Origin of the sequence: Streptomyces sp. NPDC006458 (assembly GCF_040612135.1) — a bacterium.
Taxonomy (GTDB): Bacteria; Actinomycetota; Actinomycetes; order Streptomycetales; family Streptomycetaceae; genus Streptomyces.
Genome location: NZ_JBEXPR010000003.1, coordinates 288,358 through 344,642 on the forward strand (window position 1 = coordinate 288,358; position 56,285 = coordinate 344,642).

A 56,285-nucleotide genomic window follows, 5' to 3' on the forward strand; every position below is an offset into this window, starting at 1 on the left:
ACCGAAACCGGCTCCGACACCGGTTCCGAAACCGGCTCCGAAACCGACACCGTCTCCGGCTCCGGCTCGGGCTCGGGCTCCGACTTCGACACTCAGGTGGACCTGACCTTCCTCGTCAAGCACTTCGTCGACCACGTGCGCGCACGGGGGCACCTGCCCACGCTCCGCGTCGGCCGGCAGCCGTACGGCATCCTGCCGGCCACCTCGCTCGACCTGTGGCGTGGGACCGAGGTCGATCTGCGCATCCTCGAACAGATCCAGGGCTTCCGTACCTTCGCCGAGTCCCAGGCCTGGCGTTCACCGACCGTGGGCACGGGCGACGCCGACGAGGTCTTCAACAAGCTGCTGCACCGCCTGCCGGCCTCCCGGCGGGTGCGATTCGTCCAGCAGGAGCCCGTCAGCGCGCCGTTCCAGCCCGCGCCCGACACGCCCGTCGGCAACATCCCGTACAAGAGCGGCTTCGCCTGGCAGATGCCGCCCGACCTGGCCGCCCTGCCGCTGCCGCTGGAGTTCACCCTCACCACTGAGCCCGCGCCGGAGGTCGGGGAACTGGTCCGGGCCCACCCGGTGCGCGCGCTCTTCAGCACCCTCCAGGAGCTCGCCCGGGCGATTTCCCAGGGGCAACCGGCCCCCGACGCCGCCGAGCGGCTGCAGGCTCTGAGACCTGCCTTCGACGGAACCCGCGATGGCAGGCTCGGGCTCTGGTACCACCTGGCGATCACGTCCCTGAACCTGTACTTCTTCCGGCTCAGCCCGCGCATGCAGCCCGGGGCCGCGGTGGACACCGTGGTCGGCCTGACGGACGGCCAGGTCACGGTCCCGCCTGGTACGGTCCCCACGTTCTTCGACTGGGCGGCCCTGGCCATCGAGCAGTTCGCCGTGGCCGAGGAGATGGCCGACGGGGACCTGCCCCGGCTGGAGCAGCTGCTCTACGAGGTGCTGGACACACAGTCGCACCGCCTGGACGCCTGGATGACGTCCGTCGCCTCCGCCCGGATGAACCGGCTGCGCCACGACCGCCCCGACGGCACCCACCTCGGCGCGTACGGCTGGGTCACCGATCTGCAGCCCCGCGGCTGGACACCGGAGTCCGTCCCGACCGACCCGGAGGACGACCAGGCCCTGCCGAGCGAGGACAGCGCGGAGCCGGTGGACGACCAGGCCCTGCCGAGCGAGGACAGCGCGGAGCCGGTGGACGGAACTGAGGTTCCGCCCGCCGACGAGGGACCGCAGGAGAACCACGACGGCTATCTCGTGGCCCCTTCCCTGCACCAGGCCACCACCGCGGCCGTGCTGCGCTCCGGCTGGCTCGCCCACGCCGACGCGGAGGCGTTCCGGGTTGACCTCAAGGCGAGCCGGGTGCGCAGGGCCCTCGAAGTGGTGGACGGCATCCGCTCCGGCCAGAGCCTGGGCGCGCTGCTGGGCTACCGCCTGGAACGCGCCTTCCACGACGCCCAGTTGGACGGGCTGATCGCCCCGTTCCGCGCGGCGTACCCCACCGCGCACGTCGCCGAGCCCGACGCGCCGGACAGCGAGCAGGCGCGCAAGGCGACGGCCGAGCGCGATGTCGTGGACGGCCGGGCGCTGGTCGAGGACTTCATCGCACACGGCCGTACGCTCCAGGATCTCGACTCCCTCACCGAACAGCTCACCGGGGACCTTCTGCCGCTGCGGGACCAGGCCGAACCGCTCGTGGCCGACCTGGAGGCCACCGTGGACGCGGTCGGCGACCTGCTGCTCGCCGAGAGCGTCCACCACATGGTCGCGGGCAACCCGTTGCGGGCCGGCGCGGCCGCCGACGGTATCGCGCGCGGCGAGAACCTCCCCCAGGACTTCGACGTCCTGCGCACCCCGCGCGCGGCCGTCGCGCTCACGCACCGCCTCGGTCTGCTGGCCCCGGCATCCGGCACCAACGGCTGGACGGCGGGCAGGCCGCTCGCCGCGCTCGAACCGGCCCTGGAGCGCTGGTGCCAGAACCGTCTCGGCGACGCCTCCTCCTGGAGCTTCGCCTTCGGCGACCCGGCCGCGCCCACCCAGGTCACCCTCGCCGATCTCGGGGTCTGCGCGCTGGACGTGGCCCTGGGAGCGGGGATGTTCGAGGACGGCACGAGCCGGCAGCCCGGTTCCCTGGCCGGGCCCGACAGCGTACTGGCGCACCGCCTCCTCGATCACGTCGGAGCCGCCGGCCAGGTCACCGAGGCCGGGGCGGCCCGGTTCGCCGAACTCCAGCTCCTGTGCCGGTCGCTGGCCCAGGTGTTCGCCGCGGCCCGGCCGCTGCTGGTCACCGACCTCGACACCGCCGCGGGCGACGACTGGTCGTCCGCCGACCTGCCGGAGCTGGCGGCCCGGATCTCCGTCTGGCACGGGGCGACCGGCTTCGCGATCGCCGAACTGCGCGAGTCGGTCAAGGTGTTGCCAGGCGGCGCGGACCACGTGATCAGGGTCATGCGAACCCTGGCCGATCTCGGGGTGCCCGGCGCATGGCCGTCACCGGCCCCCGCGGCGGTCGATCCGACGGAGGCCCTGCGCGGACAGGCCGTCGCGGTGGTGAACCGTTTTGACACCGAGCCGCTTGCTCCGCTTCCGGGACCTCCGCCGCAGAGTCCGTCGGCGGTGCTGGAGTGGGTGACGCGGCTGCGCGCGACGGTGTCCTCGGTGCTGGGCCGGACCCTGCCCGTCGTACCCGTGCTGCGTCTGGACGGCAGTGCCGCGGCCACCGCGCTGACCGGTCCGGCCGCGCAAGGAGCCACCGAGGACACGGTCGCCGAGTGGCTGCTGCACATGGAACGCGTCAGGCCCCAGACGCGAGCCTTCGGCGACGCCCTGATGGCCGCCGAGACACTGGCCGGCACGGCACCCTGCTCCACCGTCGTGGCCCAACTCCCCGTCGGACAGCCCTGGATCGCCCAGGGCCCGGCCCCCGTGCCGTCGCGCAGACATCCCGCCCCGCACCACTGCGCGGTGCTGCGCGTCGACGGCCCGCCCGCCCCCGGGAACACCGCGGGGCTGATCGTGGACGCCTGGACCGAGACCGTGCCCGAGCCCGCCACGGGTGACCGCGCGCCCGAGGAACTGGGCGGGCTCGCCTTCCACTACAACCAGCCCGACGCCCGCGCCCCGCAGGCCCTGCTGCTCGCGCTGCCGCCCGACCATACGCGCGGCTGGTGCATGGAGGACGTCCACGCCGTCATCGAGGAGACCTTCGCTCTCGCCCGGCTGCGCGGCATGGACCTCAGCGACCTCACCGAGCTGCGCGGCCTGCTGCCGGTGCAGTGGACGAAGCCCGCACAGGGATGGGGTGGGCCGCTATGACCATGATCCGCTACGAGCCCGTACAGGACACCGGCATCGAGGAGGCGCTCGCCGCCCGGACGGCCGACGCCGCGTGGTTCCTCGCCCGGCAGTACGGGTTCGGGGAGTTCCGCGGCGACGACGCCGCCTCCCCGGTCAACGTCTCGCTCGCCCAGGAGACCCACCGGCTGGACGGCTGGCGCACCGGCCCCGACGCGGAGTGGCAGCCGTACGATCCGGACACCATGGTGCTGGAGGCCCTCGTCGAGCAGGAGCCCGAGAACGGCCTCGATGCCCGGCTGGCGATGACCGGCGCCGTGCGATGGCGGCGGTCACTGGTCTCGGCCGGGCTGGTCGCGCTGCTGCCGGCCTTCGCCCGGGTCTGCCCCTTCCCGACCGACGGCCCGCTGGCACCCACGGGCCTGTCCGCGGCCGTGCGGGGGCGGCTGCCCGACCCGGTCGCCCTGGCGCCGTGGCTCACCCGGCTCGCGGAGCACGACCAGACAGCCGCCAAGGAGTTCGACGCGCCCGACACCGCCGCCGCCCGCGACGCCCTGGCCACCGCCGCCGTCGCCTGGCTGGCCTGGTGGCACGCGCACGTCCCGGCCGCTGCGCAGCCCCAGCCGCCGAAGCCGCCCGAGGCATGGAACGGCCAACGCCTGGAGTACGCCTTCGAGATACGCGCCTCCGGTGTGGCCGGTCTGGAACTGCGCGCCGGGGAGTACCACGGCGGCCACCTCGACTGGTGGGCCGTGGACGCCCCGGACGCCCAACTGCCGGTCACCGAGGCCGCGGTCACTCGTGAACAGCGCAGGATCATCCCCGCTCCGGCGGTGTACGGCGGCATGCCCGTGTCCCGCTTCTGGGAGATGGAGGACGCCCGCATCGACTTCGGTTCCGTCGACGCCTCCCCCGCCGACCTGGGGCGACTGATGCTGGTCTCCTTCGCCACGGTCTACGGCAACGACTGGTTCTGCGTCCCGCTCCCGCTCGCCGCCGGCTCCCTGAGCCGGGTCGTGGACTGCACCGTCGACGACGTCTTCGGCGGTGCGACCACTCTCGGCCATGCCACCGCCGGCGACTTCATGGTCTGGAACCTGTTCGGACTGGGCGACATCTCCACGGGCGGCATTCCTCCCGCCGCCGACATGTCGATGCCGCCCTCACCCTGGATCTACCGGCCCGCCTCACTTCCGGGCGGCCTCGAAAGCCCCCCGCTGGAGTCGGTACTGCTGCTGCGCGACGAGCAGGCCAACCTCGCCTGGGCCGTCGAGGAGTCGGTGGCCGACCGGGCCGATGAGCCGGTCGACCGCTACACGCGCTGGATCACCCATGCCCCGGCCCCCGTGGAACTGCCGCCCGGCGCCGCTCCGCGCTATCTGCTGGCCACCGAAGTCCCCGACCACTGGTACCCGTTGGTGCCCAAGGGCCTCGCCGACGAGGAGTCCATCGGCTTCCGCCTGGCCACCCTGGTCCGCGACGACGCCTCACCCTCCGCTCCCCTGGGCCGGCTGCTCGCCGAGACGGACATGCTCTTCGAGGAGGAGGTGCCGCGCTCCGGAATCCGGGTGGAGCGCAACAGGCAGTTCACCCGGTGGCAGAACGGCACGGTGCACGCGTGGACCACCCGCCGCAAGCTGAGCGGCACCGGCGGCGGTTCGAGCGGGCTGCGCTTCGATGTGCTGGGCGAGGCGTAACGCGCCTGCCGAGTCCGCGACGCGGGACCGCCGGGCGGCCGCGCACGGTGGCCCCGCGGCATGGGCGTGGCCCAGGCCGTGTTCGAACAGCCTGGGCCACGCCGGGGGAACCGGCAGGTCACCACCGATACCAGCGTCCCCTGCGGCCTCCGCTCTCCGCGGGCCGTACGACGAAGCCGAGCAGCCAGACCGCCAGCACGATCACGGCGATCCACCACAGCGCCTTCAGCGCGAAACCGGCACCGAACAGGAGCAGGGCGAGCAGCAGTACGAGCAGAACGGGAACCATCTTCTTCCACCTCCGCTGCACCGTATGCCCCGAGTCCGCGAGCTCACGCACCTCTTCGCACGAGTGCCGGTCGGCGGCCCGTGTCCGGTCCGTCGAAGGTCCGCGTCGGGTGGATCCCCGGCCACCTGCTCTCCGCGGCCTCGGCCTGCGTGTCCGCGTCGAGGTCGACGGAATGCGCGAGTTGGGTCGTGTGCTTCCGTCCGCCGCCCGACGCCACCCGCCTCGCCGCCCGACGCACGGCTGTGCGAGCGGACCGAGGCCGAGCAGCCGTCGCACCTGGCAGACCGCCCGTCACCAGGCCCCGACTCCGGGCGGGCGGCTACAGCGCCGTCTTCGACGCCCTGCGCGCACAGCCGGGAGGCTGGGGCGGTCTGATCCAGACGCGGTCCGACGGCACCGTCCTGCGTGCGCTGTCCCCCCTCTACGGCGTGGAGACAGGGGCCTCCCGGCGTCCGTGATGGACGACTACATCAACAGGGTGTGGCAGAAGTACTCCACCACGTCCCTGACGGTGACACCGTTCGCCGGCCAGCCGAACACCAGGTACGACGGCCGTGTGTCGGGCGGCGTCATGCACTTCACCAACAGCGCGGGAGCGGTCGTCACCAGCTTCCAGAAGCCGGACGCCGGCAGCGTCTTCGGCTGCCACAGGCTGCTGGACGCCCCGAACGACCTCGTCCGCGGACCGATCTCCCGCACGCTGTGCGCCGGATTCAACCGGTCCACGCTGCTGGTCAACCCCAACCAGCCGGACACGTCGTCGGCGAACTTCTACCAGGACGCGGTGACCAACCACTACGCTCGGGTCATCCACGCGCAGATGGCCGACGGGAAGGCGTACGCGTTCGCGTTCGACGACGTGGGCAGCCACGAGTCCCTGGTCCACGACGGCAATCCGCAGCAGGGGTACCTCACGCTGGATCCGTTCTGAGCGCACTCGCCGTCGGCGGGTCCGTACCGGTGACCGGCCCCCTCGGGACACACGGGGCCGGCCGTACGGGCAGCCGACGGCGAACGCGATGTCGCCCAGGCGCGGGAACTGCGGTGTCAGGCCTTGTGCCGCAGGGAACTCCGTGCGGGGTTGCCCTGCTCGGCGGCCTTGGGGTCCTTCTCCTCGGACTTGGCGCGTACGCCCTGCTCGACGCGCTTGCCGATGCCCTCGTCGATGCTGGACCAGTAGGCGAAGGCCCGTTCGAGGACGGGCTCGCTGACGCCGTTGAGGAGGTGCCCGACGACGTTGTCGACGAGTCGGTCGCGCGCCGCGTCGTCCAGGACCTCGCGCACCATGGTGCCGGCCTGGCCCCAGTCGTCGTCCTCGGGGTGGTCCACGTAGGCCGCACGGGTGATCTCGCCGTCGGCCTCCCAACTGGGCGGGCTGCCGTAGTGGGCGGTGTCGGCCGCGGGGCCGCCCTTGGAGTTCGGCGCGTACACCGGATCGCTGGTCCTGCGGTAGGCCATCGCGCCGTCCTTGGAGTACGTGTGGACGTCGACGACCGGCGCGTTCACCGGAAGCTGCTGGTAGTTGCCGCCGATGCGGTGACGGTGTGCGTCCGCGTAGGAGAACAGGCGGGCCAGGAGCATGCGGTCCGGGCTCGGTCCGATGCCGGGGACCAGGTTGTTGGGCTGGAACGCCGCCTGCTCGATCTCCGCGTGGTTGTCCCTGGGGTTGCGGTCGAGCGTCATGCGACCGACGGGGATCAGCGGGTAGTCGCCGTGCGGCCACACCTTGGTGAGGTCGAAGGGGTTGAACCGGTAGCCCGCCGCGTCCTCGTACGGCATGACCTGGACATGGAGGGTCCAACTGGGGAACTGACCGTCCCGGATGTGCTCGAAGAGATCACGCATGTGATAGTCGGTGTCCACCGCCGCCATCTGGTCGCCCTCGTGCTGGGTGAAGAACTCGATGCCCTGATCGGTCTTGAAGTGGTACTTCACCCAGAACCGCTCACCCCTCGCGTTGATCCACATGTAGGTGTGGGAGGAGTAGCCGTTCATGTGACGCCAGGTGCGCGGGATGCCGCGGTCCCCCATCAGCCAGGTCACCTGGTGCGCGGACTCCGGGGAGAGGGTCCAGAAGTCCCACTGCATGTCGTGGTCGCGCAGGTTGTTGTCCGCGCGGCGCTTCTGCGACCGGATGAAGTGCTGGAACTTCATCGGGTCCTTCACGAAGAACACGGGCGTGTTGTTGCCGACCATGTCGTAGTTGCCTTCGCTGGTGTAGAACTTCACCGCGAAGCCGCGCGGGTCGCGCCAGGTGTCCGGGCTGCCCCGCTCACCGGCCACGGTCGAGAAGCGAATGACCAGGTCGGTGCGGGTGCCCGGCTGGAACACGGCAGCCTTGGTGTAGGCGCTCACGTCCTCCGTCACCTCGAAGTGACCGAAGGCCCCGCTTCCCTTGGCGTGCGGCTGGCGCTCGGGGATGCGCTCCCGGTTGAACTGTGCCATCTGCTCGATCAGATAGGCGTCCTGCAACAGGATCGGTCCCCCGGGGCCGAGGGTCAGCGAGTGTTCGTCGCTCTCCGCCGGGGCGCCCGAGTCGGTCGTGGTGGCGGGTCGGAACTCCGTCATGGGCTCTGCCTTTCCTTGTCGCAGCCGAGACCGGGGTGGTCAGGCGCCGGGTACGAGGCATACGGCCTGCGCGCACGGGGCCGCGGTCCACGGCGGCACCGCGCCGCCCGGACGCACCGGCGCTGTCCTCGGCAGCCCCTGGCCGGCTCCGTGCGCCCCAGAAGGGCCGCGTGACCCGGAACAGCCGGCGGTAAACACCTCACCTGCCGAAAACGTCCGGATCCGGCCCGCGTGAGGGACAAGGCTGACGCAGCGTCCCTGCTCGCACGAGCACACGTGAGCGGTGGTGCCCTACGACCGAATGTACGGTGTGATCGCCGAACCCGCAGACCGTCCCCTGCTCGGGATGACGCGCTGCCGGACGACGGCACCGTCGCACGCCAGGACGGCCCTCCTGACCTCGTTCAGCGAGGTCAGGCGTGATCGTGGGGGCTGAAGGCGCGACGGTAGGCGGCGGGTGAGACCCCGAACGTGGTTCTCATGTGCGAACGCAGCGAGTTCGCGGAGCCGAAGCCGGCCCGGTGCGCGACGAGGTCGACCGACAGGTCGGTGGTCTCCAGCAACTGCTTGGCCAGTTCGAGGCGTTGCGCGGTGAGCCACTGCACCGGGGTCAGACCGACCTCGTCGCGGAAGCGCCGGGTGAAGGAGCGCAGGCTCATCCGGGCGTGCTCGGCGAGCTGGGAGAGGGAGAGCGGCTCACCGAGGTGCTCCAGCGCCCAGGCGCGGGTGGCGGTGGTGCTGGCGACGGTCGGATCGGGGACCGGGCGGTCGATGTACTGGGCCTGTCCCCCGTCCCGCCAGGGCGGTACGACGCACATGCGGGCGGCCTGGTTGGCGGCGGCCGCCCCGTGGTCGCGGCGGATCATGTGCAGGCACAGATCGACGCCCGCGGCCACGCCCGCGGAGGTCAGCACGTCGCCGTCGTCGACGAAGAGGACGTCCTCGTCGACCTTGACCTTGGGGTAGGCGCGGCGGAACTCGGGAGCCAGGTTCCAGTGCGTGGTGGCGGGCCGGCCGTCGAGCAGTCCCGCCGCGGCGAGGACATAGGACCCGGAGCAGATGGAGACCAGCCGGGCGCCGGGCCGGATGCCGGTGATGGCCGCGGTGACCTCGGCGGGAAGGGGGCCGCCCCGGCCCAGCTCGGGCATGGCGTGGGTGGGCGGGATGATCACGGTGTCCGCGGCGGCCAGTGCCTCGGGGCCGGCCGCGGGCTGCACGTGGAAGCCCGCGTCGCTGAGCACGGGGGCGCCGTCCGCGGTGCAGACGGTGACCTCGTACAGCGGACGGCCTTCGGCGTCCAGGGCGCTGCCGAAGACACGGGAGGGGATGCCGAGCTCGAAGGGGGGCACCCCGGGCAGGGCGAGCACGGCGATCCGGTGCCGCGGGGGCGCCTTCCGCGCCCGGGACCGCGCGTTCTTCGTGGTCGGCGGCATGTCGCTCATGGCCAGATCCTGTCACACAGTGGCCGGACGGCCAATACCGCACGGGACCGGGATACCGGAATGTGGACTGCGTCGCTTCCGGGAACGTCCGGCAGCGAGCCGATCGAGACGAAGGACAGGCAGAGAGCATGCGTGCGATGGTCGTGGAGCAGTGGGGCGGACCCGAGGCGCTCGTCGAGCGCGAGGTGGAGCGCCCCGAGCCGGGACTGAACGAGGTCCTGGTGCGGGTGCACGCCGCCGGAGTGAACCCGGTGGACTGGAAGACCCGCGCCAGTGGAGGCCTCATCGCGTGGGGCGAGGTACCCATCGTCGGCTGGGACGTGTCCGGCACGGTCGAGGCGGTCGGCCCCGGTGTCGGCCTGTACCGCCCCGGCGACGAGGTCTTCGGGATGCCGGTGTTCCCCCGCCAGGCGGGCGCCTACGCCGAGTACGTCGTGGCACCGGCCCGGCACCTCGCCCCGAAGCCGGCGAGCCTGACGCACGTGGAGGCCGCGGCGCTGCCGCTCGCCGCGCTCACCGCCTGGCAGGCTCTGGTGGACACGGCGGACGTACGTCCGGGTGAGCGGGTGCTGGTCCACGCGGCCGCCGGCGGCGTCGGGCACCTCGCCGTGCAGATCGCCAAGGCCCGCGGCGCGTACGTCATCGGCACCGCCAGCGCCGCCAAGCACGACCTGGTGCGCCGGTTGGGCGCCGACGAGGTGATCGACTACCGCTCGGTGCGGTTCGAGGACGCCGTGACCGACGTCGACGTGGTCCTGGACGGGCTCGGAGGCGAGACGGCCGAGCGCTCCGTGAAGGTCGTCCGCGACGGCGGCCGGCTGATCACCCTGCCCGGCCCGGACGACGTCCCCGCGGCCCCGGACGGGGTGGAGGCGCGATGGGTCCTGGTCGAACCGGACCACCTGGGCCTGCGTGAGCTCGCCGCGCTGGCGGAGCGGGGCGAGCTGAAGCCGGTCGTCGAGACGGTCCTGCCGCTCGCCGAGGCCTCCAAGGCGCACGAGATCGGCGAACTGGGCCGCACCACGGGCAAGATCGTCCTGACCGTCGTCTGAGCGGGGCCGTCCGGGGCCCGTTGGGAGTTCGGCTCCTCGGCCACGGACACTCTCAGCCGTTCGATCGTGTTCCCCCGCTCGGTGGCCGTCCTCATCGGGGGGCCGTCAGACTGGACCCATGCCGGAAAAGCGAACGTCCGACAAGGGTTTCGCCGAGGTGACGGCCTCCCTGGAGCACACGGAGGGGTCGGATCCGGGCGCCGGGCAGTTGTCGCCCGCGAGTTCGGGTGAACTCGTCGACGGACAGGGGCTTCTGTGGACGAAGCGAAGGGGACCCCTGGACACCCGGCCGGCCAAGCGCCTTGTGCGCGGCGCGGACGAGATGATCGTCGAGGAGGGCGCCGGGGAGGTGCTGCGGCCCGTGCCGGCCGAAGGGCGCGAGGAGGTCTGGGAGCTGCTCAAGGACCGGCTGGAGCCGGGCGAGTCGGGCACCCACCAGGCGGCGAGTTCCGCTCCGAGGACGACCGCGTTCTGCTGTACGTCGAGGAGTTCTGCTGACGCCGGGGTGACGGCGGCATGGGTCGGGGCGGTCAGGAACTCCTGACCGCCCCGACGTTCATGTCACCTCTCCCGGCTCATCGCCACGGTGTTCACCAGCGGTAGTGGTTGGTGCGGAAGATCCGCCCGAACCGGTTGATGAAGTCGCCGCGGACGTGGCCCTGTTGGTCGCCGTCAGTTCGCGGACGGTGCTGCCGAACCGGTCGTACTCGCTCGTCGTGATGTGTCCGCCGGGCACCGCGGTGATCACCGCACGGCCCGAGGCACCCATGTGGGCGACGTCCGCGCGCTGGTAGGACGTTGCGGTCAGCGCGCTGCCCGAGTTCGCCGCCGATGTGAAGGCGTGGGGGCCCGGACGGACGCGCCGACCGACGCGACCGCCGTGTTTCCCCGGCGACGCCGCCCCGCCCCCTGCCGGACCCGCGACGGGGCCGGCCGCAGAGCGGTTAGGGTGACTTGGGCACCTCTGTCCCGATCGACCACCAGAACTGACCACTTGAGGGGAATCGATGACGGAAACGGAACGGGCCGACGCCGTTGAGTCGATGGAGCAACTGGCCACCGTCTGGCGTGCCATGGTGCTCGACCGGGATCCGAAGGCGGATGTCAGGGACCTTCCCGGCATCGCCGTCCGATGGGCCGACGGCCGCTTCCCCTTCTGGAACTGCCTCACGCTGACCGATGTCCGCGCGGACGCCGGGGTCCTCGAACAGCGCCTGCGGCAGGCGGCCGACATCATGCGCTCGAAGACGCACCCGGGCTTTCTGTGGATCTTCGACGACCTTCTCACCGACGAAGCCCGCGCGCAGTCGAGCCGACTGGCCGAAGAGGCCGGCCTCGCCTACGCCTTCCCCGGAACCGCCATGGCGGGAGACCTGCTGCCCGTGCCCGAGTCCACACACCCCGACCTGACGTTCGTGCGCGTGACCACGGAAGCACACCTGCGGGCGTACGCGGACATCAACTCGCGTGCCTACGGATTCCCACTGGAACACGGCCGGGACGGGCTGGCCGGGTCCACGCTGTGGACGAACGGGGTGTACGCCTACCTGGGCCTGCGGGACGGTGTTCCCGTCACCTGCGCCGCGACGGTCGAGGCCGACGGGCGACTGTTCGTGATCCTCGTCGCGACCGACCCGGACTGCGAACGCCGGGGCTACGGCGAGGCGGTGACCCGCAAGGCGCTGTACGAGGGCGGCCGGGCCACCGGACTGACCAGGGCGACTCTCCACGCCACCGCCGCCGGAGCCCCGGTGTACCCGCGCATCGGCTTCGTGCCGAACTCCCCGATGGGCTTCTACGGCCTCCAGCCCGTCGGGGGCCAGTCGTCGGGTTCCTCCGCCGCAGGCACTGTGTAGTCGACCCGGGCGGGACCGTGCGGCGTCCTTGTCGCCGGGCCCGCCCAGTTCGCCCGACAGCCGGAAGCCGGCGCTCTGCGGGTTCGCACCCAGGGTGAACAGGGCTTGCGTCAGTCCGGACCGGCCGCCGGCCTCCCGGCGGGCGTGGAATGCCGGGTCAGCGCAGGGTCTGGACCGCGTAGAGCGCGCCGACACCTGTGGCGAGCGTGCCGAGCAGGAGTCGAAGCGCGGTTTCCGGCAGGTGGGGCTGGAGACGCGCGCCGAGGTATCCCCCGACGAGACCTCCGGCCCCACAGGACAGGCCCAGCAGCCAGTCGGGCGCGATGTCGCCGGTGGCGGCCAGGGAGAGCAGCCCGTAGGTGGCCGCGCCTACGACGGAGGTCGCGAAGGTGGCGGCCAGTGCGGCGGGTGCGACGGTGGGGACGGGCACTCCGCGGCCGACGAGGACCGGGCCGAGCAGGGAGCCGCCCCCGATGCCGTAGACGCCGCCCGCGATTCCGACCGCCAGGGCCAACACCCTTGTCGCACGGGGCGAAGGGGGGCGGGGCGTGTGTGGTGCTGCCGAGCGTATGGTTCGCAGGCACAGCCACAGTCCGAGCGGGAGCAGTAGTGCTGCGACGAGGAGACGGAAGACGCGCGGGCCCGGGACGGCGAAGACTCTGATCACGGCGCCGACGACGACGCCGGGCACGGTGCCGGCGATGAGCAGGCGGGTCAGCGGCCCTCCCAGCCGCCCGGCCCGCCAGTAGCGCGCGAGGGCGCCGGGGCCGGCCACGACGTTGTAGAGCAGGTTCGTCGGTGTCACCGCGGGACTCGGCACCCCCAGCACGCTGACCTGCACGGGCAGCAGGAACACCGCGCCGGAGACGCCCACGGGGGCCGTGGCCGCGGAGATCAGCAGCCCGGCAGCGAACGCGAGCCACCCCGTCGACCACTCCACTACAGCCCCCTTGAGAATCCCACGTCGGCAGCGGGGCAGACTTCCGACCCGGTCCCACCCGTACTCGTGATCACGCCCGATCCGATCCAACCGCCGGACGGGATGGTGAACAACCGCTGTCCGAACCGCGGACGCCGCGGCGGACCCGGCGTGCTCGCGGTGGAACACGCCCTGGCCGACTCCGCCGGTTGATGTACGGGCTGTCGGAGTCGAACGGTCCGTCACCCGTCGCGGCGTGCACCATCACTGCGCGGGAGACATGACGCCCCTGCGCCGCACGTGATCGGAGAGTTTCGCGTCGGACGCCGTGGGTGATGGCCGATGATGACCTGCGATGACCAAGCGCCGTCCGACGACGATCCGTCCGCCGATGCCCGTTGTGCGGGCAGCGGTGTTCGCCGCTTGCGGGGCGGTGCTCGGCGTCTCCGCGCACCATCTGGTCGCCGAAGATCCGGTGCCGTGGGGGAAGAGCGTCGCGGCCGCCGCCGCGTTCTTCGTCGTGGGGCTCGTCGGTGCACGCCGTGAGCGGTCCCTGGCGGTCATGGTGGCCACGTGCTGCGCCGCTCAGGTCGCACTGCACCTGTGGCTGACGACGGCGCACGCGCATCCCGCCCCGGTCACGTCCCATCACAGCGTGGGAGCCCAGGCGGCGTGGCACGAACGCCTGCACGACTCGCTGACGATGTCCGTCCTCCACGCCGCCGCAGCCCTCGCCGTCGCTGTGCTGCTGCACCGCGCCGACCGGGCCTGCTGGTCGCTGGCGCGCAGCCTGACGGCTGCGGTGGACGCGGTGCGCTCGTGGATCGCGGCCGTGCGGCAGTTGACGGCTCGCCGTGCGGGGCGAGTGGGGAGCAGGCCGGGGGGACCTGTGTCCGCCTGGCTGGAACGGCCCGCCTCGACCGGGTCGGTGCTCGCGCACGTGGTGGTACGCAGGGGCCCTCCCCCGGCGGGGCACGCCCACCCCAACTGACCTCACCGGGACGGCTGTCGGCCGTTCCGTGTTCCCCCCACGCTCGGAGACATCCATGTTCCCTGCCCACAGCAAGCACAGCACTGCCCGGCGCCTGTCCCTGGTGACCTCCGCCGCCGCCACCGCCGTCCTCCTCACCGCGGGTGTGGCCGCCGCGCACGTGGAGGTCGAGTCGGACAAGGCCCAGGCTCTCGCCGAGAACGTCGAGATCAGCTTCGACGCCGAGTCGGAGTCCGACACCGCCGGGATCACCAGGATCCAGGTGTCACTGCCCCAGGGCATCGCCCCCGCTGACGTGACCTACGGCGAGGGCCCCGAGGGCTGGAAGTTCACGGCGGCCGACGACGGCTACGCCGTCCAGGGCCCGGCCGTGCCCGTCGGCCAGAACGCCTCGTACTCCATCGTCGTCAGGCAGCTCCCCGACGCCGAGGAACTGGCGTTCAAGACGCTGCAGACCTACGCCGACGGCAGCACCGACCGCTGGATCGAGCTGGACTCGAACGGCCAGAACCCCGCGCCCGTGCTGAAGCTGAAGGCCGCCGCGCCGGGCGCGAAGCCCATGAGCCCGTCCCCGACGGAGGCGGCGTCGGCCTCCCCGACGCCCACCGCCGAGGCGACGACGCCGTCGCCCTCTCCCACCGCCCAGGCCGAGGAGAAGGACGACGACGGCGGGCTCTCGGCCGGCGCCTGGGTAGGTGTCGGCCTCGCGGTGGTGGTCGTGGCGGGCGGTGCCGTCTATCTCGTGCGCCGCCGGAACACTCCCTCCGCGTAGCCCGGACGCACCCGGCGGCGGGTGGCTTCGTCGCGCCGCCGCCGGCGGGCCGGGTGGAGGAGGGCTCGGTGGAAGGCCTTGTCCACCCGGCCACCGGCCCTGTCACGCCCGGTCGGCCCGCGGCCCGGCCCGTGCGTGTTCGTGAGTCACCGCGCGTGCTCGTCGTCCGTGTGCACCGCGGGCAGCGGGCTGTGCGGGGCGTGGGCGGGGTGGCGGTCCGCGCGTGCGGCGAGGCGTCGCCGGACGGCTTCTCGCTGTGCCTTGTCCAGCGCGGGAGGACTGACCAGGATGTTGCGGAACTGGCTGATCAGGGTGTGGGCGTCGGCCGGGAGCGGGTGGGGGTGATCTATTCCGTCGCCGTCGCACGACCCCGGGGCGGGCTCCGTGTCGGCCGGGTGAGTCGCGGCCTGCCACAGGGGGTGGAAGTAGTTGGCCGATCCGCCCAGGGCCTGGACCAGGTGGAGCAGGGTGTGCCAGTCGCAGGTGGCTTCGCCTTCGAGTATGGCCGTCACCTGGGGTGCTTGAAGGCGCCACTGTGAGGCGATGCAGACCTGCTGGGCACTGGGCTGGCCCGCGCGGACATGCAGGGTGCGCAGGGCGGACATCAGCCGCTGGACGGCCTGTGCCTGGGTGCTGATACCGCGCAGTGAGTTGATCTCGTCGTCCTCGTTGGCGTGTTTCCTCGACGGCCGTCGCCGCAACTGCTCCGTCTCCCACACCTTGCGCAGCACTACCGGGTCGGCGCCGCAGGCCCGCGCGAACCGCTCGGTGATCTTCCAGGAGGGCACGCGGTGGCCGCTCAGGAACCGGCTGAGATAAGAGGGGGAGCAGCTGGCCTGGCGGGCGAGTTCGTGCAGGGGCAGTTCCGAGGCGCGGGCGAGCATGGACAGGACGGGAGCCAGGCGGTTGCGGGCGGCGCTGGTGGACTCGACTTGCTCGGGGAGCTCGTCCTCCGGGTCGCCGGCGCGCTCGGTGGCGTGGCGGGCCGGTTCCTCGTACAGGGCGCGCAGCGAGGTCGGCACGGACGGCAGCTGGCCCATCTGCCGCAGCCGGCGCACGATGTAGTCGTCGCTGTAGCGGTGCCTGGCGGTGTCCTCGCTGATGGTGAGGGCCTGTCCGATCCTGCCCCAGGTCAGCTGCCGGAGCCGGGCCCGGCCGACCAGGCCGGCGGTCAGGCAGTCCAGCCGGGTGCGCATCTGCCTCGCCTGTTCCAGGACTTCCTCGGTGTCGTCCGCGTTCAGCCGGCGCAGCAGGGCGCGGGCGTCGTCCTGCAGATCGCGGATCATCTCTCCGAGGATCTCGTCCAGGCGACCGGGCGTCGTGCGCGGCGGCAGTGCGGCGTTCGGGGAGGCTTTCGTCCGGGTCGGCGGCGGGTCCGGCTGAACGACGTTGGCTGCGGCGGAAGTTGTTCCGGCCTGATGTCGGGACCGGTGCGCCGCCTGGCGGCACGAGGTGGAGCAGTACTTCTGCGGGCGGCCCACACGCGGGCCGGTGAGCAGGGGGGCATGGCAGACGGCGCAGCGGGCCACGGGGTTTCTTCCTGTCGCTGAGAGGGCTTGTTCGCTACTTTCGTCGCCCCGACCGGCCGTTATGACCGGTGCGAAATGCCACCCGGTCCGGACTCGGCGGGGTTTCGTCACGAAGTGGGAAACACACTGCCGACGGGTGGGGCCCGCTTGGCGCAGACCCCACCGAGCGTGCTGTTAGTGAGGCTGCTCATGCCTCCCGGTGCAGGTCAGCACGTTGGTCACTCCCCCGCCCCGACACCGGGCAGAGCCTGAGCAATCAGCTGCGCCCGCACCCCCGGCTCCGCGTTCGGCACTGGCGATCAGCGCATTCCCCGCAACAGGAATCGTCAGGAACTCAACGAACGTTGCCTTTCCCGCTCTGGCAACAACAGCGGTAATTTCGTCGCCCCTGTTAACCTGCCTTCCAGGTGCCTTTCGGGCCATGCCCGGTTTGGCGCCACGACGCCAAGGGGATCGAGCCATCGACTCTCCTTTGGAGTTGTTGTTCGGAAGAACGCGCGCAGGCCCTCGGATGTGGTTTGGCGACCGTGTGAGGACCTGCGCGCGCCCGAGCGTGACCATAGCGACACGCTGTGCGAAAAACGAATCCCCACAGTCTCGCGCAAAACGTACTTCTCGCAGGTCGCAGAGGCCACAGTCGTGCCTTCCGTCGCGTCGGCGCCCGGAAGATTCACCGGTCCCGGGACAAACGCCCCTCCCCCGCACCAACTCCGTGGTAGAGAACAGGCACTCCCCGACTCGCTCCGGCCCGGACGGCACCCGGACGGCACCCGGACAGCGTCAGCCTCGTGGTGGCCGATGGCGCAATGAGCCGTCGGACTGACCGACGGGCTCAGAGTGGCGTGGTTCAACGTGCCTTCAGAGCGGCGCCTTTGCGCTTTCGAGTGCCGCGCTGAAGATGATCCGGAGCCGTGAACAGCTCCGGCCGATGATGGCCTGGGTGGACAGCACGCCCATGCCCGCCGTCAGAGCCATCGGGCTGATCGAAGTGCTCGGTGCGGCCGGACTGGTCCTCCCGCCCCTGACCGGCATCGCACCCTGGCTCGCCACGACCGCGGCCGCCGGGTTCGTGGTCCTCCAGATCGGCGCGACCAGGGTCCACCTCAACCGAGGCGACCGCCAGATCGCCCTCAACATCACACTCCTGATCGCCGCGGCCGCCACCACCTGGCTGGCCGCGACGGCAACGTGACCGCACGACCGGGCCGGGCCCGTCCGGCGGATTCTGATCGGGTGCCACGACAGCGTGGCAGAGGAGTGGCCACCCTTTCCTGGTGTGTCATGAGCGGATGAGCGAGCCGTCTGCCATCGAACGACTTCGCCGAACCGCACGTCGACGAGCCGCCAGGGGTCACCGACGGCGACGAGACGGTTCCGGCGGGCCGAGCCGCGACAGTGGCAACAGCAGACTGACGTGGGTGGCACTCGCCGCGTCCACGCTGCCCGGACTGGCCGCACTGGTCGCCCTGCTGTTCACGTGGATGTCGGTCGGGCAGACCAACGAGGAGTTGCAGATCTCCGAACGGGGGCAGATCACCACCCGGTTCAACGCCGCGATCACCAACCTGGGATCCACCTCGCTGGATGTGCGCCTGGGCGGCATCTACGCCCTGCAACGCATCATGCAGGACTCAGTTCAAGATCAGCGCCCTGTCGTCTCGGTGCTGTCCGCGTTCGTACGCCAGCACGCCTCCGTCGCGATCAGCGGCTCCACACCGACGGAGGAGTACACACTCCCTACCGACGTGGCAGCCGCGGTCTCCGTGCTGGCCAACCGGCCCGGCGACCGCGAGGTCACCCCCGACGGGAAGCCGCTGTACCGAGTCGATCTGAGCAGCGTCGATCTGCGCGGCCTGGAGCGCGAGGTGGGCCTCACAGAAGCCGGCACACCCAGGCGCAGCAACTTCCGCTTCGCGAACTTCACCGGCGCCGACCTCCGGACCGCGGGCCTCGAGAATTACGACCTCTCGGGCGCGTCCCTCGACAACGCGAACCTGCGAGGCGTGCAACTGCCCAACGCGAACCTGCGGCACGCGTTTCTCGGGAACGCCGACCTGTCCTACGCGCACATGGGCGCGACCGATATGACCGGCGCGGACCTCGGCGGAGCGAACCTTCACCATGCGCGGCTGAGCAGAGCCGCGGAGACGAACGAAGCCGGCGGGGCCGACTCGAGCGCCGATCTGACCCGCGCCTATCTCCTCCGCGCGAACCTGAGCGCCGCGGACCTGCGCGGCGTGACCCTCATCGGCGCCAACCTGACTGACGCGGATCTGGCCGACGCCGACCTGCGCGGGGCCGACCTGACCCGTGCGGATCTGAGCAACGCGGATCTGACCGGGGCCAGGCTCTCGGGCGCCAGGCTGTCGGGCGCGATCCTTGAGGGCGCACGCGGAGTGTCTCTTCACGGCCGTAGCGGCTCGCCGTGATCTCCTCGCCGCGCCACGCGGACAGCGGCATCGCCTTCCGTATCAGGCGGCCGCGGCGAACCCAGTGGCGACGGCCTCGGCGTCACCCCTCCGTAGAGGCCCGGGACCGCGGGTCACCGAACGCACCGGGGCGGTCGCTCGGCACGGTGGACGCGTTATCGGGCGAACCGCGCGGAACGCGGACGGAGTGGCAGTCGACGGGGTGAACCAGTCAAACCCACGGAAGCTTCGGCGGAACAACCTGCCTACCGTTGCCAGGAGTTCACGTCCAGGCCCTTGTTGCGTCATCTTCTACGCGCGTATCTTCACGTCTGGATCCGCGTAAGACGCCCAGCGGCGTCGTCCTCTGTCGACCTTGGTCTGACGACCCCTCATGACCCGGCGCCGGTGCGGCGGCCGGGGTCTGCTCTTCCGTGAAGGAGCCCCGCAACGGTGCCCAGGCCCATCTCCACCCGTCATTCCCGCCGCACGCTGCTGCGCGCCACCCTGCCCGCCGCGGTCATGGCGTCGCTGGTGCTCGTCCCTCTCCCCGGCGCTGTCGCCGCCCCGTCCACGGGTGCGGTCATCGCCGAGGTGTACGGCGGTGGCGGCAACTCCGGCGCCACGCTGAAGAACGACTTCGTCGAGCTCGGCAACCCGTCCGGGGCGGCCTTCGGCCTGACCGGCTACAGCGTGCAGTACCTGCCGGGCAGCCCGAGTGCCGGTAGCCGGTGGGGCGTCACCCCGCTCAGCGGCTCGGTCGCCCCCGGCGGCCGCTATCTGGTCGCCGAAGCGGCCGGCGCGGGCGGCACCGTGGACCTGCCGACCGCCGACGCCACCGGCAACCTGGCGCTGTCCGCCACCACCGGCACCGTCGCGCTGGTCACCGGCACCGCCGCACTGACCTGCAAGACCGCCGCGGACTGTGCGGCCGACCCGCGCGTCGTCGACCTGGTGGGCTTCGGAACCGCCGTGGTCCACGAGGGCACCGCCTCGGCTCCGGGTGCCTCCAACACCGCCTCCGTGGCCCGCCGCACGTCCCTCGCCGACACCGACGACAACGCCGCCGACCTCCAGGCAGGCGCGCCTTCCCCGGTCAACGCGGCCGGCGAGGCCCCCGAGGGCGGCTCCGGCGGCGGCCCCACCGAGCCCGGCACGGTCCGCATCCACGACATCCAGGGCACCACCCGCCTCTCGCCGACGGCCGGCAAGACCCTCGCGGGCGTCCCCGGCGTCGTCACCGGCGTGCGCACCTACGGCTCCAAGGGCTTCTGGATCCAGGACCCGAACCCGGACGCCGACCCGGCCACCAGCGAGGGCGTCTTCGTATACACCGGCAGCGCCGACCCGGCCGTGAAGGTCGGCGACTCGGTGCTGGTCACGGCCAAGGTCAGCGAGTACTACCCGAACAGCTCCGGCGGCTCGCAGTCCCTCACCGAGCTGACCAACCCCCAGACGACCGTGGTCTCTTCGGGCAACCCGGTGCCCGCCCCCGTCCTACTGGACGGCTCCGTCATCCCGGCGGCGTACGCCCCGGACGCGGCGGGCGGCTCGATCGAAGCGCTGCCGCTGCAGCCCGGCACCTACGCGCTCGACCTGTACGAGTCACTGGAGGGCATGAAGGTCGAGGTCCGCGACGTGCCGGTGGTCCAGGCCTCCAACCAGTACCGCGAGCTGTGGGTGGACGCCCGCGAGCAGGACCCGCGCTCGTCCCGCGGCGGTGTGGTCTACCTCGGCTACGACGGGCCGAACCCCGGCCGGATCATGGTCCAGACCCTCGGTGCGGCCGCCGACTTCCCGGTCGCCGACGTCGGGGACCGGCTCAACGGCGCCAGCAGCGGCCCTCTGGACTACACCCAGTTCGGTGGCTACACGCTGGCGGCCACCCAGCTCGGTGCCGTCGAGGAAGGCGGAATCCAGCGGGAGGTCACCGAACCCGCCCTGCCGAGCGAGCTCACGATCGGCACGTACAACGTGGAGAACCTCGACCCGGGCGACCCGGACGAGAAGTTCGCCGCGCTGGCGGCCGGCGTGGTCACCAACCTGCGTTCGCCCGACATCGTGGCCCTGGAGGAGATCCAGGACAACAACGGCGCGGTCAACGACGGCACGGTCGCGGCCGACGTCACCGTCACCAAGTTCGTCGAGGCGATCACGGCGGCCGGCGGCCCCGCGTACGACTGGCGCTCCGTCGACCCGGTGAACGGCAAGGACGGCGGCGAACCCGGCGGCAACATCCGGCAGGTCTTCCTGTTCAACCCGGACCGGGTCTCCTTCACCGACATACCCGGCGGCGACTCCACCACCGCGGTGGACGTGACCGGCACCGGCAAGCAGACCTCGCTGACCGCCTCGCCGGGGCGCATCGACCCGGGCAACGAGGCGTGGAACGCCAGCCGCAAGCCGCTGGTCGGCCAGTTCCGCTTCCACAACAAGCCGGTCTTCGTGATCGCCAACCACTTCAACAGCAAGGGCGGCGACCAGGGCCTGGACAGCCGCTTCCAGGCCCCGGCCCGCAACTCCGAGACGCAGCGCGTCAAGCAGGCCGAGGTGGAGCAGGCGTTCGTCGCCAAGCTGCTCGCCGCCGACCCGGGCGCCCGGGTGGTCTCGCTCGGCGACTTCAACGACTACCAGTTCTCCCCCGCGCTGCGGACTCTCACCCAGGACGGTGTGCTGCGCGACCTGGTCGACGAACTGCCCGAGTCCGAGCGCTACTCCTACGTATTCCAGGGCAACTCCCAGGTGCTGGACCACATCCTGGTCAGCCCCGCCCTGAAGCCGCAGCACGTCCGCTACGACGTGGTGCACATCAACAGCGAGTTCGCCGACCAGGCGTCCGACCACGACCCGCAGGTGGTCCGCGTCAAGCCCTGACCGGGACAGTCGGCCACCGTCCCCCGCCCGCTTCTCCTAGCGGGCGGGGGACGGCCCTTCGGTGCGCGAGGTCACCCCCACCTGTGCCCGAAGCGGGCGGCCAGAACCGCCACATCCGGTTCCCCGAATTCCGCCCGCAGCGCGTCGAACGCCTCGACCTTCGCGCTGCCGAAGCGTCCGATGTGACGGGCGTAGGTGGACGCGGTCCAGAATCTCGGCGGGCTGGTCTTGCTGTGGAACTTGTCGGCGTACATGACCAGCCTCTCCTCCATGGAGTCCGCGAGGTAGTCGCGGGGAGGCAGGGGCAGGCCCTGCGTGAGGATGTCCGCTCGGGTCAGTCCGACGCCCGTGTGACAGGAGCAGAACCGGCAGACCCGCTCGGGGAGGTTCTCCTTGCTGAGGATCTCGTGCCCGAGTACGCCGTGCCGTACGTAGTTCTTGTGGTCGAGGTGCCCTTGGGCGTCGTAGAGGTGATAGACCCCGATGTCGTGCAGCAGACAGCCTGTTCTCACCAGGTCGACGTCCACCTGCGGTCCGGCTCCGTCGATGAGGTTCTGGGCGACGCTCCAGACGATCTCGCAGTGCGTGTACACGAGATCGAACGCTTCCTGAGTCGGCGCGTACTTCTCATGCAGCGCGCGGATGTCCTCGGTTCTCATCCCAGCTCCAAGCCTCGGCACCCGGTTCCGGCGGGCCGGTCGGCGCGCCATCCGCTCCGCAGAAGGTCAGCGTACGTCGACGTAGTCGCCCGTGGCCCTGGCCGTCGAGGTCGTGGTGGTGGCGGCGTGGTACCAGCGCCAGTAGCCGTCGGCCGTGGCCTTGACCGTGGTCTTCAGCGCGCCACCGCTGCCGCTGGTCACCGTCTTGACGTCGGTGTACGTGGAGGTGCCCGCCCTGCGGAACTGAAGCTTCACCGAACGGCCCGAGTAGCCGTCGTACTTGTGGGTCTGCCAGTTGGCGCGGGTCAGCCTGCCGTTCACGGTGAGCGTGGCGTTCTTGGCCACCGGCTCCGGGGAGGCGTTGGCCGTGAGCTTCGCCTCCCGCCGCACAGTGAAGTTGGCGGCCTGGGGCCGGTCCGTCTTCATCACGAAGCCCTGCATGGAGCTGCCGGGCAGCCGGATGACGTTGATCTTCCCTCCTCCCTCGTACGTGCGGGCGGTGGCGGGGTCGAGTTCGTGGGCGCACTGGACCTGTCCGCCGAGCAGGGCGCTGGTGCGGGCCGACTCCTCGGAGGCGACGATGAATTCGACCCGGTTGAGGTGGGGCGCGCCCTCCCAGTACGCGTCGTTGCGCTCGACGGTCAGGGACTTGCCGGGGGTGAAGGAGCCGAAGGTGAACGGGCCGGAGCCGACGGGCTGGTCGAAGGAGGTCGTGTTCCCGGGGACGATGTACGCGCCGAACGCGGCGAGCACGTTGGGGAATTCGGCGTACGGACGCTTCAGCCGGAACTCGACGGTGGTCGCGTCGAGGGCGCGGCTGGCGGCGAGGTCGATGGGCTCCAGGGACGCCTTGGCGCGGAAGGTGCCCGCGGGGTCGGCGATCCGGCGGTAGCTGTAGAGGACGTCCTCGGCGGTGACGGGGTGGCCGTCGTGGAAGGCGGCCTCGCGGAGGGTGACCTTCCAGATGTCCAGGGTCCGGTTGGGCTCCCAGCGTTCGGCGAGGCGCGGCACGGGGGCGAGGTCGGTGCCGAAGTCGGCGAGCTTGTCGTAGAGGGACTTGGCGCGGGCGGCGTCCACGAACAGGTTGGTGGCGTGCGGGTCGAGTGTCTCGTCGGCGCCGCCGCCCGCGAAGGCGGCGCGCAGGGTGCCGCCGCGCTGCGGGGTGCCCGTCTCGGCGGCGTTCTTGGTGTCGTCGGACGTGCCGGCGCAGCCGACGGTCAGGGTGAGGGCGGCCGCCGTGGTGGTGGCGAGGAGGAAGCCCCGGCGGTCGAGGCCGGAGTGCGGGCTGTTCACGATCTGGTGTCTCCGTTGCTGTGCGGGGAGTCGAGCGGGGGGTGGTTTCGGTGAACGAGCCGGGCGACGAGGTGCAGACGGTCGGAGCTCGCCGTCCCGTGCGGGAAGTCGCCCTCGCGCCACGGCGGTTCGGTGCGTGGGCCGGGGCCGTCGTGGAGGGCGAGTACCTCGAAGCCCGCGAGGGTGAGGAAGTACCGCAGTTCCTGGGGGAACAGCAGCCGCCAGGCGGAGTGCTGCTCCTGCGGTGGTGAGCCGTCGTCGGCGGTCCAGACGCGGCGGCGGCGCAGGAGTTGGGCGGCGTGGTCGATCCACAGACTGGTGCGCGAGGTGTGGGTGGTGCCGTGCCGTTCGAAGGACGCGGTGCGTGGCCCGTCGAGGAGTTCGGTGTTGCCGAGGAAGAAGGCGCCGTTGCGCATCTCCGCGATGAGCAGTCCGCCGGGGGCCAGGTGGCGGCGGCAGGCGGCGAGGCAGGCGGCCAGGTCCTCGTTGGTGTGGCAGTACAGCAGGGCGCTGTCCAGGCACAGGACCGCGTCGAAGGTCCGGCCGAGGTCGAAGTCCCGCATGTCCGCGCGGTGGTGGTCGGGGCCGGGGTGTCGGTCGCGGGCGTGGGCGAGCATCGTCTCGGCGGTGTCGATGCCGGTGACGCGTCGTCCGGCGTGGTGGTGCAGCCAGGCCGCGTCGCGGCCGGTGCCGCAGCCGATGTCCAGGACCCGTGGACCCGCGCCGTGACGGCGCAGGGTGTCCTCGGCCCAGCGGGCGGCGAGGCGGTCGGGGTCGGGGAAGCGCTCTTCGTAGAGCTCGGGGTGGTCGGTCAGGAGGTTGCCGTCGTTCATCTGCTCTCGCTCACGGGCTCACTGTTCGAGGCGGCGGATGGGCCGGCCGGGTGCGGTGCCGGGTCCCTTCCGGCCGGGGAGGCCGGGGCGGTCCGGCGCGTGTGGGGTGGGGGGGCGGTCCGGGCAGGGCCCCGCGCCGGTGCAGGAGTGCGACGGCCGCCGCGGAGGCGAGGCCCAGGGCCGTGCAGCAGGCGTACGGAAGCCATGCCGGGCCGCCCTGCGCGGCGGTGTCCATGGCCCATCCGACACCCGCGCCGACGGCCGCCGTCGCCCCTGCGGAGACGGCGTGGAACAGGCCGTAGAACGTGCCGGTGAGCTCCGTCCGCCCGAACGCGGGGATGAGTTCCATGACGAAGGGCTGGGCGGTCATCAGCCCGAGGTACAGCAGCAGCGCCCCGGCCAGGACGGGCAGGAGCCGGGCCGGGTCCGTCCCCGCCGCTCCCGCGACCAGCATCGGCGGTACGAAGCCGAGCCCGCCGACGGCCGGCCCGGCGGCGATCCAGCGGCCCCGGCCGCCCTCCCGCGCGGTGAGCCGGCGGGTGAGCCGGAGCTGGAACAGGAGGTTGGCGACGGTGCCGACGACGAAGAGCAGCCCGACGGCGCCCGTCCAGCCCGTGGCCTGCCGCGCGGCGTGCGGAAGCAGCAGATAGAGCTGGCTCTCCAAGCCGTGCATGCCGACCATGGCCAGTGCGAAGGCCACGAAACGGCGGTTGCCCGCCGCCTCCCGCCAGTCTCCGAGGACGGAGCCGGCCGGCCGTGGCCGCGCACGGGCGGGCAGCAGCGCGGCCTGCGCGAGGGTGAGCAGCGCGAACACGCCCGCCGCGGTGAGCGCCGCCGCCCTGAAACCACCGAGCAGCAGCAGGGTCCCCAGCAGCGGCCCGAGCAGCGCCCCGGCCGTGGCGAACACGTTGAACAGCGCGAACGCCTCGGCTCTGCGCCCGCCGGCCTCCTGGGCGACGTACGTCCGCACGGCCGGGTTGAACAGGGCACCGGCCAGCCCGCTCAGCACCGCTGCGGTGATCAGCACGAGCAGGGCGTCGCCGAGGGCGAACAGCGCGAAGCCGAGGGTCCGCAGCCCACAGCCCGCGATGATCACACCACGGGCCCCGAGGCGGTCCGCCGCCGAGCCCCCGATCAGGAACAGCCCCTGCTGGCTGAGACTGCGCAGGCCCAGGACCAGCCCGACCATGGCCGCCGAGAGTCCGACGTCGTCGGTGAGGTGGGTGGCGAGGTACGGGATGAGCAGGTAGAAGCCGGTGTTGACGCCGAACTGGTTGACAAGCAGGAGACGCAGGGCCGGCGGGAAGCCGCGCACCGCCGCGAGGGTTCTCACCGTGCGGCCCCGGAGGGTATGCCCGCGCGGGGCAGCACTCCCAGGCCGCCGCGTGGGGCGGCGCGTACGGTGCCGTCGGTACCGCCGATTCCGGCCCACGGGTCGTCGGCGAGGAGCAGATGCCCGTCGAGGTCGACCCAGTGGGCCCGGTCGACCAGGTGGACGGCGGGTGCGATGCCGAGCGAACTCGCCGTGAGGCAGCCGAGCATGAGGTCGGTGCCGCTGCCGCGCAGCGCGGCGTGGATGCGCAGCGCGTGCCGTACGCCGCCGCACTTGGCGAGTTTGACGTTGACCCCTTGGACACGTCCGGCGAGGGCTGCGGCGTCCTCGTAGGAGACGGCGTCCTCGTCGGCGATCACCGGCACGGGGGAGGCGGCGGCGACCCGCGCCAGGGCCTCGGGCCGGCCGGCCGCGATGGGCTGTTCCACGGCGGTGACGCCGAGGGCGGCGAACCGCGGCAGCAGGGCATGGGCCTGCTCCTCGGTCCAGGCCCCGTTGGGGTCGAGCAGCAGCTGGGCGTCGGGCGCGCCCTCGCGGACGGCCGCGACGCGGGCCACGTCCTCGGCGGAATCGGGGGATCCCGCCTTGACCTTCAGGACGGTGAAGCCGGCCTCGACGAGCCGGCCGGCCTGAACGGCGGCGGACACGGGAGGGACGATGCCGATGGTGCGCGCCGTGGGCGCGGACGGCGGCACGGGGCTGCCGAGCAGCTGGTGGGCGGGCTCACCGGCCCGCTTTCCGGTCAGGTCCAGTACGGCGGCCTCGACCGCGGCGAGGACCCCCGGGGGCAGGTCGGCGCCGAGCGGACCCGCGGGGGCGAGTTCGGCCCAGGCGGTCTCCGGGTCCGCAAGCCGCTCGACCACGGGGCGTACGTCGTTCAGCCTGCGCAGGATCTCCTCGGTGGGCAGCCCGAGGTACCGACTGCTGACGGCCTCCCCCCAGCCGCGCAGCCCGCCGTGTTCGAGAGCGACCCAGACCGCGTCCCTGCGGGTCATCACGGAGCGGGAGATCCGCAGCGGCTCCGCCAGTTCCAGCGAGGCGGTGTGCCAGGTGAGTCTCATACGGAACCTCCGGGAGCCGGGACATGGACGGCGAGGGACGCGCGCTCGGACGCGCCACCGGAAGCGGTGACGGGGTCGAGGACTGTGCGGCGGCAGCGGGTCCAGCCGAGGGCCTCGGCCGCGCGCGGGTGCGGGATCTCCAGCGGGCGGGTGGCGGGGACGGTGGCGGTGAGCCGTGCGCACGGCAGAAGTCGTCGTCGTAGACGGTGCCGAGGTAGCGGTGCGGGCCGTCGGGGAAGACCGTGGCGACGACGGCTCCGGGCTCGGCCCTGGCGGCCCACGCGGCCACCAGGGCGACGGCGCCGGTGCTCCAGCCGCCGCTGACGAAGCTGCCGCGGGCGAGCCGGCGGCAGGCGTCGACGGCCTCGGCGGGGCCCACCCAGTGCACCTCGTCGAAGACGCCGTGGCGCACGTTGCCCGGGTGGATGCTGCTGCCCAGTCCGCGCATCAGGCGCGGCCGCGCGGGCTGGCCGAAGATGGCGGAGCCGACCGAGTCGACTCCGACCACCTTCAGCCGGGGCCAGCGGCGGCGCAGCGGGCCGACCAGTCCCGCGCTGTGCCCGCCGGTGCCGACGCTGCACACCAGGACGTCCGCGTGGTCGAGCTGGCCGATCAGTTCCGCTGCCATCGACCGGTAACCGGCCGGGTTGTCGGGGTTGTTGTACTGGTCGGGCCAGTAGGCGTTCTCGGTGCGGGCCAGCACCTCGCGCAGCCGGGTGATGCGGGCGGCCTGCCAGCCGCCTCGGCGCGCCGGACGGTCGACCAGCTCCAGCAGGGCGCCGTGGGCGCGCAGCAACTGCCGCATGGAGGGTTCGAGTTCGCTGTCGCCGACGAGGACGACGGGGTGGCCGAGGGTCTGTCCGGCGAAGGCCAGCCCGATGCCCATGGTGCCCGAGGTGGACTCCACGACCGTGGCCCCGGGGCGCAGTTCACCGCGCCGCCGGGCCGCGGTGAGCATGGACATCGCGGCGCGGGCCTTCATCCCGCCGGCCCCGAGGCATTCGAGTTTGGCCCAGAACCCGGGGTGGGGGTGGGGCAGATCGGTGCGGATGCGAGCGACCGGAGTGCGCCCCAGCAGGGGCAGCAGATCGGGGTTGGCGCCGGCGTGGGCGCTGAGCTCGGGCGGAGCGAGAGTCATGCGCGGTCTCCGTAGCGGTGGATGGTCCCCGGGCCGCCGTCGAGCCAGAAGAACGGGTACGGCTCGGCGGACACGGCACTCACCCCGGCTCCGAGGAATCGGGGCAGAACGGCGCTGCCGGTCTGGGCGAACATCACGAGCGGCTTGCCGGTCGCGGCGGCGTGGTCGAGCAGGCTCTGGAAGGTGCCGTTGCCGAGGGTCATGCCGGAGGCGAGGATCGCGCCGCAGCGCTCCAGGTGTGCGGCCGCGTCGGTCAGCACGGGCTCGCCCCACTCGGTGGTGCCGCCCTTGAGGTCGCACGGCAGGTAGTCGAGACCGCGTGAACGCAGCTGCTCCAGTAGGGAGTTGACGACCCCGACGACCAGGACGGGACGGCGCTCGCCGAACCGGCCGGCGTCCGCGTCGGGGCCGGGGGCGGCGTCGGCATCGGGGGCGGGGGCCGCGTCGGCGGGCAGCAGATCGACGACTGCGCGGGCCCGGGCCCGCGAACGGCTCAGCGAACTTCCGGCCGCCAGAGGATACGGGTGGGCGCCGTGGTCCGGCGTGTGCGGGCGTACGTGGGCCAGGTGGGCATCGAGGGCCGCGATCCGCACCGGCAGGAGCGGATGGCCGAGGAGGTCGGCGACTGTGGCGCCCACGCAGTCGTCGAGGGCGCCGTCGGGCAGCTCCCCGGGCTCCACGGCGCAGGACCCCACGGCCGCGCCGAGCCGCAGGCTGAGCACCTCGTTGCGATAGCCGCGGGCGCGGCTCTCGTGACGGACGGCCTGAGCGGTGGTGAAGGCGAGCGAGATCCGCTCGTGGGCCGGGTCGGATCCGTAGACCCCGGCGCGGACCAGGTCGAACAACCGGTCGACGGTCCGGACGACAGGGTCGCCGTGGGCCGGTTCGCGCGTGCGCGGGCCGTAGATCTGAGACGGGTGCGAGGCGGACAGGTTCACGCGGGCACCGCCGAGGAGGGCTCGTAGCCGGGGCGCAGTTCCGCGAGCAGCCGCTCGGCGTTCGCCCGCGCGCCGCCGCCCTCGGTGTCGACGGTCATGACGTGGCCGAGGTACTCGTTGTTGCTGGTGGCGGCGCGCACGGCGCGGCCGGGTTCGGCAAGGCTGAGCTCCAGTACCTCGGGCCGGCCCCGGACGGCCTCCGCCCCCTCGACGCCCGTGAGGGTGCCGACGGCGCCGGGCAGGAGGAAGGCGATGGCGGCGCTGCGCACGCCGGTCGATCGCGGCGCCAGGTCGGGCACACGGCCGAGGGCCACGTCCACGCAGGCGGTGGCCAGGTCGACGCCGGTGACGTGGCGGACCAGTTCCGTGATGCGATTGCCGGCCGGGCGGGGGTTGACCTCGACCACCCGGGGCCCGTCGGACGTCAGTTTGACCTCGGTGTGGCAGACCACCTGGTCCAGGCCCAGCGCCTCGACCGCCCGCAGCGCGGTCTCGGTGGCCTGCGCCGCCGGGACCTCCTCGACGCCGGCCGGGAACATGTGGCCGGTCTCGATGAAGGCCGGTGCCCCGCCGATGCTCTTGTCGGTGACGCCGACGACGTGGGTGGTGCCGCCGTACGAGACCGTCTCGACGCTGACTTCGGGCCCGTCGAGCAGTTCCTCGAGCAGGACCACGGGCACGCGGTCCTGGCCACGGGCGTTGACCGGGAACTCGGCCAGGGCCTGGCAGGCGAGTTCCAGTTCGCGCTCGTCGCGCACCGCGCGGACCAGCATGCCGGCGCACAGGTCCACCGGCTTCACGACGAGCGGGTAGCCGATCTCCCGAGCGGCGGCGGCCGCCTCCCCGGCTCCCTCGCGGATCGCGAATCGAGGCCCGGCCACACCGGCTTCGGCGAGCACGCGGCGCGTCAGGTCCTTGCGGCACGCCGCTTCGACGGCCTCCGGAGCGGGTCCGGGCAAGCCGAGCCGTCGGGCCGTGTGCGCGACGGCCGGCAGGTAGTAGTCGCACGAGGAGACCACCCCGTCGAATCCGAGGACGGTGTGCAGGCCCTCCATCCGCGCGAGGAGAGCGCCCGTGTCGTTGGTGTCCGCCGTGATGACGTTGCGGGCCGTGAGCAGCGGGTGAGTCCCGTCGCCCGCGGGAGTCGAACGCAGGTAGTGGTGCAGGTCGCGGGTGACGAAGGTGAACTCGTGCCCCTCTTCGCGGATCGCTCTGGGCAGCAGCCTGCTCATCGACCCCACCCAGCTTTCGATCACCAGCAGATGTCCCACCTGTCTTCCTCCCAGACTGCCGTCGGCTCTGTGCGACGCAGACGCTATCCGAAATCGTTTTCATTTCCAATAGGGCGGTTTTCCGGTAGCGTGCGGAGCCCCACAGCAGGAGAGGCGGAGTCCGGTGGCAGAACTGACGCGAGATCAGAGGATCGGTCCCTACACAGTGCGGCACGCGAGAACCGCGGACCTGTCCGGCGCCCGAAGCGTCATGCTGGACACCTTCTACCGGGAGTTCGACTACGGATACGTGCCGGACTGGCACCCCGATGTCATCGATCTGGAGGGCACCTATCTGCGGGATCCGAGGCACACACTCGTCGTGGCCGTGCGCGACGACGGCGAGGTGGTCGGCACCACCGCCCTCAACTCACGCGGCCCCGCCCACCCACCACACCCGCGAAGCCTCGTCGAGCGCTACCCCTCGGGACGGACCGCCCAACTGTTGCGCGTGTACGTACGCCCCGGGCACCGGCGCCACGGGCTCGCCCGCGCGATGGTGCACACCGCCTGCGCCTTCGCCGCGACCGTCCCCGGATACGAACGCGTCTACCTGCACACCAACGTCGACATCCCCGGCGCGGAAGGCTTCTGGCGCGGCATGGCCACCGAGGTGTTCGACGCCCGCCCCACCGGAGAACACGGTGGATTCGGAACCGTCCACTTCGAGATCCCGCTCGAAGAGTTCGCTGCGACGTCGTCCGCCGCCACGTGAGAACCGCCCACTCCACCGTCCGCCGGGCCAAGCATCGGGCGGCCGCCCGAGCCCGCGGTACTCACGACGACCCTCTCGCGGGACGCGGTGTCCACGGGCCGGGCCAGGCCCCTGATGTCACGCCCCCTGTTCAGTGCGGTAACGCGAGGATGACCCCAAGCCCCCCATTCCCTAAGGTAGTTGCACCTATCGGATGAATGCACAAGGCGCCACGGCGCGAGCCTGGTGATCGCGGGTACGGGGGGGGTACCAATGGGACAGCGAGTACGACACGTGCGAGCACGACGACGACGCCGGGGACGTTCCCCCGGCTGACTGCCGCACCTGTCTTCCGTGCCGTCCCCCGGGCGAGGGCGCGGTGTGATGTGGTGGCTGGGCTGGCTGGTCCCGGTGATCGCCGCGCACCGGATATGCACGCCGACACGCCCTGACCGGGTCGTCGACCGCGCGGTGGAGAGAGTCCAGTTCTGGCGAAACGTACTCGGCCTCACCCTGACCGTCGCCACCTGGCTGGCCTTCGGGCTGGTCCCCTTGCGCGAGATACCCGGCCAGTTCGGGCTGAGCCTCGCCTACGGCTTCAGTGCCGTGCAGCTGATCTTCTATGCGGCCTTGTTCGCGGTCGCGATGACACCCAAGGGCCGGAAGTGGGCCGCGACGGTGCGGTGGCGCGGCCCGTTCCTCGCCTTCGTCCTCTCGTTCACAGCGTGGATCGTCTTCGCGCAGACAGATCTCTCCGACTGGCCGCCGAATTCACCCGGGTCCGCCGTATGCGGCCTCTGGCTGGCCCTCTTCGGCGGATACGGAGGCCTTCTGCTCGTCCTCAACGGAGGACGTACCGCCGACATCAACGACGGACTGCCGGCCATCCTGCCCATATTCTCCCTGCTCGCCTTCTCCCTCCTCGCTCGGGGACCCCATGTACGACAAGGTCTCCATGCCGGTCCGCCTCGTACTGGGCCTCACCGGCCCGCTGACCCTGCTCCTCCTGGCCCGCTGGCAACTGCGGCGCCTTCGCGTGGTTCACGGCGTGCGTCTGTCGGACATGTGGCACCGGGCCTGAGGGCGCGTGACCGCTCCCGCCGTCACTCGGCGCGGAGCCGATGCGCCGCCGCGTCCCGGACTCCGACCGGTCCGCGAAGCGTCGACGGACGGTCCGCCAGAAGGTGGCGCGGCCACTGCGACTGGTCTCACTCACAGAAGGAGCGGCAGCGCGAGCGCCACCTCGGACTCCGGGTCATATTGGACTGGTACCCGTATATCCCCGTCGGCTCAGGGAGGGTTCTTGACCGGGAAGGTCCGAGGTCCGCGGATCGTGGTCGTCATGGGCGTGTCGGCGTCCGGGAAATCCACCGTCGGCGCCCGAGTGGCCCAGCGGCTCGGTGTGCCCTTCCTGGAGGGCGACGACCTGCACCCCGCCGCCAATCGCGCCAAGATGGCATCCGGGCACCCCCTCGACGACGGCGACCGCGGTCCGTGGCTGGCGGCTCTCGCCGACCGGGTCCGAGCGGCCGCGGCCGGTGAACTGGGCGGCGTCGTCTCCTGTTCGGCCCTCAAACGCGCCTACCGAGACCACCTGCGCGGCACGGGCGCCAACCTGTACTTCGTGTATCTGGCCCTCGATCACCGGCTGGCGGAGCAGCGCATCGCCGGCCGGCAGGGGCACTTCATGCCACCGTCGTTGCTGGACTCCCAGTACGAGATACTCCAACCGCTGGAGGCCGACGAGCCGGGCGTGACCATCGACGCGTCGGGAAGCCGGGAACAGGTGCTCGCGCTGGTGGTGCAGGACCTGGTCCGGTCGGCCGAGTAGCGGGACCGCGTCCGCCGGATCATGCTGCGCCCTATGGAACTGGTCCACTTCCGCATGGTGATGCCGCCCTCGCTCACCGGGGCGGCCGTCGACCTGCTCGCTTCACAGGGGGGCGTGTTCAACCGTGTACGCCCTGCTGGGGCTGGGGTTCACGGACGAGGCAAAGGCCTTCACCCAGTGGCTCGCCGACCGCGTCAGGGAGCGCGCCGGAAGCGCCGGGGACACCGGTCCCCTGAACATCATGTACCGGGTGGACGGCTCCTCGGACCTGATCGAGGAGACCCTCGACCACTGGGCGGGCTACGCGGGTTCCTCACCGGTACGGATCGGCAACGGGGCCGCCGAACAGCCGCAGTTGGACATCTACGGCGAGGCCCTCGACAGCATCTACTTCGCGCACCGGCACGGTCTGCAGGTGGGACACCACGGATGGAACGCGCTGCTGACCAATCTGGACTGGCTGGTGGACCACTGGGATCGGGCGGAGGAAGGGCTGTGGGAGACCCGTGGCGGCCGGGAGCACTTCACCTATGGCCGCGTGATGTCCTGGGTGGCCTTCGATCGCGCCCTGCGGCTCGCAGAGTCCAACGGCCGGCCCGCGGCCGCCGAACGCTGGCGGGTCGCACGCGACGACTGCTACCAGCAGGTCATGTCAAAGGGCTGGAGCGAGGCACGCCAGGCCTTCGTCCAGCACTACGGCAACGACGTCCTCGACTCCTCGCTGCTGCGCATGGCGACGGTCGGGTTCATCACCCCCGACGACCCCCTGTGGACGTCGACGCTCGCCGCCATGGAGCAGGAGCTGGTCAGCGACAGCCTGGTCTACCGGTACAACCCCGAGGCCTCACCCGACGGCCTGCGCGGCTCTGAAGGCACCTTCTCCCTGTGCACCTTCATGTACGTCGACGCTCTGGCACGCGCGGGCCACACCGACAAGGCACGGCTGGTGCTGGAGAAGATGATGGGGTACGCGAACCATCTGGGTCTGTACTCCGAGGAGATCGACCCGACGGGCCGTCAGCTCGGCAACTTCCCGCAGGCGTTCACCCATCTGGCCCTCATCGACGCGGCCATCACCCTGGACGCCGCTCTCAACCGTGCCTAGCCCGCGCCGGGACGCCTGAGCAGATACCTCCCGTGCGCCGGGACGTGTCAGCGCGCCGGCTTCCCGTCCGTACGCCGGGAGGTCGGCGCGCCGAGTCCGTGTGCCTGGCGAGTCAGCCGAGCCGCTCGATGAGGTGGTCGCCCACCCGGAGGGCATTGGCCATGGCGGTCAGGGACGGATTCACCGCCCCGATGCTCGGGAAGAAGCTCGTGTCGACGACGTACAGGTTGTCGACGTCGTGCGCCTTGCAGTTGATGTCCAGGGCGGAGGAGGCCGGATCGGTGCCGAAGCGCACCGTGCCGGCCTGATGGGCGGTCGCGCCGATGGGCATGCCCTTGTGCAGGTAGATGCTGTGCGACAGCAGGTGATGCTCGTGCATCCCGAGATGGCCGAGCATGTGCTGGAGCTTGTGCCGCAGGCGGGACAGACCGGCGGTGTTGTGGTTCTCGTCGAGCGCGAGGCGCACCCGGCCGTCGGATTCCAGAGTGACGCGGTTGTCGGGCAGTGGCAGGTCCTCCCCGCACAGCCAGAAGTCGACGGCGTGGTGGGCCAGGACCTCGAAAGGCATGTCGGGTGCCACCGCACCGGCCCAGCGCGGGGCCTCGCCGTGGATCTGCTCGGCGTCCGACTTGCCCAGCATCTGGATGCCGCCGAGGGGGTAGTCCCAGTCGTCCGCGCCGAGGTACCAGTCGTGCAGGGCGAGGGTCTTCTGGAACTGGGTGTCGTTGGGTTCCTTCGACACCGCCATCAGCGCCAGGTTGTTGTGGCGCATGTAGTGGCGGCCGACCACGCCCGAACTGTTGGCCAGCCCGTCGGGGTGCCGGTCGCCGGCCGAAGCGAGCAGCAGCACGGCCGAGTTGACCGCTCCGCAGGCCACGACGACGATATGGGCCGAGAAGCGGGCCTGCTGCCCGTCCGCGAGTTCGGCGACGACGGCCGTGACACTGCGCCCCGTCGGATCGGTTTCCAGCCGTGTCACCTTGGCGTTGGTGACCATCTCCACGTTCGGATGCTCCAACGCCGGTTCCACGCAGACCACTTCGGCGTCGGACTTGCCCCGCACGAGACAGGGGAAACCGTCGACCCGGTTGCAGCGGATGCAGACGCTGGAGTGGACGGCCCCGCCGAGCGCGTTCTGGGTGAGGTCGACACCGATGGGCAGATGGAAGGGGTGCAGTCCCTGCTTCTCCAGGTCGTCGCTCAACTGCTGGATGCGTGGCTCGTGTTCGACCGGCGGATAGGCGTACTGCTCACTGCAGGACCCTTCCCAAGGGTCCTCGCCGTGCCTGCCGTGCACTCGGTAGAGGTGTTCCGCCTGGGTGTAGTACGGCTTCAGATCCTCGTAACCGATCGGCCAGGCCGGGGAGATGCCGTCGTGATGAGTGATCTCCCCGAAGTCCTCCGGACGCAGCCGGAACAGCGCGGCGCCGTAGAACTTGGTGTTTCCGCCGACGTAGTAGTTGACCTCGGGCGGGAACTCGTTGCCGTGCTTGTCGAGCCAGAACTCAGGCGCCCGGTACTTTCCCTTGACGAACACGGCCGTGGAGTCCCAGTTGTCACGTTCGCGCGGCAGATAGTCACCTCGTTCGAGGACGAGAACGCGCTTGCCGGACGGGGCGAGGCGGTGAGCGAGCGTTCCCCCGCCCGCACCGGTGCCGATGATGACGACGTCGTACTGGGGGGAGTCGTCCATGACGACCACCATCCTTGCCAGCTCGGTCTTGTGCCCCCTGGACCACCTGTCGAACCTGATGTGTCTCGGAGACCCGACCGGTCTCCCGCCCCTTTTCGAAGTTATACGCAACCAGGTGGTGCGGCATCCGCAGCAGGGCGGGGACCGGGTCACAGCACGGCGATCGGGTTGACCGGTGAGCCCGTGGCCGCCTGGAGCCTCAGCGGGGCGACCACGCACAGGAACTGCCAGCGGCCCAGTTCCTCACAGACCGGCACCAGCGCCTCGAAGTCCAGGTAGTCCAGCAGATGCAGGCCCATCGCGTGCACCGCCAGTACGTGCACGGGATAGGCGATCCCCTCCACCGCGCTGGGGGCCGCGTCATTGTTGCCGTCCGACCCCAGGACGGCCACACCCCGCTCGGCCAGGAAGCGCATCGCCGCCGGGTGCAGGCCCGCCCGCGCCGGTGCGGGGTCCCAGGCGCCGAGGTCGCGCCGCCGTCGGCGGTGTCCCACCCGCACGAACAGCAGATCGCCCGGTCCGACCGTGACCCGCTGAGCCTCCTCGGCGGCCATGAGATCCTCCGCGCTCACCTGGTCGCCGGCCTCCAGCCAGGGCACGCCCCCGAGCCGGGGGATGTCCAGCAGCACCCCGCGTCCGACGATGCCGTCCGCCACCGCGTCCAGCGTCAGCTCGCGGGCTCCATCCGGCGTCACCGTGCTCGCCGGGACCCCGCCGAACAGCTCACCGTCGAAGATCACATGGCACAGTGCGTCGAGGTGGCTGTCGGCGTCGCCGTGCACGTTCATGGCGAACCGGTCGCGGGCGAAGTGCAGTCCCCGCGAGACGTTGTCCCCGGCTGCCGGCGCGATCATCCAGTGGGACGCGGGTTGCGGGTCGTCCGGTCCCGGCACGGTCTGGACGGGGGCGGCGAGCGAGACGGCGCGGCCGGTGCGGACCTCGCCGGCGGCGGCCGCCACCCTCTCGGGAGTGAGCCGGGCGAGCGCTCCGCGACGGCTGTCCACCTCGCGCGACGACTGCTCGCGCAGCGCGCGGTACAGCTCCCGGAAGGCCGCCTCGGACAAGGGGGGCGGGGTCGGCGAGAGCGCCGGGAACCGCGCGCCCGCGCTCATCGCGACCGGTCGCCCGGCCGAGCTGTCCGGCACCGGACAGCGGGGGCGGACACCGCGGGCGGTGTGCGGGTCGGGTGATCTGTCATGACGCTCCTCCTCGGCGCCCCCTCTCTCACTGTCGTGTCCCGGGGACCGGCGCGCACTCCGGGGTGGCCCGGAGGCCGTCTCAGCCGGGGCGGTCGGAGCGGCCGCGAGGCAGGCGATGTCGTCGTCTTCGGGGATGCCGCGTACGGCCTTGGGCGCACATTGTGGTGATCGGCCCCGACCGCGTCGTACGGCACGCGCTGTTCCGCTCACCGACAGCGCACTTCTCGGCCTGATGACGGCTACGGCCGAACCTGCCGACGCGGGGATCGCGCCCGCGTCGAGGGGCGAGGCGGGCGGTCGACAGGGGCCGCTTCAGCTGTAGGCGGCGAGGAAGGCGGCGACGCCGGCGGTGGCGTAGTGGTCGAGTTCCTCCGGGGTGTGCTGGGGGCTGCCGTGGAACATGGCCTTGTTCACGGGGATCCAGAGCAGCAGGCCGGAGAAGTGGTTGGCGGCCAGATGCGGGTCGCTGATCCGGAGCAGGCCCTCGTCGGCGAGACGCCGGAAGGTCGCCGCCAGGGTGGCGAGAACCCGCTCGAAGCCCTGCGCGTACCAGGAGGCGCCCAGCTCCGGGAAGACATCGGCGTTGGCGATGATCAGGCGCCTCAGTCGCAGCACCTCGGGCCGGGTGAGCACGGTGAGGAGCTCGCCGGCGAGCCGGGTGAGGTTCTCCTCCAGCCGGTCGGCGTCCGCCGGAATGTCGGCCACGAGTCCGACCATGCCCTCCACCTGACCGGTGGTGGCCAGGACGATCTCGGCGAACAGCTTCTCCTTGTCGGCGAAGTGCTTGTAGACGGTCTGCTTGGAGACGGCGGCCAGCTTCGCGATGTCGTCCATGCTGGTCCCCGAGTAGCCCTTGGCCATGAACGCCCGCGTCGCGGCGTCCATGATCGCCGTGTGCTTGCGGGCCGACCGGCTCTGCTCGTTCGCTTCCACGCCGCTCCTCCGTCAGTACTGGACAGTCTAGTTCTGCGTGGCTACTGTAGCGCCTACGACCTCACGAGTACTACACCGTCTAGTTCTGTCCCGGGGAGTGAAATGCGATGGCCCGCATGCTCAATGGCCTGCTGGGCCACCTCGCCGGCCTGTAGTCGGCCTTCTTCGTACTGGCCCGCCACTTCACCTCCCACCACAGGCAGCGCACCTGGGCAGCCGGCTCCCGCCTCGCACCCCTCGGCGCCCTCGTCGGCTTCGCCGGTTCGTCCGCCTCGGCCGCGGCCTTCACCGTCGGCGCCGGACCGGGCCTGCCGTGGTCGGCCGCCGCCACCGCCCGCCCGATCAAGACGTAGAACAACACCACGCCCGTACACCAGCGACAGGAGACCGCGATGACCACGGCACCCAAGGGCCCCGCCAGCTACTTCCCCTCGATCGAGAAGAAGTATGGCCGCCCCATCGCGCACTGGAAGGACCTGATCCGCGCCTCACCCCTGACCAAGCACATGGAGCTCGTCACCTGGCTGAAGACGGAACACGGGCTCGGCCACGGACACGCCAACGCGCTCGTCGCCCATACGCTCGCGGAGGACAGCGCCGAGTAGGACCCCGACGGGCCACCGCCAGGCCATGCGTACGCTCGTACGCATGGCTACGGACCACTTCGCGGGCGATCCGCGCACGAACCTGGAACGCATGCAGGCGGGCGACCTCTACATCGCCGACGACCCCGAGATCGCCCGCCGCCAGCAGCAGGCCGTTCACCTGGCCTCCCGCTACCAGGCCGCCGAGGACGCGGACGCCGCGCGGCCGATCCTCGCCGAACTCCTCGGGGCGCTCGGCGCGGAGGCGCACGTCCGGCCGCCCCTGCACGTCGACTACGGCAGCAACATCACCATCGGCGCGCGCACCTTCGTCAACTTCAATCTCACCGCCCTCGACATCGCGGCCATCACCATCGGCGAGGACTGCCAGATCGGCCCGAACGTCCAACTGCTCACCCCCACCCACCCGCTGGAGCCGCGACCCCGGCGCGACAAGCTGGAAGCCGCCAAGCCGATCACCATCGGCGACAACGTCTGGCTCGGCGGCGGAGCGATCGTCTGCCCCGGCGTCACCGTCGGCGACAACTCCGTCATCGGGGCGGGCGCCGTGGTCACCGGGGACATTCCCGCGAACGTCGTCGCCGTGGGCAACCCCGCCCGGCCGGTACGCGACCTGTAGGGGCCGCCGCCATGGCCACCGGACACATCGACCCCCAGCGCCGCTCCCGCATCCTCGACGCCGCCCTCGACCTGATCGCCGAGGAGGGCATCGCGCGTGTCTCCCATCGGAGGATCGCCACGCGGGCCGGGGTCCCCCTGGGGTCGATGACCTACCACTTCAGCGGCATCGACGACCTCCTCCGTGAGGCCTTCGCCCGCTTCGCCGACCACATCGTCGCCGTCTTCGACGCCCACCTCGCCGCCCCGGCCGACGCGACAGCAGCCCGGCTGGCAGTGGCCGACCTGGTCCACGCGCTTTCGGACGGCAGCCGGCGCGATCTGGTCCTCACCCAGGAGCTGTACACCCTCGCCGCCCGGCAGCCCGCCTACCGCGACCTCACCCACGAATGGATGCGCCGCAGCCGCGTCCATCTGGAAAGGCACTTCGACCCGGACACCGCCCGGCAACTGGACGCCCTCATCGAGGGCCTGACCCTCCACCGTGCCCTGTCCCGGGAACCCCACGGGCGCGCCCTGACGCTCGAAGCGATCGCCCGCATCACCTCGACGGGGGCACAGACCCGCTGACCGATGGCGACGGGCCGGTGACCCGGGATGCGGGCCCACCCGTGCGACGCACGGTGAAGCGGCGCGGGCGCAGGGCCGGTGCCTCAGGTCAGGTGCGCTTGGCAGGCGCGCGCTTGGGCTTTTCGGGTGACGTGGACTTCCGGCTGCGGACGGTCCGCGAAGCCGTCTTGGGTGCGGGCCGGGGCGAACTCTCGGCCGTCGTTGCCTCAGGGGCAGGAGCAGGGGCCGGGGCAGTCGCGGAGGACTTGCGCGTCGGCCACTTCAGCTCGATCTCCAGCTCGATCTCGCCGTCACCGACCTCCACTTCCACCTCGGTACGGAGCTCGTCCGGGATACGCAGGCTCAGCGCTGCCGACCCGAGCTCCAACTCGGCTTCCCCGCCCTTCCTGAGCGCTTCGGCCAGCGCCGCGAGCCGGTCCGCGGCTTCGTGGCGGGACAGTGAGTTCTTCCACTCGAAACTGAGGTCCTTGGCCATGTATCCACCATTCGACGCAAAGTTCGCACAACTGGCAAGACTCATTGTCGTCGCCGGTGCCCGATCCGCATCCCGTCCATCGGCACGGGGCCGACGGGCTCGCTCGGCAAAAGCACCCACACATCGCAGAGGAGGATGATTTTGTGATGGTTGTGCCATATGGGCCCATACTGGAGCTGAACATGTGAAACCCGGCTTGAAGACCGACAGTGGCGGTACGGAAGCAGAGGGATTTGTCATGACTGAGGCGAGCGAAGCGGCCCGCGCCGACCAGGCCCTGAAGGCGAAACACCGTGCGATGTGGTCGCTCGGCGACTACCCCTCCGTGGCATCGACTGTCATCCCCGAGCTGGGGGGCGAGCTGGTGCGGGAGTGCGGCGTCCAGCAGGGCGACCACGTCCTGGACGTCGCGGCGGGCTCCGGGAACGCGGCCATCCCCGCCGCCCTCCTCGGCGCCGACGTCGTCGCCAGCGACCTCACGCCCGAACTCCTTGAGGTCGGCCGCCGCGAGGCCTCGGAGCGCGGCGCCGAGCTGGACTGGCAGGAGGCGGACGCGGAGGCGCTGCCCTTCGCGGACGGCGAGTTCGACACGGTGATGTCCTGCGTGGGCGTCATGTTCGCCCCGCACCACGAGCAGGCGGCCAACGAGATGGTCCGGGTGTGCCGCCCCGGCGGCACCATCGGCCTGATCAACTGGACCCCGGAAGGGTTCATCGGGCAGATGTTCTCCGCCATGCGCCCCTACGCTCCCCCGCCGCCGCCCGGTGCCCAGCCGGCACCCCTGTGGGGCGATCCGGATCATGTGCACTCCCTGTTCGGGGACCGTGCCACCGATGTCGAAGCCCGCCGACAGTCCGTCCACGTCGACGAGTTCGCGCGGCCGGAGGAGTTCCGGGAGTTCTTCAAGGCCTGCTACGGGCCGACCATCGCCACGTACCGCTTCATCTCCGACGACCCCGAGCGGGTGGCCGCCCTCGACGCGGCACTCGACGACCTGGCCGCCCGGCACCTCGCCGACGGCGCCATGGACTGGGAGTACCTTCTGCTCACGGCCCACCGGACAGACGCATAAGCCTCGTTGACCGAAGGGCAGTGGCCGCGGATCGAGCCGCTGCCCCCGGCCGACCTGCCGCCGGGGATGTCCCGCACATCTCACCCGCACGGGTGGCACCGCGTGTGCCCGCGGCTTCATGTCACCTGCCGCGGGGCCTGGACCTGGGACGGGTCCGGGCCCCGCGCGCTGATGGGGTCAGCGGATGTCAGAGGGGAAGTCCACCTCCGAGCAGACCGCCGAGGAGGCTGCTGAGGGTGGCGAGGAGTCCGGAAAGTACGTCCGCGCGAGTTCTCCTGTCAGATCGTTGGAACGGTGACCTGATGACAACCGAGGTCGGCCCGCCCGGGGACGGCTGGAATACGTCTGTCACCCGCACGAGCGTCGAGCACTGCTCCTGTCGCACGCGCCGAGGACCGTGAGTCCTTCCGGCACGGGCAGCAGTCAGTCCACGGGGCTCGGAGGCCGGTAGCCGGGCACGGAGGGCCAGCGGACCGTCAGTACCACGGACTCCTCCTCCGCGAACCAGGAGTGGTCGACGCCTCGGCCCCACACGACGTAGTCCCCCTGCCGGGCCAGGAGAACACTGCGACCGGGCAGTTCCACCCGGAAGCGCCCGCTGATGAGGACCAGCAGGGCGGTGCGCTCTTCGCCAGTCACCCACTGGGCCCGCTCATCGCCCTGCGGGTGGACACCCCATTTGATCTCCACGGCTTCGCTGCGCCGAGGATCGGAGGCGTCCTTGAAATGCCCCAGCAGCCAGCCCCGGTCCAGTGCCGCGTCCTTGCCCGCATTGCCCACGTACACGCTGTCGGTCATGTCTTCGGACGGTAGCGGGGCAGGGCGATCGAGGTGAGGAAGTCGTCCACCATGGAGGTCTGGACGTCCTCGGGGAAGCGGGCCGGGTCGAAGAGGGCCTGGACGACCAGGCCGTGGACGAACGCGACGGCTGTCGCGGCGAGTTGTTCCGGGTCGGCACCGGCAGGCAGCTCGCCGCGGTCGCGGGCGGCCTCCAGGTGGGGGCGTACCGTCGAGCGCAACCGGCGGTAACGGCCGGCCTGTTCGGCGGCGAGGTCCTCGTCGGCGAGCGAGACGTCCCAGGAGCTGACCCAGATGCGGTTGCGGGCCGTGTCGCCCGGGGTGAGCGGCAGGATGTCCAGGAGCATGGCCCGCACGGTGGCCAGTCCGGCGGCGGGTCGCTCGCGGCGGGGCCGCCCCGCGGTGTCCTTCTCCAGCAGGTCCAGGGCGTGCGCGACCAGGTCGCGTTTGGTCCGGAAGTAATGCATGAGCATCCCCGTCGAGACACCCATCGCGGTCGCGACGGCGCGCAGGGTCAGCCCGCCGAAGCCTTTGTCGGCGAGGACCTGCCACACCGCCTCGGACACGTCCTTACGACGGGCTTCTCGGTCTCCAGGTGCAGGGGGCATGCTGCTAGCTTACGTACCGAACGCTTGTTACGTACCAGGAGAGAGCGAGACTCCCATGTTCACCCTGCCGCTCGACGACCTCGCCCGGCTCCGCCCCCTGGAGCCCTGGCACGCGCCGGAGTTCCTGGCCCACATCGACCGCGCCCGACCCCTGGTAGACCCATGGATACCGTGGGCGACCTTCAGTACCGACCTCCAGTCCGCCACCGCCACTCTCCAGCGCTATGCCGACCGGCAGGCCACGGACACCGGCCGGATCTTCGGCATCTGGCTGGAGGACACCCTGGTCGGCGGCGTCATGTTCACCCGCTTCGACAGCGCGTCCGGCGTCTGCGAGATCGGCTGCTGGACGGAGCGCGCCGGGGAGGGACGGGGTCTGGTGAGCCGGGCCTGCCGGGCCCTGATCGACTGGGCCTTCACCGAGCGCGGGATGAGCCGGGTCGAATGGTGGACCGCCTCCGGCAACGCCCGCAGTGTCGCTGTCGCGCGCCGGCTGGGCATGACCCGTGACGGCGTACTGCGGCGGCACAGTCCGCACCTGGGTCGACGGCGGGACATCGAGGTCTGGTCCGTCCTCTCCGAGGAATGGCCCGCCGCCCGCGAAGGGTCCGCGGCCGCGGTGCAGGTCGAACTCGACCGGCTCATGGCCGTGTTCGTCGGCGCCTTCACCAACACCGACGGCCGGCGACCGGACCTCGACGTCATCCGCGACGTCTTCGTCCCCCAGGGGCGCATCATCGCCAACGTCGGCGCCGAGCCGGTGATCTACGACCTCGACTCCTTCATCGAACCCCGCCAGAAGATGCTCACCGACGGCACACTGACCGAGTTCTCCGAGTGGGAGGTCGCCGAGCGCACCGAGATCTTCGGATCGATCGCCCACCGGTTCAGCGAGTACCGCAAGTCCGGCTACCACTACGGCGAGTGGTTCGAGGGCTCAGGTCACAAGACGACCCAGTTCCTGCGCACGCCGGAAGGCTGGAGGATGTCCTCACTCGCCTGGGACGACGTGCCGTCGCCTGCCGCGCACACGGTCGGCGTCGAACGCACTGAGGAACCCGGCGCACAGGGGCGGTGACCTGCCACGGGCCGCGGAGCTGTGCTAATGTTTCGGTGTTGCAGTTGTGGTACCCATGAACCTATGTGCGCCTGACGGGAATGTTTCTCCTGCAGGCGCATTATTTGTTTTTCCGGCGTCTCCGGATGGGGCCCCTGCCTATCGAAGGAGCAGGTCATGGCACAGGGAACCGTCAAGTGGTTCAACGCCGAAAAGGGTTTCGGCTTCATCGCGCAGGACGGCGGGGGCCCCGACGTCTTCGCGCACTACTCGAACATCGCGACCCAGGGCTTCCGTGAGCTCCAGGAGGGCCAGCGGGTCTCGTTCGACGTCACGCAGGGCCAGAAGGGCCCGCAGGCGGAGAACATCGTCCCCGCCTGATCGCCGGACGCGTGTCCGCGCACCGGGGTCCGCACCGTGATGGTGCGGACCCCGGTTTGTGCTATTTCCAGGAAGGCAGATCACTGCATGTCCCGCAGGTCCCAGAAGCCGAATCGGCGCTCCTCGTCGCCCCGGCCGTCAACGTCGTCGCCGAGCGAATTCCGGCTTCCGGAAAGCACGACCCCCGCACTTCCCGCCGTCGAGGACTTCGCCGGCCTGGACATGCCCGCGGGGCTGCTGAAGACCCTCACCGCGCAGGGCGTGACCACCCCCTTCCCCATCCAGGCCGCCACGCTGCCCAACTCGCTGGCCGGCCGTGACATGCTGGGACGGGGCCGCACCGGCTCCGGCAAGACCCTCGCGTTCGGTCTCGCGCTGCTGGCCCGCACGGCCGGGCTGCGCGCGGAGCCCAAGGCACCCCTCGTCCTGGTGCTGGTTCCCACCCGCGAGCTGGCCCAGCAGGTGGCGGACGCGCTGACCCCCTACGCCACAGCCGTGAACCTCCGGCTGACCACCGTGGTCGGCGGGCTGTCCATCACCAAGCAGGCCGGTGCGCTCAGGCGCGGCGTCGAGGTGCTCGTGGCTACGCCCGGCAGGCTCAACGACCTCGTGGAACGCGGGGACTGCGTGCTCGACCAGGTACACATCACGGTGCTGGACGAAGCCGACCAGATGACCGACATGGGCTTCCTGCCGCAGATCACCAGGCTGATCCAGCAGGTACGGCCCGACGGGCAGCGGATGCTCTTCTCGGCCACCCTGGACCGCAACATCGACCGCCTGGTGCAGCAGTTCCTGACCGACCCCGTGGTGCACTCGGTGGACCCGTCCGCGGGAGCGGTGACCACCATGGAGCACCACGTGCTCCACATCCAGGACGAGACCGACAAGAAGGCCGTCACCACGCGCATCGCGGCCCGTGACGGCCGGGTCATCCTCTTCCTCGACACCAAGAGGTCCGCCGACCGGCTCGCCAAGCGACTGCTGGCCGTCGGTGTCCGGGCGGCGGCACTGCACGGAGGCCGCTCCCAGCCCCAGCGCAACCGGACCCTGGAGCAGTTCAAGAACGGCCAGGTCACCGCGCTGGTGGCGACGAACGTCGCGGCCCGGGGCATACACGTCGACGACCTCGACCTCGTCGTGAACGTCGATCCCCCGACCGACCACAAGGACTACCTCCACCGGGGCGGCCGCACGGCCCGCGCCGGCGGCTCCGGCAGCGTGGTCACGCTGGTCCTGCCCGAGCAGAAGCGGGATGTGACCCGGCTCATGTCGGACGCGGGCATCCGCCCCCGCACGGCCCGGGTCACATCGAGCGATGCGGAACTGGCCACCATCACCGGCGCCCGCGAGCCCTCCGGCGTGGCTGTCACCATTGAAATCCCCCAGCAGGCGACCCCGCCGGCGTCCCGCCCGGACCGGAAGACCGGTGCCCAGCCCGGCGGGCGATCCGGCCGCCGTCGCCGCAGCGCCGGCACGGCCAAGACGCCGACGGGTGCCGCAACGGGGACGGGGAGCCGTGGCTCCGACCGTCGGGGCGTCGCCGGTGCGACCAAGTCAGGTGCGACCAAGTCAGGTGCGGCCAAGTCCGGTGGCGCCTCTGCGACCGGCGGACGCGGTTCTGCCCGCCGGGCCGGATCCGGCGGGGCCACGGGCGGTGCCGCCGGATCGGGCGGCCGCGGAGCCGAGCGCCGAGGCGGCCGCCGAGGCTCTGCCGGCTAGGAGCCCGACGGGTGCGGTCCGCCCCCAGTGCCTGTGCCGGCACCGGGGTGGGGTCCACGCAGCGTACGCAGCGCACCGAGGGCCATCAGGTCGTTGGCCACGAACACCCCGTCGACGTCCGGCCGCCGGTCGAGCAGTTCGGCCATGGCGCGGGCACCGCTCTGTGTGTCATGCCAGGAGCATCGGCCGACCGGGCGGAGGGCTGGTGCGGGAACGCGCTGGTGTCACCCGGCGTATGTGAGCAGATTTCGGCGGCGCGGTGCACCCCTTCGCGCCCGTTACGGCGCGGGGCGCGCCCCGGGGAGCGGCAGCGGGTCCGCTGCGGGGCGCGACCCGGGGAGTGGCCGCCGGTCCGCTGCGGGGCGCGGCCGTCGGTCCGCTGCGGGGAGTGGTCGCCGGTCCGCTGCGGCCACCGCCCGAGCCGGGCCCGTGGCCTTCACAGGAACCGCCGGATCGGGGCGACCGCCATCTCCTTGGTGCGCTGGAGCAGTGCTCGCCGTCTCCAGCGGGTGAGGTCGATGGCCTCGCTGCGCCGCAGGTCCGCGTCGAAGTCGTGGTCGAGTGCCGCGGTGAACGACTCGTCCAGTACGGCGAGCATGACCTCCTCGTCGTGGTCCATGGAGCGGCGGTTGAAGTTCGTGGACCCGATCAGGGCGGCGACCGAGTCCACGGTGATGATCTTGGCGTGCATCATGGTCGGCCGGTACTGGAAGACCTCCACGCCGGCCTGGAGCAGCCGCTCGTAGTGGTGCTGGCCGGCGAGCTGGCAGGCGCGTTGGTCGGTGTGCGGGCCGGGCAGGAGGATCTCCACGCGCACGCCCCGGCGGGCGGTCCGGCACAGCAGGTCGATGAAGTACGTGTCGGGGGCGAAGTAGGCGGTGGCGAGGCGGAAGCGTTCCTCGGCCGAGGTGAGCATGACCCGGATGAGGGTCTGCATGTCCTGCCAGCCGATGCTCGCGGAGCCGCGCACGACCTGGACGATCGACGAGCCGTCCTGCGCGTGCGGGGCGAACCGGTCGCGCTCGTCGAAGAGTTCCGCGTGGCACTCGGCCCAGTTCTGCGCGAACGCCGCGGCGATGCCGTCCACCGCCGGCCCGCGCACCTGGACGTGGGTGTCGCGCCACTCCCCGGGGCCCCGGGCGTCGCCGCACCACTCCTGCGCGATGCCGACGCCGCCGGTGAACGCGGTGCGTTCGTCGACGATGAGGGCCTTGCGGTGGCATCGGTGGTTCTGCTTGAACGGTGACAGCCAGACGGGCTTGCGGAACCAGGCCACCTGCACACCTGCGGCGTCCATGAGGTCGAGGAGTTCCCGTTCGATCTCCTTGGCGCCGAACCCGTCGAGCAGCAGCCTCACCCTCACCCCCGCGCGGGCCCGCTCGGCCAGGGCGTCGGCGAAGTCGCGGGCGATGCGACCGCGCCAGTAGACGAAGGTCATCAAGTCGATCGTGTGCTCGGCCGAGCGGATCGCGCTCAGCATCGCGGGGAAGATCTCGTCGCCGTTGCGCAGGGGCAGCAGCGCGTTGCCCTCGGTGGCCGCGATGCCGATCAGCCGCTCCAGGCGGCGCCGCAGCGTCCGCACCCGCGTCTGCGCGTCGACTGCGGCGCCACGCACCGGAGCAGCCTCTCTGCCGTCAACGGTCACGCCTCATCTCCTGTCTGTCGCTGGGGGTCGCCGCGGGGTATCGCACCTGACCGTCCCTGGGTTCGCTGTTCGTGGACGGCGGTTCCGGCGGTCACCGCTTCCCGGCGGAGGGCCATATCCGGTGCGTCAGGCGGCTGACGGGGCTCTGTGCGTGCAGCCCGGCCCGACGGCCGAGTACGTACGACGCCCCGCTGAGCGCCGCGGCACCCGCCCCGACGCCGACGGTGATCAGCTTGTGGTGGCCGACCACCGTCCAGGCCGTCCTGGCCACGACGGCACACTGACCCGATGCCGTGACCAGTGCCCGGCGGCCCGTCTCGACGCCCTGGGCCGCCGTTCGAGCGGCCGTGCTCGCGACCCCGGCCACGCGCCCGGTGCCGAACTCCTCGCTCCGTACCGTGTCGTCCGTGGTCGCCGCGGCCTTGTTCGCCGCACGAGCCGCGGGCGCGGACCCCTTCTTGGCCGCGCCCGCGGCGGAGGATCCCTTGTCCGCGGCACCGCCTGCGGACGTGGATCCGTTGCTCGCCGCTCCCCGCGCGTTGGACGCGTTCCGCTTCGTCGCGGACTTGCCGTTCGTCTCAGCGTTGTGTTCAGCCATGGCGCTTCGCCTTGCCCGTCGGCGCCTGCGTAAACGCGCCTCGGTACGGCCGGAAACTGCCGTGCATTCTTTGCGCAGTTGGGGGAAGGCGCCTGCTCGGAAACCTGAACCGCACGGTGAGCAGCAGGGGAGAGAGAACGACGATGACGGCGACGTCAGCGACAGACACCAAGGCCGCACCGGTCGCCGAGCGCGGAGGCGCGCCGGGTGGCGCTCCGGAACTGCCGCGGATCGAGGACGCGTCAGCGGTGGCCCCGCGGGACGCCCGCGAGCTGACCAAGCTGTTCCTGCGGCGCTTGGCGGTGCTGGAGGAGGGCACGCCGGAGTACCAGTACGCGCGCAACACGCTCATCGAGATGAACCTCTCCCTGGTGCGCTACGCGGCAAAGGGCTTCCGCCACAGCGGCGACATGGAGGACATCGTCCAGGTCGGCACCATCGGCCTGATCAAGGCGATCGACCGGTTCGAGCTCTCCCGCGAGGTGGAGTTCGCCAGCTTCGCCGTCCCGTACGTCACCGGGGAGATCAAGCGGTTCTTCCGGGACGCGACCTGGGCCGTCCATGTGCCTCGCCGCCTCCAGGAACTGCGCGTGCGGCTGGCCAAGGCGCGCGAGCATCTGTCCACCCGGCTCGGCCGCGAGGCGACGGTGACGGAACTCGCCGAACACCTCGGCACCGGTGAGGAGGAGATCCTCGAAGGGCTCGTCGCCGCCAACTGCTACACCGCCAACTCCCTGGACGTGCCCACGGACGGAGTGGACCCCGACAGTTCGACGACGTACGCGGATCTGCTCGGAGAGGAGGATCCCGCCCTGGAGATGGTCGAGAACGTGCACGCCCTCGCTCCTCTCCTGCGGGGGCTCGACGAGCGCGACCGGAACATCATCGCCCTGCGCTTCGGACGCGAGTTGTCGCAGGCCGAGATCGGGGCGGAGGTCGGATGCTCCCAGATGCACGTGTCCCGTCTGCTGTCGCGGGCCCTGCGCAGGCTCAGGGAGAACATGCTCGCGTGAACCGGCCGGCCGGTGCGTCCGCCTCCGCGCCCGAGTGTGGGTGGTTTGTGAGGACCGGCGAAGCCGCTTGATCCGTCCACGCGTTGTGCGTGAGGGTGGATGGGCCGTGTCCCCCAGTGGAAGGTGACCGGATCCGCGGAACGCGGTGCGCTGACGGAGTGCGCGGGCATGCTCGCCGAGGCCGTGGTCGAGCGCACCCGGATGCTCACCGCCGAGTGGATCGGGGACAACCGGCACGACGACATCGCGGTCATGGCCATCACCGCCCCGCGAACCTCCCACCTGACAGCGGTCGACGGACACACTCCGGGCAGGTACACCACATGACCGAGACCACCACCGTCCAGGACACGGGACCCACGCCGGCACGCGCCCGCGAGGAGCTGTGGCGAGCGGTGGGCGACCGCGTCGAACACGCGGCGGCAGACGCCGTGTTCACCGCGCTGGAGGCCGGAGCAGGCCCGGAGGAGGTCCTGTTGGGCGTCATCGCCCCCGTACATCGTCGACTTCCTCGCCTGCGCCCTTTACACCGACGACAGCCGTCTCTTCACCGGCTTCCTCGACTGGACCGGCGACATCCTCGAAGCGCGCCGCGTACCCGCGCTCGCCCTCGTTCCCGCCCTGGCCGTCCTGCAGGACGAGCTCAAGGACTTCCCCCGCGCCCTGGACCTCCTCGCCCGGGGGCGCGCCGCCCTGGACGGACGCGGTGGTCGCGCCCCTGTCCCCGTCCCCCGTCACGACGTATGACCGCCGCCCCGGAGAACGCCTTCGAACTGGCCGTGACCCTCGACGACGATGGTGACGCCCACATCACCATCGCCGGTGACCTCGACTGGGAGACCGCCGACGAACTCACCGACGCGGCCCGCGTCCTTCTGAAGGCCGCTCCGCCACCGGGCCGTCTGCGCGTGGACTGCGGCCGCATGACCCTGTGCGACTCCCTCGGGCTGGCCTCCCTGCTCATGATCCACCGGATCGCGACCGCGACCGGGACCCGGCTGCAGCTGGAGAACCGGCCGACCTTCCTGCGGCGTCTGCTGGGCATGACGGGAACCGTGCATCTCTTCGCGGCCCTGGCGGCCGGCCACGGTGCCGGGCCGGAGGACGCGGACGCCGGAGGCGCCCGGTGAAGGGGCCCGGTGAAGGCGCCCGGACACCGCGGACATCGGGTGAACGCCCCCGGGTGCACGACCGGCAGCCGTGCACCCGCTTCCGCACAACGGCCGCCGCTTGTGAGAATGCCATGGTGAACGACGACGTCGAAATCAGTGAAACCATCGTCGACCACGTGCGTTTGGTGCGCATCACGGGCGAACTGGACGCCGACGGGGCCGACATCGCGGCCCACGCCCTCGGCGCGCCGCGGAACGATGCGACGCTCGCCACCGTGGTCGATCTCTCCCCCGTCACCTTCGCGGACTCCGCCTTCCTGCACATGCTGCTCAGCGCGCAGCAGCGGCACGAGGAAGCGGGCCTGCTCCTCGTACTGGCCGCCCTCACGCCGCCCGTGCGACGGCTGCTGGACCTGACCGGCACCGCCCGCAGGTTCGCCGTGGTTCCCGACCTCCCCGCCGCCATGGACCGGGTCCGCGCCCACGACGCCGACCGTGCCCGCCCATGACCCGCCCCACACCGGCACCCGGCGGGGAGCGGCGCGACGGCGAGGACGACGCGGAGGCGCGTGGGGGAGACGACGCGGTTGCCGCGGAACCCGCCATGGACAGGCAGCGACTGCCCGACAGCGCCGCCGCCGCCCGGTCCCGGGTGCGCCACGCGCTCATGGGCCGCCCGGGTCCGGCCCCGGCCCGCGAGGTCGTCGACGACGTGCTGCTCGTCGTCACCGAACTGGTCACCAACGCGCTGCGGCACGGCGGAGGTATCACCGCCTTCGACGTCCTCCACGACGGCGACACCGTCACGCTCCGGGTCGGCGACGCCTCGACCACCCCGCCGCGTACGGTGCCGCGCACCGACCCCGCCGCACCGGGCGGGTTCGGCTGGCCGCTCGTGCAACGACTCTGCCGACGCGTCACCGTGACCGCCGCGGCGGACGGCAAGACCATCGAGGTCGTCATGGGGACACTCGGTCGGCAGGTGTAGGCACCGCGGGTCGGACCGATCCGGTGTCGGGCGCGGCCGATCGGTGCGGCAGAGCCGGCCATCGGCCCGTTTCCAGGTGGCCGTGCGGTACCGGCCCGCGCAGGAGGAGCGACTGGTGGGCGGCGACTGGTACGACACGTTCGTGCTGCCGTCCGGGCCGGTACTGCTGTGCGTGGGCGATGTCGCCGGGCACGGCATCGAGGCCGCGACCAGCATGGTCGTCCTGCGCAACGCGCTGCGCGGCGCATCCGCCTGGGGTGACGCCTCTCCGGGACACGCATTTCGGGTCGGTGGTCATACGCGCACGTGCAGAACGCAGACGTCGTCCCGGCGGGTGTGGGAGGTGATCAGAGCGTCCAGGATTCCGTCGAGGGGGCGCGTGCTGGTGCCGCACGCGGCCGCGGTCCGGGCCAGGCGGGCGAGGCCCTCGTCGATGATCTCACCCGGCGTCTCGACCAAACCGTCGGTGTAGAGCAGCAGTTGGTCTCCGGGCTGCAGACGGATGGTGGAGGTGGCGTAGTCCGGCTCCGCCGTGGCGCCCAGGAGGACACCTTCGGACGCGGGCAGGTAACTGGCCTCGCCCTGCCGGACAAGCAGGGGCGGCGGGTGACCGGCCTGCACCCAGGCGAGCGTTCCGGTCGCGGGCTCATAGCGGGCCATGATCATGGTGGCCGTGCTGAAGCCCCGCTCGGAGCTGTGCAGGAGAAGGGTGTTGAGCCGGGCGAGGATCGTGGTCAGCGGTGTGCCCGTGATGGCCATGCCCTTGGCGGTGAAGCGCAGTTGGGCCATGGTGGCCACCGCGTCCAGCCCGTGCCCGGCGACGTCGCCGACGACGAGCAGCGCGTCTCCGTCCGGCAGTTCGATGGCGCTGTACCAGTCGCCGCCGACGTCGACTCCCTCCTGCAGGGGACGGTAGGCGACGTCGATGGTGAGCCCGGCCTTGTGCATGGACTGGTGCGACAACGGCAGCAGGGCGTGCTGAAGGCGGGCGGCGAGAGTGCGTTCGGCGGTGAGCATGGTCCGGTGCGCGTGGACGGCTCGCTCGCGTTCCCTGAGCAGCCGTTCGGCCTGCTTGGCGGCGGTGAGGTCCTGGAAGAAGCCGTGGACCTCGACGGGGTCGCCGTTCACGTCCGACTCGGCCTCCGCGACGAGGCGGACGTGCCGGATCTCCTCCCCGGGGGTGGAGACGCGGAAGGTGTGATCGACGGCTTCGCCGTCCCTGAGAAGGCGCCGCACGCTCCCGCCCAGCGCGGACAGGTCCTCGGCGACGACATGGGCGGGCAGCTCCTCCAGCGGGATCGGGCCGAGGGCCGGTTCCCTGCCGAGGATGCTGTAGACCTCCTGCGACCAGGTGGTCGAGTTCGACACCAGGTCCCAGTCCGCCCACCCCATCCGTGCCAGCCGCCGCATCGCCGCCAGTCGACGCTGCTCCCGCTCCCCGCTGTCCAGCCGGACCCAGGAGACGATCAGCCCGTCCTGGCAGGGCGCCGCCCGGACCGCGAACCGGGACAGCCGCGGAATCCCGGCGATCACCTCCTGATACTCGAACGGCTCTCCCTCGTAGCGGACCTTGGTCTTCAGCGCACGGACATACCCGCGCCACAGTGCTGTGCCGTGGACCGTCGGATACGTCTCCCTGATGCTCAGTCCCACGAGTTCCTTGCCCCGGCGTGCACCGATGTCCAGCGCGTCGGGGGACGCCGCGGTGATCTCGAAGTCCTCGGCCTCACCATCTGGGCCGAACCGCGGCTGAAGGAAGATCGTGGAGCCGGGGAGGCCGTCGAGTACGTCCTGGACCGCGGACGCCGCCGGGAAACGGGCCGGGTTCACTTCGGGTGTCCGCTGCGGGCGGGGCACGGAGCGGCCCCAGGAGCGGACACCGTCGTCGCCGAGGCCAGCGGGTTCCGTCATGCCGTCGCCGCCCGGCTCAAGTGCTTCCCGCTCTCCGCCCCTCATGGCACGAGCATCGCACGGACGGGCCGCACCCCGACAGAGATCAACGGGTCCGGCCACCGGGAGGCCGTTGCCCGGGGAAGCCGCGGGGCAGGCAGACGAGGGGGGAACACACCTGCCTGCCCCTGCTGAGCGACTGCCCCCTCGGACCAGCGGCAAACGGACTTCCTCCGGTTGTGATGCCAGGCCGCGAGCGCCTTGTGCAGAGCTCAGGGCCATCGCGGTGGATGCCGTGGTCCTACTCCTGGCGGTTGTGCTGGGCGCGGGTGCGGGCGGTGGGGCTCGGACGCCGTCCGGGAGCGGACCGGCCGGGCCGGCCAGGCCGTTCTCGCGCGGCCTCCTCCAGAACATGGCAGGGATGTTCTCGCCCAGGGCGGTGGTGTCCTCGGCGATACGGCTCGGACGCGCGGCGCGCCGGGGACGACGGTGGTGGCCGCCGGGTGGGCGAGGCAGAACCGCAGGGCAGCCGCCTTGATACCGACGCCGTGCCCCTCGGCCGACGCGCCTTCGGCTTCCCGACGCGCCCGACGATCTCGGCCGGTGCCCGCTGGTACGAAGTGGGTGCCGCCCGCGAGGACGCCGAAGCTGCAGGGCCCGCCGAGTCCCCGGACCGGCGGCTCCATGGACGACGAGACCCCAGACCGGCAAGCTCCACGTACGACGAGTCCCCGACCCGCGACCCCACGGATCGACGAGACCCCCGACCGGCACGCTCCACAGACGACGAGACCCCAGACCAGCAACCCCACGGATCGACGAGACCCCAGACCCACGACCCCACGGACGACGAGTCCCCGGCGGCTCCGCGGGCTTCGGACGGTGCGTGGCGATCACGGCCGCCACCGCGGCCGCCCACCCGCCGCCGCGATGCCGCCGAGCCCGGTTCGCCGGTCGGCTGCTCTTTCTGTCCGTGCATATTTCGGGCGTATCGTCGGAGCATGACAGACGGGTGTTGCGGATTCCTGGAGACAGCCCTGGTCGGCCCGCCCGGGGCGCCGTGGGGTCGCGGGCCGTACCCGCTCGTCGAGGCCGCGCCGATGGCACCGGCCGGTCGCGGTGGCTGCCCGTCCGCGCCGATGGGAATGTGCGGTGTCCGGCCGTGATGCGAGGCCCGATGGTGACGGGCTGCTGGACGAGACGCTGGCGGACAGCGTGCGCCGCTGCGGGGCCTCGGCGGGCGGGATCTACCTGCTGAACGAGGCCGCGCAGGTGCAGGAACTCGTCGTGCTGTGCGATGTGCCCATGGAAGCGGCCCGGCCGTGGCAGCGGCTGAGGCTGAACACGGCCGTCCCGGTCAATGACGCCGTGCGCGAGGACCGCCTTGTCTGGGTCGGAACCCAGGCCGACATGGCCCGGACCTATCCACATGCCGCCGCGAGCCTGCCCTACCGCTTCGCGCTCGCCGCGGCACCTCTGCAGGGCAGGCGCCGATGCTGGGGCGCGCTGATGCTGCTGTGGCCAGCCAGCCACCCCGCCGACGCCACCCGCCGCGAGCTGGGCCACATCAACTCCGCCGCACGGCGCATCGCCCGCGTGATCGAGGAGGCTCCCGAACCGCCCGCCGTTCCCGATCAGCCTCGCCTCACGTCGGTCGCCGAGGTCGCCCACTCGCACGGCGGGCAGTCGTCCCAGGCCGCCGCGGACCATCTCGACCGCCTGCCCGAAGGAGCCCTGAGTATGGACCTTCAGGGCCGGATCGTCTTCGTGAGCAGAGCGGCGGAATCGCTGCTCGGCCTCGACGCGGGCCGACTGCTGGGCACCCGGCCGTGGCAGTCCCTGCCCTGGCTCGAGGACGCGGTGGTCGAGGACCGCTACCGCACCGCCGTCATCAGCCGCGACCCGGTCGCGTTCACCGCCTTGCGCCCGCCGCGCACCTGGCTCGACTTCCGGCTCTACCCCGACGCCAGCGGCATCAGCGTACGCATCACCCGTGGCACGGCACCCGAACGGGATCGGCCCGTTCCCGCCGTGCCACATGAGTCCGCGGCTCCGGCACGTACCGCGCAGGCCGGGCGGCTGTACCAACTGGTCCATCTGGCAGCCGCGCTGACCGAGACGATCGCCGTCCGCGACGTGGTCGACCTCATCGCCGACCAGGTGCTGCCCGCCTTCGGCGCCGACGGCCTGGTCCTGTCCGCCGCCGACGCGGGCCGCCTGAGGATCACCGGGTATCACGGCTACGACCCGCGGACGATCGACCGGCTCGACGGCCTGCCCCTGGACACCGACGTCACCCCCGCCGGACAGGTGCTCGCGGACGGCACGCCGTCCTTCTTCGCCAGCCCCGCCGAAATGGCCCGCCGCTACCCCAGCGCTCCCCGGCTCAGCGGCAAGCAGGCGTGGGCCTTTCTCCCGCTGATCATCTCCGGCCGGCCCGTCGGCTGCTGCGTCCTCTCCTACGACCGGCCGCGCCCCTTCAGCGCCGACGAACGCGCCGTGCTGACCTCACTCGCCGGACTGATCGCCCAGGCACTGGACCGGGCTCGGCTCTACGACGCCACCCGTGACCTCGCCCACGGCCTCCAGCAGGCCCTCCTGCCGCACAGCCTGCCCACCCTGCCGGGCCTGGAGACCGCCGCCCGCTATCTGCCCGCCAGCCGCGGCATGGACATCGGCGGCGACTTCTACGACATCATCCGCATCGACGCCACCAACGCCGCGGCCGTCATCGGCGACGTCCAGGGCCACAATGTGCCGGCCGCCGCGCTCATGGGCCAGGTCCGCACCGCCATCCACGCCTCCGCCGGCGCCTCGCCCGACCAGGTCCTCGCCCGCACCGACCGGGTCCTCGCCGACCTGGAGACAGATCTGCTCGTCTCCTGCCTGTACGCGCACATCGACCTGACCCGCCAGGAAGCCGTCCTGGCCAGCGCGGGGCACCCGCCGCCTCTCGTGTACCACCCCGCCCTGACGCCCGGCCCGGTGGAACTCGACCCCGGCCCCCTCCTCGGCGTCGACCCCGGCCTTTCCCACCCCCTCACCGTCCTGCCCCTCCCCCCGGGAACAACCCTCGCCCTCTACACCGACGGGCTGACCGAGACCCCGGGGTCCGATCCGGACCAGGCGGCGAACGCCCTCGTCCGCCAACTTTCCCGGCACAGTGGGCACAGCCTCGACCGGCTCATCGATTCCCTCCTCCACCACGCCCGCCCCACCGGCCACTACACCGACGACATCGCCATCCTCCTGCTGCGCACTCACCCGCTGTCCCGTTGACGCCGACGGTCGCCCGCAACGGACGGCAGTGCGTCGCGGTGGGTCACGCGGCTCCCCGCGCTGGTGCGGGCACCGGGCGCGTGGTGGTCCGGTGCGGGCGCGATGCGTGGGCGACGAGGAAAAGGAACGCTCCGCAGGCGGCGACGACGGCCCATCCCGGACGGGACGCGTGGGCGAGCCCCGCC

The 56,285-nt window shown here is 71.6% G+C and carries 46 protein-coding genes and 8 pseudogenes (2 of these 54 only partly in view); 30 read left to right on the plus strand and 24 right to left on the minus strand.

Annotated elements, in window-relative coordinates; genetic code table 11:
* Positions 1-3,312, plus strand: the 3' portion of a protein-coding gene (locus ABZZ79_RS06590) for a hypothetical protein (protein WP_356687121.1). 1,287 nt of this gene lie to the left of the window's left edge; the window shows 3,312 of its 4,599 coding nt (coding positions 1,288-4,599); the start codon falls outside the window, past its left edge; it ends in the stop codon at positions 3,310-3,312.
* Positions 3,309-4,988, plus strand: a complete 1,680-nt coding sequence (locus ABZZ79_RS06595; RefSeq protein WP_356687123.1) for a hypothetical protein — start codon at positions 3,309-3,311, stop codon at positions 4,986-4,988. The genes ABZZ79_RS06590 and ABZZ79_RS06595 overlap by 4 nt, the downstream gene beginning before the upstream one ends.
* Positions 4,989-5,106: 118 nt before the next feature.
* Here the strand turns inward: ABZZ79_RS06595 and ABZZ79_RS06600 are convergent, their stop codons facing one another.
* Complete coding sequence (locus ABZZ79_RS06600) at positions 5,107-5,277, minus strand: hydrophobic protein (RefSeq protein ID WP_356687125.1); 171 nt, start codon at positions 5,275-5,277, stop codon at positions 5,107-5,109.
* Positions 5,278-5,579: 302 nt separating this feature from the next.
* Here ABZZ79_RS06600 and ABZZ79_RS06605 point away from each other — a divergent pair.
* Positions 5,580-6,208: pseudogene (locus tag ABZZ79_RS06605) on the plus strand (beta-1,3-glucanase family protein); the annotation flags it as partial.
* Positions 6,209-6,324: 116 nt separating this feature from the next.
* On the opposite strand, the gene ABZZ79_RS06610 reads toward ABZZ79_RS06605, so the two are convergent.
* Positions 6,325-7,845, minus strand: coding sequence for a catalase (locus ABZZ79_RS06610; protein WP_356687127.1), 1,521 nt, complete (start codon positions 7,843-7,845; stop codon positions 6,325-6,327).
* Between the two features lie 413 nt (positions 7,846-8,258).
* Complete coding sequence (locus ABZZ79_RS06615; protein ID WP_356687247.1) at positions 8,259-9,278, minus strand: helix-turn-helix domain-containing protein; 1,020 nt, start codon at positions 9,276-9,278, stop codon at positions 8,259-8,261.
* A 137-nt stretch (positions 9,279-9,415) separates the two neighbouring features.
* Here ABZZ79_RS06615 and ABZZ79_RS06620 point away from each other — a divergent pair, with 137 nt between their 5' ends.
* The 3 genes from ABZZ79_RS06620 (at position 9,416) to ABZZ79_RS06630 (ending at position 12,195) form a co-directional block, all read left to right on the plus strand.
* A complete protein-coding gene (locus ABZZ79_RS06620; protein ID WP_356687129.1) occupies positions 9,416-10,339 on the plus strand; it encodes an NADP-dependent oxidoreductase in 924 nt (307 codons plus the stop codon).
* 118 nt (positions 10,340-10,457) lie between these two features.
* A complete protein-coding gene (locus ABZZ79_RS06625) occupies positions 10,458-10,883 on the plus strand; it encodes a hypothetical protein (protein WP_356687131.1) in 426 nt (141 codons plus the stop codon).
* 463 nt (positions 10,884-11,346) lie between these two features.
* Positions 11,347-12,195 (plus strand): GNAT family N-acetyltransferase, encoded by an 849-nt coding sequence (locus tag ABZZ79_RS06630; RefSeq protein ID WP_356687133.1) that lies wholly within the window; start codon positions 11,347-11,349, stop codon positions 12,193-12,195.
* A 157-nt stretch (positions 12,196-12,352) separates the two neighbouring features.
* Here ABZZ79_RS06630 and ABZZ79_RS06635 read toward each other — a convergent pair whose 3' ends face one another.
* Positions 12,353-13,135 (minus strand): sulfite exporter TauE/SafE family protein, encoded by a 783-nt coding sequence (locus ABZZ79_RS06635; RefSeq protein WP_356687135.1) that lies wholly within the window; start codon positions 13,133-13,135, stop codon positions 12,353-12,355.
* A 334-nt stretch (positions 13,136-13,469) separates the two neighbouring features.
* Here ABZZ79_RS06635 and ABZZ79_RS06640 point away from each other — a divergent pair, with 334 nt between their 5' ends.
* Together ABZZ79_RS06640 and ABZZ79_RS06645 are read left to right on the plus strand one after the other, a co-directional pair.
* Positions 13,470-14,105 (plus strand): hypothetical protein, encoded by a 636-nt coding sequence (locus ABZZ79_RS06640; protein ID WP_356687137.1) that lies wholly within the window; start codon positions 13,470-13,472, stop codon positions 14,103-14,105.
* Between the two features lie 55 nt (positions 14,106-14,160).
* Positions 14,161-14,877 carry a DUF1775 domain-containing protein gene (locus ABZZ79_RS06645; RefSeq protein WP_356687139.1) on the plus strand — a complete coding sequence of 239 codons (717 nt, stop codon included), beginning with the start codon at positions 14,161-14,163 and terminating at the stop codon, positions 14,875-14,877.
* A 146-nt stretch (positions 14,878-15,023) separates the two neighbouring features.
* Here the strand turns inward: ABZZ79_RS06645 and ABZZ79_RS06650 are convergent, their stop codons facing one another.
* Positions 15,024-16,163 (minus strand): helix-turn-helix transcriptional regulator, encoded by a 1,140-nt coding sequence (locus tag ABZZ79_RS06650; protein WP_356687141.1) that lies wholly within the window; start codon positions 16,161-16,163, stop codon positions 15,024-15,026.
* Between the two features lie 1,123 nt (positions 16,164-17,286).
* Between ABZZ79_RS06650 and ABZZ79_RS06655 the strand changes: the two are divergent.
* From ABZZ79_RS06655 to ABZZ79_RS06665, 3 genes and pseudogenes are all read left to right on the plus strand, one after another.
* Positions 17,287-17,598 (plus strand): annotated as a pseudogene (locus tag ABZZ79_RS06655) (DoxX family protein); the annotation flags it as partial.
* 289 nt (positions 17,599-17,887) lie between these two features.
* Complete coding sequence (locus ABZZ79_RS06660; RefSeq protein WP_356687143.1) at positions 17,888-18,835, plus strand: pentapeptide repeat-containing protein; 948 nt, start codon at positions 17,888-17,890, stop codon at positions 18,833-18,835.
* 501 nt (positions 18,836-19,336) lie between these two features.
* Entirely contained in the window at positions 19,337-21,688 is a 2,352-nt protein-coding gene (locus ABZZ79_RS06665; protein WP_356687249.1) for an endonuclease/exonuclease/phosphatase family protein, read from the plus strand.
* 71 nt (positions 21,689-21,759) lie between these two features.
* On the opposite strand, the gene ABZZ79_RS06670 is transcribed toward ABZZ79_RS06665, so the two are convergent.
* The 8 genes and pseudogenes from ABZZ79_RS06670 to ABZZ79_RS06705 form a co-directional block, all read right to left on the minus strand.
* Positions 21,760-22,347, minus strand: a complete 588-nt coding sequence (locus tag ABZZ79_RS06670; protein WP_356687145.1) for an HD domain-containing protein — start codon at positions 22,345-22,347, stop codon at positions 21,760-21,762.
* Between the two features lie 66 nt (positions 22,348-22,413).
* Entirely contained in the window at positions 22,414-23,640 is a 1,227-nt protein-coding gene (locus tag ABZZ79_RS06675) for an ABC transporter substrate-binding protein (protein ID WP_356687147.1), read from the minus strand.
* Positions 23,637-24,473: a class I SAM-dependent methyltransferase gene (locus tag ABZZ79_RS06680; RefSeq protein ID WP_356687149.1), complete on the minus strand. Its 837-nt coding sequence runs from the start codon at positions 24,471-24,473 to the stop codon at positions 23,637-23,639. The genes ABZZ79_RS06675 and ABZZ79_RS06680 overlap by 4 nt, the downstream gene beginning before the upstream one ends.
* A 10-nt stretch (positions 24,474-24,483) precedes the next feature.
* Entirely contained in the window at positions 24,484-25,806 is a 1,323-nt protein-coding gene (locus ABZZ79_RS06685; RefSeq protein WP_356687151.1) for an MFS transporter, read from the minus strand.
* Positions 25,803-26,867, minus strand: a complete 1,065-nt coding sequence (locus tag ABZZ79_RS06690; protein ID WP_356687153.1) for a dipeptide epimerase — start codon at positions 26,865-26,867, stop codon at positions 25,803-25,805. The genes ABZZ79_RS06685 and ABZZ79_RS06690 overlap by 4 nt, the downstream gene beginning before the upstream one ends.
* Positions 26,864-28,005 (minus strand): annotated as a pseudogene (locus ABZZ79_RS06695) (cysteine synthase family protein). The gene ABZZ79_RS06690 and the pseudogene ABZZ79_RS06695 overlap by 4 nt, the downstream one beginning before the upstream one ends.
* Positions 28,002-28,850 (minus strand): DUF364 domain-containing protein, encoded by an 849-nt coding sequence (locus ABZZ79_RS06700; protein ID WP_356687251.1) that lies wholly within the window; start codon positions 28,848-28,850, stop codon positions 28,002-28,004. Before ABZZ79_RS06700 ends, ABZZ79_RS06695 begins: the two are co-directional and overlap by 4 nt.
* 89 nt (positions 28,851-28,939) lie before the next feature.
* Positions 28,940-30,214, minus strand: a complete 1,275-nt coding sequence (locus tag ABZZ79_RS06705) for an ATP-grasp domain-containing protein (protein ID WP_356687155.1) — start codon at positions 30,212-30,214, stop codon at positions 28,940-28,942.
* A 211-nt stretch (positions 30,215-30,425) separates the two neighbouring features.
* Between ABZZ79_RS06705 and ABZZ79_RS06710 the strand changes: the two genes are divergently transcribed.
* The 4 genes and pseudogenes from ABZZ79_RS06710 to ABZZ79_RS06725 form a co-directional block, all read left to right on the plus strand.
* On the plus strand, positions 30,426-30,929 hold the full coding sequence (locus ABZZ79_RS06710; RefSeq protein ID WP_356687253.1) for a GNAT family N-acetyltransferase: 504 nt from the start codon (positions 30,426-30,428) through the stop codon (positions 30,927-30,929).
* Positions 30,930-31,845: 916 nt separating this feature from the next.
* Positions 31,846-31,989, plus strand: a complete 144-nt coding sequence (locus tag ABZZ79_RS06715; protein WP_356687157.1) for a hypothetical protein — start codon at positions 31,846-31,848, stop codon at positions 31,987-31,989.
* Positions 31,990-32,250: 261 nt separating this feature from the next.
* On the plus strand, positions 32,251-32,739 hold the full coding sequence (locus ABZZ79_RS06720; RefSeq protein WP_356687255.1) for a gluconokinase: 489 nt from the start codon (positions 32,251-32,253) through the stop codon (positions 32,737-32,739).
* A 121-nt stretch (positions 32,740-32,860) separates the two neighbouring features.
* Positions 32,861-33,844 (plus strand): annotated as a pseudogene (locus ABZZ79_RS06725) (glycoside hydrolase family 15 protein); the annotation flags it as partial.
* 112 nt (positions 33,845-33,956) lie between these two features.
* Here ABZZ79_RS06725 and ABZZ79_RS06730 read toward each other — a convergent pair.
* The 3 genes from ABZZ79_RS06730 to ABZZ79_RS06740 all read right to left on the minus strand — a co-directional run bounded on the left by ABZZ79_RS06730 (position 33,957) and on the right by ABZZ79_RS06740 (position 37,669).
* Positions 33,957-35,537: a GMC family oxidoreductase gene (locus tag ABZZ79_RS06730; protein ID WP_356687159.1), complete on the minus strand. Its 1,581-nt coding sequence runs from the start codon at positions 35,535-35,537 to the stop codon at positions 33,957-33,959.
* Between the two features lie 149 nt (positions 35,538-35,686).
* Entirely contained in the window at positions 35,687-36,601 is a 915-nt protein-coding gene (locus ABZZ79_RS06735) for a cyclase family protein (RefSeq protein WP_356687161.1), read from the minus strand.
* Between the two features lie 447 nt (positions 36,602-37,048).
* Entirely contained in the window at positions 37,049-37,669 is a 621-nt protein-coding gene (locus ABZZ79_RS06740; protein WP_356687163.1) for a TetR/AcrR family transcriptional regulator, read from the minus strand.
* 392 nt (positions 37,670-38,061) lie between these two features.
* On the opposite strand from ABZZ79_RS06740, the gene ABZZ79_RS06745 reads away from it, so the two are divergent.
* The 3 genes from ABZZ79_RS06745 to ABZZ79_RS06755 are packed head-to-tail and all read left to right on the plus strand — an operon-like array spanning position 38,062 to position 39,462.
* A complete protein-coding gene (locus ABZZ79_RS06745; protein ID WP_356687166.1) occupies positions 38,062-38,274 on the plus strand; it encodes a DUF4287 domain-containing protein in 213 nt (70 codons plus the stop codon).
* A gap of 43 nt (positions 38,275-38,317) precedes the next feature.
* Positions 38,318-38,893, plus strand: coding sequence for a sugar O-acetyltransferase (locus ABZZ79_RS06750; RefSeq protein ID WP_356687168.1), 576 nt, complete (start codon positions 38,318-38,320; stop codon positions 38,891-38,893).
* A gap of 11 nt (positions 38,894-38,904) precedes the next feature.
* On the plus strand, positions 38,905-39,462 hold the full coding sequence (locus tag ABZZ79_RS06755; RefSeq protein ID WP_356687170.1) for a TetR family transcriptional regulator: 558 nt from the start codon (positions 38,905-38,907) through the stop codon (positions 39,460-39,462).
* A gap of 88 nt (positions 39,463-39,550) precedes the next feature.
* Here the strand turns inward: ABZZ79_RS06755 and ABZZ79_RS06760 are convergent, their stop codons facing one another.
* Positions 39,551-39,937, minus strand: a complete 387-nt coding sequence (locus ABZZ79_RS06760; protein WP_356687172.1) for an amphi-Trp domain-containing protein — start codon at positions 39,935-39,937, stop codon at positions 39,551-39,553.
* Positions 39,938-40,175: 238 nt separating this feature from the next.
* On the opposite strand from ABZZ79_RS06760, the gene ABZZ79_RS06765 reads away from it, so the two are divergent.
* Complete coding sequence (locus ABZZ79_RS06765; RefSeq protein WP_356687174.1) at positions 40,176-41,009, plus strand: class I SAM-dependent methyltransferase; 834 nt, start codon at positions 40,176-40,178, stop codon at positions 41,007-41,009.
* Positions 41,010-41,432: 423 nt separating this feature from the next.
* Here the strand turns inward: ABZZ79_RS06765 and ABZZ79_RS06770 are convergent, their stop codons facing one another.
* Both ABZZ79_RS06770 and ABZZ79_RS06775 read right to left on the minus strand, forming a co-directional pair.
* On the minus strand, positions 41,433-41,807 hold the full coding sequence (locus tag ABZZ79_RS06770; RefSeq protein WP_356687176.1) for a signal peptidase I: 375 nt from the start codon (positions 41,805-41,807) through the stop codon (positions 41,433-41,435).
* On the minus strand, positions 41,804-42,415 hold the full coding sequence (locus ABZZ79_RS06775) for a TetR/AcrR family transcriptional regulator (protein WP_356687178.1): 612 nt from the start codon (positions 42,413-42,415) through the stop codon (positions 41,804-41,806). The genes ABZZ79_RS06770 and ABZZ79_RS06775 overlap by 4 nt, the downstream gene beginning before the upstream one ends.
* 55 nt (positions 42,416-42,470) lie before the next feature.
* Between ABZZ79_RS06775 and ABZZ79_RS06780 the strand changes: the two genes are divergently transcribed.
* The 3 genes from ABZZ79_RS06780 (at position 42,471) to ABZZ79_RS06790 (ending at position 45,575) form a co-directional block, all read left to right on the plus strand.
* Complete coding sequence (locus ABZZ79_RS06780) at positions 42,471-43,493, plus strand: GNAT family protein (protein WP_356687180.1); 1,023 nt, start codon at positions 42,471-42,473, stop codon at positions 43,491-43,493.
* A 156-nt stretch (positions 43,494-43,649) separates the two neighbouring features.
* A complete protein-coding gene (locus ABZZ79_RS06785) occupies positions 43,650-43,853 on the plus strand; it encodes a cold-shock protein (protein WP_031161015.1) in 204 nt (67 codons plus the stop codon).
* An 87-nt stretch (positions 43,854-43,940) separates the two neighbouring features.
* Entirely contained in the window at positions 43,941-45,575 is a 1,635-nt protein-coding gene (locus tag ABZZ79_RS06790) for a DEAD/DEAH box helicase (RefSeq protein ID WP_356687182.1), read from the plus strand.
* 56 nt (positions 45,576-45,631) lie between these two features.
* Here ABZZ79_RS06790 and ABZZ79_RS06795 read toward each other — a convergent pair.
* The 3 genes and pseudogenes from ABZZ79_RS06795 to ABZZ79_RS06805 form a co-directional block, all read right to left on the minus strand.
* A pseudogene (locus tag ABZZ79_RS06795) lies at positions 45,632-45,739 on the minus strand (LacI family transcriptional regulator); the annotation flags it as partial.
* 272 nt (positions 45,740-46,011) lie between these two features.
* Positions 46,012-47,190 (minus strand): phospholipase D-like domain-containing protein, encoded by a 1,179-nt coding sequence (locus ABZZ79_RS06800; protein WP_356687184.1) that lies wholly within the window; start codon positions 47,188-47,190, stop codon positions 46,012-46,014.
* Between the two features lie 121 nt (positions 47,191-47,311).
* Positions 47,312-47,818 (minus strand): hypothetical protein, encoded by a 507-nt coding sequence (locus tag ABZZ79_RS06805; protein ID WP_356687186.1) that lies wholly within the window; start codon positions 47,816-47,818, stop codon positions 47,312-47,314.
* A gap of 143 nt (positions 47,819-47,961) precedes the next feature.
* On the opposite strand from ABZZ79_RS06805, the gene ABZZ79_RS06810 reads away from it, so the two are divergent.
* The 7 genes and pseudogenes from ABZZ79_RS06810 to ABZZ79_RS06840 all read left to right on the plus strand — a co-directional run.
* Complete coding sequence (locus ABZZ79_RS06810) at positions 47,962-48,831, plus strand: SigB/SigF/SigG family RNA polymerase sigma factor (RefSeq protein ID WP_356687188.1); 870 nt, start codon at positions 47,962-47,964, stop codon at positions 48,829-48,831.
* Between the two features lie 141 nt (positions 48,832-48,972).
* Positions 48,973-49,158: pseudogene (locus ABZZ79_RS06815) on the plus strand (serine/threonine protein phosphatase); the annotation flags it as partial.
* 168 nt (positions 49,159-49,326) lie between these two features.
* A pseudogene (locus tag ABZZ79_RS06820) lies at positions 49,327-49,578 on the plus strand (cobalamin-binding protein); the annotation flags it as partial.
* Positions 49,575-49,961: an STAS domain-containing protein gene (locus ABZZ79_RS06825; RefSeq protein WP_356687190.1), complete on the plus strand. Its 387-nt coding sequence runs from the start codon at positions 49,575-49,577 to the stop codon at positions 49,959-49,961. The pseudogene ABZZ79_RS06820 and the gene ABZZ79_RS06825, both read left to right, overlap by 4 nt.
* 113 nt (positions 49,962-50,074) lie before the next feature.
* Positions 50,075-50,452, plus strand: a complete 378-nt coding sequence (locus ABZZ79_RS06830) for an STAS domain-containing protein (protein WP_356687192.1) — start codon at positions 50,075-50,077, stop codon at positions 50,450-50,452.
* Positions 50,449-50,931 (plus strand): ATP-binding protein, encoded by a 483-nt coding sequence (locus ABZZ79_RS06835; RefSeq protein ID WP_356687194.1) that lies wholly within the window; start codon positions 50,449-50,451, stop codon positions 50,929-50,931. Before ABZZ79_RS06830 ends, ABZZ79_RS06835 begins: the two co-directional genes overlap by 4 nt.
* Before the next feature lie 73 nt (positions 50,932-51,004).
* Positions 51,005-51,175 (plus strand): annotated as a pseudogene (locus ABZZ79_RS06840) (SpoIIE family protein phosphatase); the annotation flags it as partial.
* 50 nt (positions 51,176-51,225) lie between these two features.
* On the opposite strand, the gene ABZZ79_RS06845 reads toward ABZZ79_RS06840, so the two are convergent.
* A complete protein-coding gene (locus ABZZ79_RS06845) occupies positions 51,226-52,887 on the minus strand; it encodes a SpoIIE family protein phosphatase (protein ID WP_356687196.1) in 1,662 nt (553 codons plus the stop codon).
* 1,086 nt (positions 52,888-53,973) lie between these two features.
* Between ABZZ79_RS06845 and ABZZ79_RS06850 the strand changes: the two genes are divergently transcribed.
* The gene (locus ABZZ79_RS06850; RefSeq protein WP_356687198.1) at positions 53,974-56,100 is read left to right on the plus strand and encodes a SpoIIE family protein phosphatase; all 2,127 of its coding nucleotides are present in this window, start codon (positions 53,974-53,976) and stop codon (positions 56,098-56,100) included.
* A gap of 43 nt (positions 56,101-56,143) precedes the next feature.
* Here ABZZ79_RS06850 and ABZZ79_RS06855 read toward each other — a convergent pair whose 3' ends face one another.
* A protein-coding gene (locus tag ABZZ79_RS06855) for an MFS transporter (protein ID WP_356687200.1) crosses the window boundary here: on the minus strand, positions 56,144-56,285 show its 3' portion. It continues 338 nt past the right edge of the window; only the last 142 of its 480 coding nucleotides appear in the window; its start codon lies beyond the right edge, outside the window; it ends in the stop codon at positions 56,144-56,146.

What these genes read in the sequence shown, in the direction of transcription:
- ABZZ79_RS06720 (WP_356687255.1), top strand. Translation starts at nt 32,251, where the DNA reads ATGGGCGTGTCGGCGTCCGGGAAATCCACCGTCGGCGCCCGAGTGGCC.
- ABZZ79_RS06785 (WP_031161015.1), top strand. Translation starts at nt 43,650, where the DNA reads ATGGCACAGGGAACCGTCAAGTGGTTCAACGCCGAAAAGGGTTTCGGC.
- ABZZ79_RS06845 (WP_356687196.1), bottom strand. Translation starts at nt 52,887, where the DNA reads ATGAGGGGCGGAGAGCGGGAAGCACTTGAGCCGGGCGGCGACGGCATG.
- ABZZ79_RS06750 (WP_356687168.1), top strand. Translation starts at nt 38,318, where the DNA reads ATGGCTACGGACCACTTCGCGGGCGATCCGCGCACGAACCTGGAACGC.
- ABZZ79_RS06825 (WP_356687190.1), top strand. Translation starts at nt 49,575, where the DNA reads ATGACCGCCGCCCCGGAGAACGCCTTCGAACTGGCCGTGACCCTCGAC.
- ABZZ79_RS06730 (WP_356687159.1), bottom strand. Translation starts at nt 35,537, where the DNA reads ATGGACGACTCCCCCCAGTACGACGTCGTCATCATCGGCACCGGTGCG.
- ABZZ79_RS06630 (WP_356687133.1), top strand. Translation starts at nt 11,347, where the DNA reads ATGACGGAAACGGAACGGGCCGACGCCGTTGAGTCGATGGAGCAACTG.
- ABZZ79_RS06690 (WP_356687153.1), bottom strand. Translation starts at nt 26,867, where the DNA reads ATGAGACTCACCTGGCACACCGCCTCGCTGGAACTGGCGGAGCCGCTG.
- ABZZ79_RS06625 (WP_356687131.1), top strand. Translation starts at nt 10,458, where the DNA reads ATGCCGGAAAAGCGAACGTCCGACAAGGGTTTCGCCGAGGTGACGGCC.
- ABZZ79_RS06650 (WP_356687141.1), bottom strand. Translation starts at nt 16,163, where the DNA reads ATGATCCGCGATCTGCAGGACGACGCCCGCGCCCTGCTGCGCCGGCTG.
- ABZZ79_RS06810 (WP_356687188.1), top strand. Translation starts at nt 47,962, where the DNA reads ATGACGGCGACGTCAGCGACAGACACCAAGGCCGCACCGGTCGCCGAG.
- ABZZ79_RS06780 (WP_356687180.1), top strand. Translation starts at nt 42,471, where the DNA reads ATGTTCACCCTGCCGCTCGACGACCTCGCCCGGCTCCGCCCCCTGGAG.
- ABZZ79_RS06775 (WP_356687178.1), bottom strand. Translation starts at nt 42,415, where the DNA reads ATGCCCCCTGCACCTGGAGACCGAGAAGCCCGTCGTAAGGACGTGTCC.
- ABZZ79_RS06645 (WP_356687139.1), top strand. Translation starts at nt 14,161, where the DNA reads ATGTTCCCTGCCCACAGCAAGCACAGCACTGCCCGGCGCCTGTCCCTG.
- ABZZ79_RS06665 (WP_356687249.1), top strand. Translation starts at nt 19,337, where the DNA reads ATGGCGTCGCTGGTGCTCGTCCCTCTCCCCGGCGCTGTCGCCGCCCCG.
- ABZZ79_RS06805 (WP_356687186.1), bottom strand. Translation starts at nt 47,818, where the DNA reads ATGGCTGAACACAACGCTGAGACGAACGGCAAGTCCGCGACGAAGCGG.
- ABZZ79_RS06615 (WP_356687247.1), bottom strand. Translation starts at nt 9,278, where the DNA reads ATGCCGCCGACCACGAAGAACGCGCGGTCCCGGGCGCGGAAGGCGCCC.
- ABZZ79_RS06670 (WP_356687145.1), bottom strand. Translation starts at nt 22,347, where the DNA reads ATGAGAACCGAGGACATCCGCGCGCTGCATGAGAAGTACGCGCCGACT.
- ABZZ79_RS06680 (WP_356687149.1), bottom strand. Translation starts at nt 24,473, where the DNA reads ATGAACGACGGCAACCTCCTGACCGACCACCCCGAGCTCTACGAAGAG.
- ABZZ79_RS06610 (WP_356687127.1), bottom strand. Translation starts at nt 7,845, where the DNA reads ATGACGGAGTTCCGACCCGCCACCACGACCGACTCGGGCGCCCCGGCG.
- ABZZ79_RS06790 (WP_356687182.1), top strand. Translation starts at nt 43,941, where the DNA reads ATGTCCCGCAGGTCCCAGAAGCCGAATCGGCGCTCCTCGTCGCCCCGG.
- ABZZ79_RS06660 (WP_356687143.1), top strand. Translation starts at nt 17,888, where the DNA reads ATGTCGGTCGGGCAGACCAACGAGGAGTTGCAGATCTCCGAACGGGGG.
- ABZZ79_RS06640 (WP_356687137.1), top strand. Translation starts at nt 13,470, where the DNA reads ATGACCAAGCGCCGTCCGACGACGATCCGTCCGCCGATGCCCGTTGTG.
- ABZZ79_RS06760 (WP_356687172.1), bottom strand. Translation starts at nt 39,937, where the DNA reads ATGGCCAAGGACCTCAGTTTCGAGTGGAAGAACTCACTGTCCCGCCAC.
- ABZZ79_RS06830 (WP_356687192.1), top strand. Translation starts at nt 50,075, where the DNA reads ATGGTGAACGACGACGTCGAAATCAGTGAAACCATCGTCGACCACGTG.
- ABZZ79_RS06765 (WP_356687174.1), top strand. Translation starts at nt 40,176, where the DNA reads ATGACTGAGGCGAGCGAAGCGGCCCGCGCCGACCAGGCCCTGAAGGCG.
- ABZZ79_RS06595 (WP_356687123.1), top strand. Translation starts at nt 3,309, where the DNA reads ATGACCATGATCCGCTACGAGCCCGTACAGGACACCGGCATCGAGGAG.
- ABZZ79_RS06835 (WP_356687194.1), top strand. Translation starts at nt 50,449, where the DNA reads ATGACCCGCCCCACACCGGCACCCGGCGGGGAGCGGCGCGACGGCGAG.
- ABZZ79_RS06755 (WP_356687170.1), top strand. Translation starts at nt 38,905, where the DNA reads ATGGCCACCGGACACATCGACCCCCAGCGCCGCTCCCGCATCCTCGAC.
- ABZZ79_RS06710 (WP_356687253.1), top strand. Translation starts at nt 30,426, where the DNA reads ATGCTGGACACCTTCTACCGGGAGTTCGACTACGGATACGTGCCGGAC.
- ABZZ79_RS06620 (WP_356687129.1), top strand. Translation starts at nt 9,416, where the DNA reads ATGCGTGCGATGGTCGTGGAGCAGTGGGGCGGACCCGAGGCGCTCGTC.
- ABZZ79_RS06745 (WP_356687166.1), top strand. Translation starts at nt 38,062, where the DNA reads ATGACCACGGCACCCAAGGGCCCCGCCAGCTACTTCCCCTCGATCGAG.
- ABZZ79_RS06770 (WP_356687176.1), bottom strand. Translation starts at nt 41,807, where the DNA reads ATGACCGACAGCGTGTACGTGGGCAATGCGGGCAAGGACGCGGCACTG.
- ABZZ79_RS06715 (WP_356687157.1), top strand. Translation starts at nt 31,846, where the DNA reads ATGTACGACAAGGTCTCCATGCCGGTCCGCCTCGTACTGGGCCTCACC.
- ABZZ79_RS06600 (WP_356687125.1), bottom strand. Translation starts at nt 5,277, where the DNA reads ATGGTTCCCGTTCTGCTCGTACTGCTGCTCGCCCTGCTCCTGTTCGGT.